This is a genomic window from Burkholderia sp. GW821-FHT14F03 (assembly GCF_058803765.1).
On record NZ_JBXAPG010000032.1, the window covers coordinates 1 to 57,671 of the forward strand.

Consider the following 57,671-nt stretch of genomic DNA (forward strand, 5'->3'; position numbering starts at 1 on the left):
GCGTAGTACGCGAGCGTGGCCGCGCCGGCGGAGCTGATCGCGACCGACTTCGAGTTTTGCGAAGCGTCCGCCGCGCCAACCTTGATCGCCGAGAAATCGCTGTTCAGCAGGCCGATCTCGACGTTGGTCGCGCCGCCCGTGTTCAGGACCAGGTTGCCGGTGGCGGTGTCGACCGTCGGGCCCGGTTCGAAGTAGGTGTGGACATTGCCCGATGCCGGCGTGCAGGCCGTCAGCGCGACAGTGAACGGCGTGGCGCCGGCGACCTTGCCAGCGGCAGGCAGCGCGCTGGTCGACACCTTCGGCAGCGTGACCGTGAAGTTGTTCGAGCCGCTGCCGTTGCCGTTGATCGTGCAGGTTTGCGCGGTGATGCTGCCGTTGAACGTGATCGTGCCGTCACTGGCGGAGGCGATTTGCGAAGCGGTGGCGGCGCCCACGAGCAGCAGGGCGGAAATGATTTTGGTTTGCATGGTCTTTTAATTAAAAACTACATAAGTTAATATACGACGCCAAGACATTAATTCAATAACGCCACGTCCCATCCAGCGGCGACCCCGAATCAAGCACCCCTTGCCAACATATTGCTTTCATGCCGGCCACTTTTGGACAGGCGAATCATATCCAAACGACACATCCCGCATATTGAATTAATGTCATACTTTGCAATGCTTGACAGATACCTCGATGTCACAGATATTTAACAATGTTTTATTTTTTGTTCTGTTACCCATTAACTCGAAGACGGCAATCCGTTGCGACAATCCGCCGCCGACAGCAAGATGCCAGCCATGGCTCAGGAGCAGAAGGCAATTCGTGCACGCGCCAAGCACGAAAATGAAGTGCACGGCGATTTCGAGCCCGGATGTCTGGGCTCCTGTCGCGCGCAAAATACGTCCTTTGTCGGTGACCTGCTCCCTGCGTTTAGTACGGTGACCGTGTGGAGTCCGTTCAGAGGAACTGAGCCGATTTCGGCCACCACGGCCACCGCGCACGGTAGCCAACACGAGATGGTTCTCCAGTGACAACGCGCGGTTCTTTTCCATCGACGGCGGTAACAACATTTCTTTCGTCAGACCCCACTCGTCCAGGTCGCTGGGACAAATTTTTCCTGCACCCCACGTTACTCACTCGTCGTGACTCAACTTCGACACATCGTGTCAGCCCCAGGCGATCTAATCTCTGGGGGGAAAGTCGGAGTTATTCCACACATGTTCACAAAGCTTCGATCGCGAAGCAATACCATGACCTTGCAAACTGGGTTGTCGGTTTACGACTCGAAGGCAACCCACCCGTCTGGCGCGTTTCTCGCACGCATGATCTCATATTTCAATCGCCCATATCAGGTGTAACGGATTTTGTGGTTCTGAGTGATGTTGGTAAATGGCGACAGAATAATTGGCAAGTATTTTTCTAATGAAAATGAAAACCCCGTGCCGACATACCAAAAACGTCTCGTAAAACGGATCACACTCGAAGTAGAACTCCATACTGCCAAAGCGGTGAAACGGGAGTCCGCTTTGACGCAAGTTCGCCAACTCGTCGGTGAATTCGATATCAGCGCGCAGGAGATCTTCCCTGCTCACCAACCCCGTAGACATAGTCGCCACGATGCGAAGTATCGCCACCCCGAGTCCGGCGAGACCTGGAGCGGTCGTGGTCGGCCACCTGGGTGGATTGTAGGCAAAGACCGCACACTTTTCGAGACCTAGAGAAGCGTCGCTAGCGTTGGTTGCCTGGCCAGTGGGCCGACATTGTGCACTGGCATTTCCTCAGCACCGCGAACCTCGCGGACCTGATCCCATGGCACACGGCCGACGGTGGAACGCTCATCAACGAATACCTTCGCGCGCACGTCTGCGATCACCGCCGCAATTTCCGCAGCCTGCAACTCCTGGGCCTCAATTTCCAGCGCTTCAATCTGCGCCTTCACCTCTGACAACGTCCGTTTTCTCGTTACTACGGCTTTTCACTCCGGTCGTTTTTCGATATTCAGGCCAGTCCGCCGAAATCCCGTTTGGATCAAGTGCGGACTCGCTGGACCGCGTCGTTTTAGATGGCGAGCAGATCGGGCTGAACTAGGAACGCGGCAGGCTCGTCACCGAGCCAAGTCGGCTGCCGACCCCGGCCAGACCATGTTCTACCTGTCGTCGGGGCGCGGTACTCCAGGGCGCGTCGACACGCGCTTCGCGTTGCGCTTCTGCACACGCTCTTGCAGATCCACAACGCTGATATCGAACTCCTGCATCAGCGCCTTGATCTGCGCCGATCGCCGCGCCGCGTTCGACGTCTCGAAGGGCTTTGATTTGCGCATCCAGTGTTTCAAGTTGCGCAATTGCCCGTCGTTTTGGAGGTCATGCTTTAAAATTTCCGGGATGTTGTTATTTACTTAATCGGGCAGGTCAAGGAGCTTCTTGAATATCTTGCTGTCCTCGCGTCGAGTCGGGTCGGTTACTTCATCACGCGTGACGGTCTGCCACACCAGCCATGCGCCCGCAGCGTAGTCGCGAAGATGCCTGGCCGATTGCGAGTTTGGCTCCTTCGCCGCGCGAGCCAACTCGTCTGAGACGATTTGCTTGGCGGCTTCGGTGATTTGCTCGTAGGTGTATGTCTTCATCGTCGCGACCTTTGTTTCCGCTATTTTAGACTTCCGAACTGCCGATCCACTGGCCTCCAAAGAAAGCGTCCGCACCGAAGTGGCGGCTCTCGAATGCCTTCGCGTCATCACGGTTCAGCGCCGCATTCAGGCTTTCGTGTGTCCAAGTAGGCGCGGGATCAATTCGGAGGGTTGCTTGCCCTGCCAATGCACGCAGGAATAACGGCTCACGCTCGTTACCAGCGAGTAGATCGACTTCACTGGAGTCGGCCGGCCGTGCAACAAGGTACTATCACGGTTCCCTTTTCCTTTCGGATTTCGCGCAATATCGCAGGGTGTCGCCCGAAATCGCAAAGCGCTATACGGCACTTCTTCCATTACTCGAATATTAATTCTAGAAGCCACTGCCGCGCGAAAGCAACCCCGCCTACAATCCTGATGCTCCTGCTTCAGGACCTGTAGCCGCGCGTGGTACTTGGCCGCTTCCTGGCGCATGCGCTGCTGTTCCGCGTTCACGTAGATCGTGGTGGTCTGAAGAGAGGCGTGGCCCAGGGCCTGCTGCAGGACCTCGAGCGCCATTCCAGACGCCGCGGCCTGCGGGCCGAACGTGTGCCGGAACGCGTGCGGCGAGGTCTGCGCCAGCTGACGCCACGACGACTCGAGGATGTCGGGCAGCTGCTCGATCAGCCGGCCGAGCGCGCGACCTTGCGATCGAGTGCGGGCGACGCCGCCGGCGGATAGCGCTCCGCGTAGAGCGCCGACAGAAATGGGCGCTCGTCAGGCGCAGCAGCGGCCGTCGTGGATCCGCGCGCACCTCAGGCCTGCGTGCGCGCCAAGGCCATCGGATGGCGGTACCTCTTAGTGGACCGCGTGTGGGTCAATCAATGTCCATCGACCTCCTTCGGTTCCAGATACAACCAGGTCATCAATGTTGCTCGGCTCTCCGCGCAAAGTAGCCAGCGGTCGGTGTCGTTCCAGCCTGAAGCCAACGCAGGAATTTTCGATGGATCGCGTGCGCCGGTTGTCAACGTGTGTACGTTGAATAGCTCCGCTGAGCGCTCAAGCAGATCCTGCAGACGTTTTTTGCCATCCGGTCGCAGGAACTCATGAAGTTCCACGATGACGTGCGCGCGCTGTAACTGCGTCAGGCATTCGTTTGTCAGCACGTCGAACTCTGCGCCCTCAATGTCGACCAGCACCGCCGCCCGCGCGAAGTCGACGCCATGCGCGGCCAGATCTTCCGCAAACGAAGGCGTTGCCGCGTGATAGACGTGCACGCGATCGGCAACGTTGTTGTTCACCGCGTTACGCGTGATATTCGCCCTGCTCATTTCCTCCAGCTCGAAGCAATGTGACTCGTGATAGAGGTTCTTCGCGACTAAGCCGACGGCGTAGTAGCCATCAGCGCCTCCGAGGTCAATGAAAACGTCACGCGTCGACGCAATCCTTGCGAGCAAATCGCAAACCTCTTGTTCGTAGAACCCTAGCAACTTCACACCGTTGTCTGCCTCACGCCACGTCGCCAATCCTCCGAGATTGAACCCGGCCAGAGGTCCGTGCTGGATGATGCCACCGGTCAGATGCATCAATCGGCGCATCAAAACGAAACGCCGTAGCTCCGCGCCATTCGAAGTGCTGAACTCAAGCATTTGCTCTAACTCATCGGCGCTGAACGCGCCAGTAATGTGATGGCTCATTGATTTCCTCGTGCGTTGAGAGTCAGTTAGTCTACCGTTCAGACGAGCAGATCGTGGTCGTTGCTGGTCTCCCAGCTCGCGATCAAGGCTCGTTGAACCTTGGCGGGCAGGTGTTGCCAGCCTCCCTCCACGTTGAATGCCACAACGCCTCCGATAGGTTGGTCCGCGATGTCAAATCTACCGCACCCTACTCGCCGCGACGCTCCGCCAGTCGCGCGTGGTGCTTCGCCGCTTCCTGACGCATACGCTGCTGTTCGGCATTGACGTAGATGGTGGTGGTCTGCAAGGAGGCGTGGCCCAACGCCTGCTGCAGGACTTCGAGCGCCATCCCGGCCGCCGCGGCCTGTGTGCCGAACGTGTGTCGGAACGCGTGCGGCGAGGTCTGCGCCAGCTGACGCCGCGACGACTCGACTAGATCCGGCACCTGCTCGATCATCCGGCCGAGTGCGCGAATCACGACGCGCCTTGTGCCGCGCGACGTATAGCCGGCCATCCGGGTGACCGCAGCATCCTCGACGCCGAACTTGTCGTGGCCGGCTGGCGTCGGCGGCACGACCGTCGGCGCGACGAGCGGCAGATCGGCGTCGCCGGCGTCGAGGTCCAGCCGCGATCGCGCCAGTGTTCGCACAGCGCGTCGATTGCATCGTCGGTCACCGGTACGAAGCGCTCCTTGTTGCCCTTCTCGATCACGCGCAACATCCAGGCCGCCGGCATCTCGTCATCGGCGGCCGTGTAATCAATGCGTCTCAACAGCTGCCGGTCATTGCATGTATCGATTTTATAAATCGTCATGTGCAGATTTATTAATTAATCGATAATATTTGCTTGATTTTGACAGAATTAATCAGAATTCATCTGAATTGATTTTATTTTGAGATTAACGTTTACCTAGACTGATACCCATTGGCTGAGCTTTACACCCTGACACCGAACATCGATCCCAACAACGAACACGAATAAAGGAGTCGCGATGAATGGAAGCAATGGGCTAGAACTAGGTGTCGCCGCGAACCTGGTGAAAGGCTACGCGTCCGGCTGGGATCCGTCGGCGGGAACATTGGACATCCTGCACCGGCCAGCCGAGCAGCCGATGGTGCCGCAGCCGCTCAGCCCTTCGGGGGCGCGGGGGAACTGGAGCTATCCAGTGATCACCCTGCACGACACGCCGGACAACCTGGTCACGGAACTGCTCGGCTATTCGATCGACGCACCAGCGATCGATCAGGCTCCGCCGCGACTACCCACAGGTGCGCTGCTTCTGTCGTCACCTGGCGGAAGCCTGGCGCGGAGCCGTCTGGCGGCCGCGCTGGGAGTGTCGCTCGACAATCCCGACCTGCGTTATGCCCTCGTCAAGCTGACTCGCGCCGATCAGGTTTTCTCCCATACGACCAAGGAGCATGGCATCCTGACGACGGTGGATGCACTGAGCCCGGATCGGAGAATCGGCGTTAATAGCGAATTCATGCGTTCCATGGCGCGTCTGCGCCACTTTCGGACATCCGACGCGGAGCAAGCCGCCGCCGAGCTGACCTTGGAGGATGCCAATGCCTATTTGAAAGGGTTCGCCCGGTGGGGCACCCATTTCGTATCGTCGATTACCGGCGGCGACCAGATCGTTCAGGTATTTGCCTACGAGGCGGATCGTTTCGAGCGGGTACGGACGGCGTTTGAAGCAGATGGTAATGATTTCACCGGCATTGACGCATGTGATTTCCAGTATTTCACCACGGATGCCAATAAAGGCGCCTTCGGCTTCGTGCGGCAATATGGAAAGATCCTGTGCTTCAGCAACGCCCGGGTGTTTCAGGAGAGTCTCGCGGCCGGAGAATGGGTCGAGAAAACCTGGGCGAAGCAGAACAGCGTGTTCCAGGTTTTCGCCATCGGCACGGCGGTCTCCCGGCGCCGGCTGAACGCGGAATTCACGAACCAAGTGCCGGTCGCCGTGACCCTCGCTCCCCTGACGACCTTCACCGAATACAAACGCACGACCGTGTGGAGGCACGTATTCAAGGCAGCCATGTCGTGTGTATTCGCTGACGCGATCGATCCCAACTTCGTGTCGCACGACGCGACCGACTTCAATGCCCTGATCCCGGAAGAGCAGCCGGGCGTGATCTCCGCGATCGCCACGCCGACCATCAATATTTACAAGGCGCGCCTGAATCTGGCCGGGATGCAGTTGGTCGCGCGCGCCGACGTCCGGAAGTTCATCTCGTTCGGCTACGTCGTCAGCGGCACATCGCCGTCGGCCATCGATCTACCGGGGACGGCTGTTCACGTGTACGGCTACATTCTGGACATGCGGGCGAACGGCCGGCCCAACGTGGTGTCGTTGAGCGATAAGGGCTTCGATGGTCTTGCCATTGGGTGTGACCGGTTTCTCGGCGTCGCGCGCTTCCAGAACGCCGAAGGCCGCAAGCACTTTCTGGTGGCCGACGGCTTGCGCTATGAGCTGGATGCGGACGGCTGGCCATCCGTGACCGGCGACGTGCGGCATCCGCCACCAGCGTCCGGCCTTCACGCGCTAAAGGACAGTCTCGAGTTCTCGCTGGCCTTCGGCGAGACCGTGCTTGGCATGCAGACGGTGGAAACCCTCAATGACCCGACGCGGCTGCTGGCGCGCGACTACCTGAAATGGGTCGGCAAGCTCATCCCGGCCGATTGCGCCGACACGGATCTCCAGACGATGCGCTTTCGCGCGCTCGATTTGAGCAGCTATGCGCCTAACACCGGGGGGGGCGCGTTCGTGCCGATTCTCCCGGCGGCGGATTACCAGCAGGCGGTCGGGAACATCCTGGACTGCTTGCAGGAGATCCAGAGGCAGGTCAGCGAGAGCACCATTCAGATCAACCAGCGCAAGCAGGCCGAACTGACCATCGACGTGGCCAGGACGCTGAATGAAAACATCGTTCAAAGTGGGGAGTTGCTCTCGGGTCTAATCAAGGCAAACGCACAGTCAGCCAGGGATTTGTCCGGCCAGTACGATGCAGTGATTTCCGCCAGGCAGGCGGAGGCCCGAGCGCAACAAACCAAGATCAATGAATTGTCGAAGGCCGTGTTCGAGCAGCAGGCAGAGGTCGACCGGGCGGTTCAGGGCTATCAGGCGGCGCTCGCTCAGTGGGAAACCCTGGAACTGGTCAAGTTCGGCCTGGAGGTGGCAACCAGCACCTTCAGCCTGAGCAGCGCGGTCCTGGTTCCGTCGACTTCCATCTCGGCGGTCAAGGACCTGGGACAAACGGCGCAGCGCATTCAAAAGACCCTGAATGTGCTGAATGCCACCATGAAGGTCTACACGACGGCCTCCGGCGCCGCAAAAAGCATTCAGGATGCCCAGACGACGCTCGACGGCCTGGATGGCCTGGACTATGGCAATACCTCTGCGTTGAACTGGGACGAGATGTCGATTCAGCTCGACGTCGCATTGTCCACCGGACCAGGCGGCAGCGTAACCGCCGCCAAGGCCAGGCTAGTAGCCGCGTTCAAGCTTCTTGCCTTGCGCGGTAAAGCACTCGTCGGTGCGCAATCCAGCTTGCATCAGATCCAGCGCGAAATCTATACGACGCAGCGACAGAAGCTGTTGAACGACCGGCAGACCGAACGCCTCGACGATCTGACCAGGACTTTGCATCCCGCGCGCATCCGAGATCTGGACAGGGAAGCGATCGACCTGGTCGGGCTGACCGGCAGCCTGGACTACCTGCGCCGCCAGATGCTCACCACCTTCACCAAGTCTTTTCTGTTGCAGGATCAGGCACTGCAATACGCATGGCTGCAAAAGCCGACACCCATCGCGAGCCACAGCCTGCTGACCTTCATGCAGGCGCGCATCGCACAGAGCGAGGCGACACTGGAGGCCAAGTCGCAGTTGCTGAAATACCAGGCGGGAACCACCAGTCCGATCTCCATCGACATCGAGGGAGTGCTGGTCGAGGACATCTGCGATGGCAATGCCTTCGAGATCATCACCGATCCTAATTCGCTGCCGTTTCGCCAATACGTGAATCTGCGCGTCCAGGCGGTGGTAGCGGAAGTGCAAGGCGTGAAATCCACCGATAGCGGCAAGGTGCTGCTCAAGCTGACCTTCGAGGACAAGCCTTTCATCGACCGCAACGTCGAACGCGCCACTTTGCGCTTCCACACTCCGTTCCGCGAACGCGTCTACCAGTTCGACGTTGCAACGGGACAACCCGACTTCAGCGATCAGGGCAGGTCATGGTCGACGAACGTCAGTCCGGTCACGCCCTTCGGTTCCTGGCTCGTAGCGCTCCCCAAGACCCAAACCAACCAGGGGCTGCGTTTTTCCGGCCTGACAGTCACTATTCGCCTGACGTTCGTCCTCGAGGCCCGCATCGTCGATGTGCCGGTGGCGCTCCGCGGCCACGCCCTCCGTTCCCCGGGAGCAGACGGCGCCGTGGCGATGCTGGCGGCGAGCGGCGCCGAGCGATGGTCCGCGGATCAGCTAATTGCCAAGCTGAACGCCGCTGGCGCGACCACCAACGGCTGGGACGTCGTCTTCAACATGGGGCTGTCACAGATCAACAAGTCCTTGCGCGACCAGTACGACGCGCTTGCAAAAGAATCCAAGTACAAGCACCAAATCTCCGTCCGCACGGAGTACGAGGTGATGGAAGGCACGACTGGAATCAAGAAATTCGACTTCACGTACGGGTATCCATTGCTGGAATTCCAGTCCAACAACCCCAACACCGTCCTGCTGAAAATGCAGATCGAGGATGGGACGCTGACCAAATGCAAGAGAGAGGACGACCAGCCGGAAAAATGCGGCCAGCCCGTGAGCATCAAAGGCAAGACGCTCATGGCGGTGGTGACGCTGTCGTTGACGGAGGGTGTCGTCTTCGTGGATGGATCCAACCAGAATATTCTGCATGTCGAACTGAATATGGCCAAGGGCGCATTCTCTGCTGACGACATCGAACTTATCGACGAGGAAGAGGTCAGTTTCAGCCGGGCGATCAAAGCCCATTTTCAGAACAACCCCATCGTTTATCGGATCAACGCCCTGAATATCACCAACGTGCCGGTGCTCGAAGCCCTGAGACCGAACGGCTTCCGGTTCAAGTTGTTGACGACACCCGCTGGTGTTGACCTCTTGCAGCTCTTCATTCAGACCGGTAGCCGGAAGTTGCCCAACGCGACGCAGACCTTCCTGAACCACGTGGACGAACCGTTGCCGTTAGGCAGTGAGGCATCGCTGTTTATCCGCAGCGATCTGTTCTTCTCGGAAATCCTTCCCCAATCTCTTGACAGGCGTGCATCCGGCTGGAGTCTGGTGGGTCGAAAGGGCCCCGAGTCGGTGAAAGCGTCGTGGTGCGAGTTCACCAATGCGCCTGTCTTCGCCACAGATGTCAAGCTGGGGAGCGTGACCGATACCCAGGTGTCTCCCGGGCCGGATCCGACCGGCATCAGCGTCACCGTGACGACCTATGCCCTTCCAAACGACACGATCAACTGGAACTTGGCGGGCATGACCTTGACGCCTCGACCAGACGGCCAGATGCTGCTGTCCGGAACCAAGGCTCAATCGATGGCGATCAATACATACGTCAGCTCCTCAGCTTTCATCGGAACCATCCCTGGGAAGACGTTCACCAACGAAGCCACTTCCAGCGTGTATGCGATGGCGCAGGTGAAGGTCGAGGGTAGTGGACGCGATCAGACCATCAAATGTGTCATGGAGAGTCAGGCGGTGACGGTGACTGGTGGCGCTGAGGGGGGCGGTCCATCGAACACACCTGACCTACAGTACAGAATCAACGAGAAGATCCGGGACCAAGTGCCGAAACAGATCGTGAAGCAGCTGGACGTCAGTTTTACCGCAGTGTCGCTGTTCGCGATCAAGAACCTGTTGTTCCCGACCAACAACTACATCACGTTCACCAAGTCCGCCGCTCCCGGCGACATGCTGGTGCTGGGCAACTTCAGTGGAGGTGCCCCGGTAATCCCGGACAAAGCGTCGCACTAAGGTTGCTGAACAGTATCGGTTTCGGTTGCGGCATGTAGATTGAGTCACCCTACTGGCGTTCCGCCTGGCTCCTCGATGGTCCCGGTGAATGCGCAGTCCATCACGTCGCCCGGGAGCAGTTGCCAGCAACCGCCCTCGACAAGGCTCGAAACATGGACAGCCTGCTGTCCTATGTCAGTCAGCATCGGACAACATTGTTCGAATGGGAATCCCGGCTGCCGTTTGAGCGACTACCGCGCCGGCGCATGCCGCGCTAGCGCATTTCGTGCGCATCGCTAGCGGGTTTCGTGATCTTGGCTAGCGGAATTTGCGAACCTCAACACCTGCTCCCGTGTCGCTGTAGCTGATCGACTAGGCCCAGGCGGCGCCCGATGACGCGATCGCGCGTTGGTTCCGCGCTCGTTGCCCAGCAACTGCGAGATCGAGGTGCGCACCGTTGGACAGCTGCAACCGCCGCCGCGGATCCTGGTGGCGGTCGGTGCCGCGCATCGGCGTCGGCAGGGCCCGCATCGTGGTCGCGTGGCTGCGCCGGCACGCCGAGACGATGGCGACACGGTCACGCTCGACGTCGACAGCATCGATCGATTCGTCGCTGCACCGGAGGCACGCGTCCCGCTGCGCAGCGACCAACCGTGGCGATGCCGAAGGACCTGGACGGCTCGGCCGGAACGAATCGCGCGCCGGCGCTCCCGTACATCTCGGCCATGCACGACCTCGACGCCGTGTTCGCGTACCTGCATCGCTACGACGGCCAGCCGTTGCGCGCGTGGATACCACAACGTCCACGACCTCACGGTGCACACCCACATAGGCAGCTTGCACAACGTCATGCTTCGTCACGGCGCGTTCACCGCATCCTTAAATGCCTTGCCTGCGATGAACTTTACCGTTTTCGCCGCGGCGATCGCGATCTCCGCGCCTGTTGTGGGATTGCGGCCGATACGGGCTGCGCGTTGCCCCTGCGAGAACGCCCCGAAGCCGATGAGTTGTACGGTATCGTCGGCACTCACCGCGTGCGTAATGACCTCCAGCAGGGCTTGGATTACTTCGCTAGTGGCAGTCTTGCTGGCGCCGGTGCTAGCAGCGACTGCGTCAATGAGTTCCTGTTTGTTCATGGACAACCTTGGTCAGTAAGTTAAAGCCGAACCCTACCGCATTGCGCGGCTCGTAAGCGCATCCTGAGGCAAACTTCAGGGCCGGTCAGAACACCCGCAGCGGACTACGCAGCGACCACCCTGTTGCGACCTTGGTGCTTCGCGTGATATAGGCGTTCGTCCGCCTTGCGCAGGATCGCGTCGATCGTCTCCCCATCACGCCCGAACTCGGAAACGCCAATGCTCACGGTGACCTCAATCGGCTGACCGATGTCGGCCTCAAACGGTGTGCCAGCGATCGCTGCGCGAATACGCTCACCAATTGAGCGAGCGGTGTCCAGAGCAGCTTGCGGCAGAAGCACCATGAATTCCTCTCCACCTACCCGCGCGACGCCGTCGAATGGCCGGATCGCATCACGGCATTTCGTAACAAAGCGCTGCAACACGCGGTCGCCCGCCTGATGCCCGTAGCTGTCATTGATAATTTTGAAGTGGTCGAGATCGAGCGCTAGCAACGAGAACGGCGCGCCATTGTGTTTCGCCCGGGCAATTTCGGCCTCCACGCGATCGATGAATTGGCGCCGATTGGCTGCGCCTGTAAGCGGATCCGTTGCCGCCATATGCTCGAGCTTCTCGTTGGTCCGCTGCAGTTCCTGCAGCGCCCTCTCCGTGCGTCCCATCGCTTCTCGCAACCGGGCAAACAGCTCTCCTTGGCTATAGATCTTCGAAAACGAGCGCGTCGTGTGAAAAGCCTGAACAACCCCGAAACTGAGCAGAAAGAAGCCGGCCGCAAAGATTGCGTGCGCAAGCCACCACATATGATTCCACGGTACCCCAAGGATGAATGCGAGAGAGGAAAGTGCGAACGACGTCACCGAAATGCCGTAGATCGTCATCAGCGGAGAGCGAATGCGACGCTGGACGAGCGCAACGACGTTTACGGTGGAAAGCAAGAGCGCGCCTCCCTCCATCGAAACGCGCATCCATGGGGCGCCGGCCACTGGCGAGTAGGCGATTCCGGCAACCGAGAGGTCGATCAGCACAAACAGTGCAATCCACGTCGCCCAGACGCGACGATCAGCACGTTTGGTTGCGCTGTCGGCCGCGTGGCTATAAGTGAGCTGCCCGATGAAAATAAGTATCGACATGACTAGGCGGGAGGCCGGCCCGTACAAAAGAAACAGCCAGATATTGTGATGTGCCATGCCGGTGAAGACGCCATGCAACGCATAGATGAGAGAGAAGCCGAGAAAGCCGAGCGTGAGCCAACGCAGCAGCGGTTCGCCTGACAGACAATAGCAACGCCAGCAGACATAGGTGACGAATCCGCCTTCGAGCGTGGCGGCAGCGATCGCAAGCTCGTGAAAAGCGTGATTCTCGAATTTCAGCGAAGGATCCTGAAAGAAATATAGGTAGGCAATCAAATACAGCGGTATCAGCGCGAAGCCCGTCAGCAGCAGCTTGGCATAGCCCTTGGTGACCAGTTGGATAGCGCCTGAAGGCTCATTGGCGGCAACGCGGATGCTCATGTTCTGCCTCCCGTTTCGTCAGGTGAATCCAGTATAGGAAAGGAGACTCCTACCGTTAGATTTTCATGCAACAAGTTTCTTGGCACCGAGTGGACCGGCCAGTTGAACAGCCCCCGGAAACACCTACAAGGATCTTCGGGTTCACGCCTCGCTGGCATGCCCTGGTCAACATCGCCCGACCGCAGTACTCTTTGCCGTTGTCGGTCCGAATGGCATTCGGCAAGCCGCGAAGCAATGCCACACGATCGAGAATTCGCGTCAACACGTGCCCGATACGGTGCAAGAACCTTGATCGTGTCATCAGGAAGTAGAGTCAACCCGACTGCGGTTGCATACTCTGGCCGCGACGCGACGGCGGCCTACAGCGACTTCAATGGTGGCACGGCGTAACCCAAAGCCGCCTCGAACCAGGTATGAACGGCGGCTTGATTGGTGACCTCCCATGGCAATTGGGGGTGCATCCTGCTTGAATGAGACTGAAACGTTGCGTCGCGCGCGGCAGAAAGATCAGCGCCATCGAAGTACGCAACATCGACGTCACGCAATGCTGACGATGTCTCCAATCCATGCAAAGAGTCCCAGACGAGGTTCCGTACGGCACCAGCACCGATGCACCAGGAAGGTAGATTCAGGGACCGGACTGCAACCAGTGCAGGCCAAAACCATGAAGACTCTCGCGCAAGGGCAACGAGGTGCGCTTCGAAAGCAGTTGATGGCATGGGCGAAGAGTCCGCTGGGTAGCGGCGACGATCTGCCGCTGAGCAAACTCGCCGCTCACGGCAAGTCGATCTTAACCGAGTGTGACGCAGATGGAGGGGAGAGGCGTCCTTTACCGACCGCTTACGCTGAGGCTACGGGATAGACGCGACACGAAGCGAGCCCTACGCGGCGATGATGCGCTTCTGCATGAATACACTCAGTGGATCATTCGTGTAATCGCCAAACGGGCCGCGGCGCTCGTAGCCGGCGGAGGCATACAAAGCTAGCGCCTCGTGTTGGTACGGTCCGGTTTCGAGCTTGAGCAACTTGCAGCCCAGACCTATGGCCTTCGACTCGAGAAGAGCCAAGAGTCTCTTGGCAACGCCTTGCCCGCGACCGCGAGGACTAACATACATGCGTTTGAGTTCGCCAAACTCAGGGTAGAGAACGATCGCTCCACAGCCAATGGCATTACCCGCGCTGTCTCTCGCAACTGCAGACAGGACATTCGATTGCTTCAGCGCCGCGAGGTCAAGGATATGTCTGCTCTCAGGTGGGTACAGGGAGTCTTGATAGGCGTCCAGCTCTGCAATCAGAGCAATCACATCTGGTTGATCTGGCGATTCGATAGCGATAGTCATGACTGAAGAAGCTGAGCGAAAGGGAAATTGTAGGCGCCCTTGTCATACTGTAGCGCCGCTTGTTGACGCAGGAGATGAGCGATTCTATCGGACAGGTTGCGCGCGAGCCGAAGGCGACAACGATGAGGCCACGTTCCACGGCAGCAGTTTGTCGATGCGGTTGCCCCTCTCTTCTACATTGACCGAGCGTGAGATTGAGGTCGCAAGCGCTGCTGGCTCCTTTCGTGCACGCCGCTAGCGGGTTTCGTGACCATCGCTAGTAGAATTTGTGAAGCTCAACAATTGGCGCAGAATGTACAAGACGATTCATTTGCAATTCCCTGAGAATGACAACACCCGTTTGAGAATTGCGGCCGCAATCGGTCTCCTGCCAATAATCCGACTGCATCCCAGCGCATTACTTCTTCGATTGACAGAACGTCAGTTCCGAAATGCCGGCCTGACGAATCAAGTCGACAACCGGCATTCCCAGCTCCGCTTGCTTCAGTACCGTCACAATCTTTCGACCTTCAACGCCACTTCACCGGAGACGCTCCCCAAAGGGCTCATGCAATGCACCGCATCGTAATCCTTGGCAAGGCTAAACCTATACCGAGTCAAGACGATGCTCCAAAAGACTCTTGCCTCAAGATTTGCCAAGGCGGCGCCGACACAAGTATGTACACCGTGTCCGAACGGGAGATATTGGCCACGGTGCCGTTGATGCTCCGCGCGCGCCGATGAGAATCGCTCGGGATCAAAGCGCTGTGGATGATCCCAGAGATCCGGATCCTGGCCAAGGAGACCGGTGAAGTTGAAGACCAACGTCCGCGGAGGAGCGACGTAGGAGCCAACTTGACATTCACCCAATGAAACGCGGGGTGTGATGGCCGATACGGGAAACATGCGAAGTGTTTCCTTCCAGACCTGGGTAGTTCGCTCCATGCCATTGAAGTCGGCCAACGTCGCTTGCTCAGGTAGGCGCATGGCTTCTGCTCGCAGGACCTCCTGCCAATGAGGATACTTGGCAAGCAGATAGGCCATGCTGGTTATTCCCATTGTCGTAGTGTCGAACGCGGCAAAGATAATATTGAGCATCAAATCGACAAGTTGGTCGTCATCCAGTCCCCCCGTATCGTCCCTCGACTTGCACAGTTGACTGAACAAATCCACCCCGCCTTCGTCACGGCGTTTCGGAATCAAGTCGTACATAATGCTGCTAAGTGTCGCAACCCCGTCCACGCCTCGTTTCCATCGTTCGCTGAGGTGTCGATTCTTCAAGACAACAGGAATCGCACCCCAGTAATCACGAGTGGCCCCTTCGAGACGTGCGGCCTCCTTTGGGTCTCCAATACCGAAGAAGAGACGCGCTGCAAGCTGGGAAAAAATTTTCCGGGCTTCCACTCGGAATGACACTGCCCCGTCACGAGGCCAAGCCTCGATATTGTGAACGAATTCATGATGGATGACGGTCAAATAGCTCGCGAGTGCGCGATCGCTGAAAGCCGGCTGAACCAAATTACGCATTCGCCGATGAGCATCAAAATCCAATGACATCAATCGACTCTTCTTCTTCAGATCGATATCAAAACTAAGCCCTCGTGTTACCCTCTCTACCGCCAGTGCGGTGGACCAACATCGATCGCCATTTTTCAGGATTTGCGATATGACTTCATGATCAGTCACCCCGACAATGGAGTATGGGCCGAGTTGGCTGCGGAACACCTTGCCATAAATGCTTGCCTGATTTGCAAAGAACTGCAACCCTTCTCGCTTATATGCAAAAAGAGATTTCATGCCCGCAATAAATCCACTCACCCCAGGGATGTTGTTGGGGGCTTTGGCTATGGGCGGGAATGCTTCAGGTCGATCCGGGTTTTTGATGATTGACAACACTTCGGGATCTACAGCAATTCCTTTAATGCTCTTGCCATCATTCTCGACATTTCCGGCGTCGCTCATTTAAGAACTCCATGTTTTCGCAATTTCAAAAACCAACAACCCATCAAGAAATATTAACCGTTGCAGAATCCCGCGATCCCAACCCGCTGTCGTTTTAAATCTCTCGCGCCCAAACCAGTCGGCTCGAACCGGAATCAGTTGAATTCTCGAGGACGAGCCGCCCCTCTTCGTACCTTACCTCCCTCACAAGTCTTGTCCCAACGAAATCCGGGTAACTTGACAAATCAACGTGGTGTAAAACCGTTTTCCCATCCGTTGAATATCTTCCGGAATAGCCCAGGACTCCGGAATTTGCCCGGATCAACCTAATTAATCCAATTATTCTTTTAATGCCAAATATATTTAGCCAGAATTTTTCAGGAATGAATCCAACATTCGCCCTGCCCTTGGCGATCAAAAGTACGGACATATGCCCGCTTTCCATGTAGATGATGCGTCCCGATGGATTTCTCCCCAGCGGGTAAGTAATGTTGCCGTTCGCCAGCCTGAATTCGCTCTCTTCCAGCGACCAGGACCCCGTCAGATCACTCATGACTCACTCGCATCATAAAATTCATTGAACGGCGGGGCTCTTGAGCATCGCCAGGGCATTGCCAATAAAATGGTCTAAAAAGCCCACCGGCGACAGAATGGAAAAATGAATGGCTGGATTCATTGAAAATGACTTTCCTGTTCAAGTGATTGGATGCGCGCCCGTCAGTGTATTTTTCATGTGCGCGTGGGCGCTTGATCAAATCATCCGCGACGCGGCCAAGGGCTTGCCGAATATCCACGAGTTATGAATGGCCCGCCTCCAGCTGGCGCATGCTCATGGACGTGCGGAAAGAGCCGAGAATCGCACGTGGACCTGTACATGCGCGGCGACCATGTGATGCACGCATGTTGTCGATATAGAGAATGTCTGATCTTTCCCACATTACATGGTATTCCCGATGCTCGTAAGCATGCAGCAAATGATGTATTACATCATCCGGTATCGGATCACCATTTCCGTACAAAGCCGTCTGCCAGATTTCATCTTGCGAGCGAGGAAGCGATGCAGCCGGGTACGCACGCCTGAGCAAATCCCACCAGCCCGCTGGATGACAGACGCAAACCGAGCTAAAAAAACTTTCCTCCGCGGTAACAGGATGGCGTCTGACCGCCGTGGCATACTGACGAATCTGCAGATGGTCATCGTTGATCCAGATTGGCTCGATTTTCCGCTCCGCGCATATCGCGTTCACTTTATCCCTGTCGCTCGTCCCAAACGTATCCCCGATAGATTTGTACGGCATATTTTTAGGAAAATTCCGTACATACTGGATGCCAAACTTCGAGAATGGATCCAAGATCGTCGGGTTCATGTCCCGTAGGAATTGACGAGCGTCACATACCGATGTCGTTCCACCCGTACCCGGGGCCGGAGGCTGCTCGCAGAAGAAGAGAACATGCATTGGCCAGTAAAGGTTATAAGCCATCTCATTATGCTGCGGCAGCGCCATCGAGCCGGGTACGTCTATGGTGAAAACATTTGCGTCGACAGAGGTGTGCGGCCCGCTCCCGGCGGTGTAATCGAACTCGCCCGGTTCGAGTCGTTCCGCGATAGTACCGAATGCCTTTCGGTCGCAATCCAAGCCGCGGATCAGAACGACGCCATATCGCAGAAGCGCTTCACGTAACATCTGACGGTGCCGCGTCACCCATTCGACCGCAGGCAAGCGCGAGGTCGCTTGAATGCGAAGGAAAAATTCCTGCTCGGGAAAAAGAAGCTCTATCTGAAAGTCATCTGCGGATCTGAGTTGATCTAGAAGCGCTGTCATGGAATGATTCCAGTAGGTTGGATTTCGGCTCTGACCTTGAGAGGATGATCAAAAACAGTGCTCAAGAGTGCGACGTGTCACGTGTATGAGAAGCATCGGATCATCAAGCATGCTTCCAAAAGCGTCACCCCGGCATCGTCACCATTCGATACCATCTCATCCCCACAACTTTGACGGACTACTAACAATATCCCTTGAAGAGCGATACGTATGCACTGAATATCCGGTACAACGTGCGGATTTTACGTTTGGGGCGTGCCGTTCTTGCGCAGTGCTCGCCCCGAGCAACAAGGCCGGCGGAGTGCGCGCCGCAGGCGGCTGCGACGCGCGAATTCAGGCAGCCGTCAGCTCGTTGAGATCGAAATAGCCGTGATAGCCTTCCATGTAGACCGCCGCGCGTTGATTGAACAGCACTACCGCTTCCGTTCGCGTGACGAGATCCCGGTACTCGGGGTGCTTCGAGGTCACGCGCGTGCCGACCGGATAGCGACGATTCCACGCCGCCACCTTATCCGCCGCACTTCGCGCATCCGCCGCCACGGCACCCATCGGCGCTACCGTTGAACCCGTCTCTACCTCGGTAGCGATATGGGCGATCACTTCCGGCGATGTTTGCTGGCGAATGGCCTGCACGAGACGCGTCAGCACGTCGCCATTGCCGAGTTCCTCAAACTCGATCTGTTCGCCACGTCGCGCGGCGACGCCAAGCAGATATTGAATACTGTCACACCAGCGTACGGGGCGATCGATCTGACTGGCGAGCGCCGTATCGATACCGGCCGATTCATAGGGACGCGCTGACACGTTCGAGATCACCGGCACGCTCGGCGCCGCGAAACGAAACGATTGCAGAAAACGTGCGAACTCCTCGCGGGCCGATCGCATGAAGGGGGAGTGAAACGCGCCGCTCGTATTGAGGGGGTAGCAGCGCATGTCGCCAGAATTGAACAGGAGTTGAGCCTTCGCCATCTCGTCGGCCGCACCCGAGATCACGATTTGCGACGGCGTGTTGTAGTTCGCGAGACTCAGCTGCGTCAGGCCGTTCTCGATGAGGGTTCTCTCGATCGTAGCCTGATTCGCATTGACGATCGCGGCCATCGCACCATTCTCAGCGCGCCCCATCAGTTGGCCGCGGAACCGCACCAGTTCGAGTCCCGTCAGGAAATCAAAGCACCCGGCGGCGAGTAACGCATTGAATTCCCCAAGGCTGTGCCCCATCACGAAATCTGGCGGTTTTGCCGCTTCCTCAATTCGAGCGTAATACGCGAGCGCATTCACGACATACAGCGCCGGTTGCGTGAAACGCGTATCCTTCAGCTCGTCGCGCGGATCGTCGAGACAAAGTTTTCGAATCGAATAGCCGAGCATGGTGCTCGCGTCGTCGGTCAATTTTCCGAATCGCTTGAACAGTGCACCGCCCATGCCTTTCGCTTGCGAACCCTGTCCCGGAAACATGAATACCTGCATCGTATCGACTCCTATAAAGCGCCGGCGGCAGCCGCATCGTCGCGACTCACGCATACGGCGGTATTGACGCCGCCGAAGCCGATGCTGAGGTTCAGCGCATGCCGGATTTCGTGCGGCACCGACTGCTGGCGCACCCAGTTGAAATCCGACTCGATCGGATGATTGAGATTACGTGTCGGGTGCAAGCGCCCCGCACGCATCTGCAACAACACAGCGACCAGTTCGACCGCGCCGGCTGCCGAAAGACCGTGGCCGGTGATCGACTTGGTCGCGTTGAGATACGCGTGGTCGAGCCCGCATGCGCGCAGCGCCTGCAATTCGATCACGTCACCGAGTGGCGAGCCGGTACCGTGCGGATTCACGTAGTCGATATCGCGCGCGTCGAGGCGGGCGCGCGCGAGCACGTCGCGGATCACGGCGGTCTCGCCCGCGAACGATGGGTCGGGATTGCGATTGGCATCCAATACCGTACTCCAGCCTGCGATATATCCATAGGGTGCAACGCCGTTCCGATGTCGCGCGTCGTCGCGCTCGATCACGAGCGCCGCGCAGGCCTCGCCATAGACGAATCCGTTTCGCTTCGCATCGAACGGCCGGCTGACCAGCGCCGCCTGTATCCCGTCATGTCCGGGCGCCATCGCGCCGAGCGAACTGAATGCTTGGCACTCCCAGTACGAGAGATCCATCAGCCCGCCGATTGCAATACAAACGTCGACGCGGGCCGAGCGCACCGCCTCGATGGCGTGCAGCACCGCCACCTGACCGCTCGCGGACGCGGCTCCCACTGTCTGCGCGAAGCCGCGGATGCCGAATGCTTCGGAGCAGATGCCGCACATGTCTGTGTCCATGAACGACATCGCGTAGGTCGGGCGCATGAACCCGGCACGCTCGCGATAGGCATCCTGCAGAAGAACCTGTTCGCGTTGCTGCATGTTGCTGCCGCCGATCACGAGACCGATGCGCTCCGGATCGACGTCGCCGAGACACGCGTCACGCCATGCTTCATCGAGTACGGCGAGCGCCGCTTGCGCGGACAAAGACGCAGTGCGCGACAAGCCGCGCGACACCGTCGCCGGGATGGTCAGGGCATCGATCTCCGCGCCGAGAAACGCCGTTGCCGGGACGTCGCCATTCGGCCGCCACTGCCTTCCCGGACGACGCATTGTGTCGAACCGGTGCCGCCCTTCGAGCAGCGCATCGATGAATGCCGCGCGGCCCTGCCCGATCGCCGATACGACGCCGACGCCGCTGACGACGATTGCCGCATCGTCACGCATTCGCATCGATGATGCTCGCGAGTTCGCCGATGTTCTGCGCGTTCGCCATCTTGGCAATGGGGATCTCCCGCGCCAGTACCTCGAGCGTCATCACGATGATCTCGGCGCGATCGACCGAGTTCGCGCCAAGGTTGGACAGTGAATCGCCCGGTGCGAACACATGATCTTCGAGCCCAGGGACAATTTCCCGGGTGTGTTTCGCGATCAATTCCAGAATCTGTTGCTGACTCATGATTCCTCTCTCCTTTTGGCTCGTATCGGATTGTGCGCCACGTCATGTCGGCGCGGACCACGGCGGCAGACCGGGTCAGTCGGGTTCCCACGGCAGCTTTCCCGCGTTGACGTAACGCGAGATGCCTTGCAGGTTGTCCGCGTCGCCGAACACTTCGAGGTTGGCTGCGACCGCCGGCGCGCGCGACATGGCCAGGCTGTCGTCGAGCGAGGCCATATAGCGCTTATAGCGTGTGATCGCATCCTTTTTCAGATGTCGAAGCCGCAACAGATCCCGACGCAGCAGATCACGGCTGTCAGCGCCGCAAACGTCGACTAGCCCCCATTCGCGCGCCTGTGCTGCGCCGATGGGCTGCGTCGTCAGCGTCATGTAGTGCGCCCTCGCGAAGCCGACGCGGCGTATCAGGAACGGCAGCACGCACGCTGGCATCAGCCCGAACAACAGCTCGGACAAGCTGAAGCTCGAAGTCTGTGCGGCGACCACGACATCGCACGCGGCCGCGAATCCGACGCCGCCCGCGTTGGCTCGTCCCTGTACATGTGCGATGCTGACATAGGGGCCTGTCGCGAGCCGCGTCCACAAATCGTAAAGCGGTGCGGGATCCGGCGCCTTCAGCGAATCGCCCGTCGTCAACCTTGCGTCGAGTTGCATGAAATCCGCTCCGACGCAAAATTTGTCGGGCAAACCTTCGATCACGACGATGCGTGTGGATGCTTCGTACTCGTCGAGCACGCTGTCCATTTCGTCGACCAGACGCGCATCGATCGCGTTGCCCGTATCGGGGCGATCGATCCGTATCCGGCAGATGCCATCGTCGAACTGGACGGTCAAGTTCCGCCACGCTCCGTTCAGTTCACCCATTCGTATTCCCGATGGAAATCCCGGATCGACTTCAGGAACAGCGTTGGCCGGCGATGCACGCCGCGCGCGCTTGCCAGTAGCGCAGTATCGACGTCCAGGTTTCGCGTGCCGAAGCGGATCTCGCGACTTCGCTCGAGCACGTCATCGTATTCAGCCATCGTCAAATCTCGGCGTCGATCGAGCTGCTCGCCGATCTCCAGCTCGGCCAGCCTGTGCGTGCCTTCGTGTGTCGCGACGCCGCTGAAGAACTCGGAGCAGCAGCCGGAGCCGTAGGAAAACACGCCGACACGCCGCGGCTCGGAAAAGTCGCCGTGGCGGATGGTGCTCGCGAGCGACAGCGCGGCGGTCGCACCCATGATGTTGCCGACGGACTGGCAGTCGGCGAGGCCCGGCGCCACGCGCTGATCGAAGTCCGCCTCGATCTCGGGCGGCTTCGCCATCACGAGCTTGCGCATCATCGTCCGATGCGCCCCCTTGATCATGCCGCCGAATGGCGTATGAAATGCGAGATACGAGAACGTCGTCGCGAAATCCGCGTCGGCGACTCGCTTGCGATAGTCGAGGAACGCATTCTCGCAGCAGTCGAGGTATGCCAGTAACGACAGGTCCGCATTTCCGGCATCGGCATCCGCCGCCGGACGGCAGGTGTCCATCACCTCGTAACCGTAGCAGCCGTTCGCGCCGGCATCGATCTGGAACACATGCGGCTGGTCGCTGACCAGCATCGCGACCGCGCCTGAGCCGCCGCTCGGCTCGGAAAATGACCAGTCCGCCGATAACGCATCGCCCCCCTTCTCCACCATGAAGCGGGACACATCGCTTGCCAGTACTAATACCTTTCCGCCGGGGTACGTCCGCGACAGAACAAAATTGACCGCCATCTGCAGACCGGCCATACCGGAATAGCAGGCGCCCTTGATTTCGAACATGCGGCAGTGACGGCTCAGCCCGAGTAGATCGTGGCAATACGTGCTCATCGACTTGCTGAAATCGAAGCCCGATTCCGTACAGGTGATCACCATCCGGATCTGGTCGCGCTCCGACTGGGTCAATGCGTCGACAATCGGCATCGCGGCATTGACCGCGAACGTCACCGGGTCCTCGTACGGCAGCGCGACCGTCTTCTCCTTCATCATCAGATTGTTGAAGCGCCGCATGTCGAGCCCACGGTGACGGGCCAGCGCCGTCACGTCCAGGCTGGCTACACCGGCATACAGATTCATTGCTTCGATTCCGACCGTGTTCACGTTCTTCTCTCGCCTTCTCTGGAAATTCATACGGAGCGCGTCACATGCCGTGCGGCTGCTCGCTTTCGATATGGCGTTGGAGCCGACTGAGGACATCGCCCGGCTCGACCTCATGGAAGTCGCGATAACCGCGCGCGAGCAGGAATGCAATCGAATCGCGCCATCGCACAGGATTGAACATCTGATTCACCATCATTGGCCGGTAATCGCCGGCCGGATAAGCATGTGCCGTCCAGTTCGAGACGACTTGCATTCTCAGCGGCCGCAACTCGACGCTCAACAGGAAGTCGGCGAAACGTGCGGCCGGCCCCTTCATACGTACGGAATGAAACGCGCCGCCGACATCGAGCGGAATGAAACTCGCACCCGCGTCTTCAAACCACCGCGCGAGCGTTGGTTCAGTGAGTCGCTCGCGCGTACCCGATATCACACACTGAAGGTGATGATTGAGATTGGCGATCTCCACTTCCGGCGATGATGCATTGTCTTGAATTTCGGCGAGGTGATGGTCCAGTATTTCCCGGACACGTTGCTCATCGATGCCGAGCACCGCGACCATCGCGCCGTCCGGCGCGTCGCTCATCAGGGCCGCCCGCTTCTCGACGATCGCGAGGCCGGTCTCGAAGTCGAATGCGCCGGCCGCGAACAGCGCGGCGAATTCGCCGAGACTGTGTCCAACGGCGACGTCGGGCGAGCGCTCGCCGCTGTCGATTCGGTTCAGGTACGAGAGGCAACTGACGACGTACAGCGCCGGCTGCGTGAAACGTGTTTGACCAAGTTCGCGGCGTGGATCGTCGAGGCACAACTCGGCGATGTCATAGCCGAGCAGGGCACTTGCGCATGCCGTGAGCGCCGGATATGCACCGAATAATTCGCGCCCCATCCCGCGGCGCTGAGAACCTTGCCCTGGGAACAGAAAGACTTTTCTCATGATATGACTCACTCGATGCATGCGTCTTGTGGAAAGAGCGCGCCGACGCGCTCGGACGGTCAGACCGTCACTTCGAGATGCTGCCTCAACCGCTCGTTGAACCAGTCCGCATGCGTCATCGGCAAGTAGTGTCCGGCTTCGTCCAGCAACTCGAACGCGGCGCCGTCGAAGCGCTCCCACAGGCGCCTCGACGCCTCCGGCGGAATCACGCGATCGCGCCCCCCCGCGAGTACCAGCACCGGAAACCTCGGCGCGGCGAGATCCTTCTTCACCGTGGTAGCGCTGGCGCAACGCAGGTAGGCATCGAGGATGCTCGCGTCATAACAAGCCTTGATCGCGAAGTGGTCGCCCTCAAAATGGCGATATACCTCGGGCGCGACCTGCGTCGAGACCTCATGCACCAACTCGCGCATCGCGCGGTCGAGGCCGCCGTTGCCGGGCGCGTCGAGCCCATTCACCAGCGTCATCGACGCTACCCGCTCCGGATCGACCGCTGTCATGCATTCCGCAACGAGCCCCCCCATCGACCAGCCGACGAGATGAACGGGCAAGCCGATGCCGAGTCGATCAAGCGCCGTCCAGATCAACCGGGCGACGTCTGCCAGTGTCCCCGCCGCGGACAACAGCGCGGCGGTGCCGCTGCTCGCCGCGTGGCCTGGGTAATGGCACACGATGATCGAGTAGTCGGCTGCGAATTCGCGCACCTGATGCAGCCAGGCGGTACCCAGGCAGCCCATGGGCGCCAGCAGCAGGAGCGGCGGCTTGCCCGGCGAGACATTGTGCAGAACGTCGAGGATGACATCGTCGTCCAGTTCGAGTAGCGCACGCTCGAAGCCATCGATTTCACCAAACGCCATCCGGTAGTAGCGCGCGAACGGATCGCCGGAAGCCGCGGCCGCGACTCCATCCGCAGCCTCCGCGCGCCGTTCACGATCGCGCAAGGCGGTGCGCAGCGCGTCGACATTGGGGTACCGGTAAGCATCGCCGACACTCAACGTGGCGCCGAGCAACTCGCCCACGTGGCGAATGCGTTGCATGAGCGCCTCTGCATCGGCGGGCGAATTCCCGTCAATGGACGCGTGGCGTTCCGGTCCGCCGATGAGCAGGCGACGTATGCGTACGTCGACCGCGAGATCGCCCGCCGCACGAGCCGGCGTCTGAGCCGCGGCAACGGCGCAGTCCGTGCCGGCTTCGTGTAGCGCCACCGCGCTCGGGAACGGATACGGCGGCAGGTCGGTCAGTGCACCCGGGCGCGTACGGTAGGCTGCTCGCCAATCGATTGAGACGCCATCGAGCCAGAGACGCAGCACGTGCATCCGTTTCCCTTTCTCAAGCCATTGCCGTACCAGCGCCTGCATATCCTCGTCGTCGGAGAAATCGGGGCGGAGCGGATCGACGTGCGCCACGCGGAATTCGGCGAGCGCCGCACACCCCTCCGTTGGATCATCGCTGAACAGCCGCAACTGTCGTTGCAACGCGTCGGATGTCGTCGCCACTACGCCAAAGCGCCACGGTAGCGCGTCGCGTCCCGCCTGCAAGGTGTACGCCATGTCGTGCAGCACCTGCCCTCGCGCATCGGCCATGATGTCGTCCGCCGACGCGCACCGCGCGAGATGGGACGCGAGCGCGCGAGCCTGCGCACGCAGCGCGGTTTCGCTGTGCGCGGACAGCAGGAACAGGCGGGCCGAATCCGGCGGCGACATCCCATCGGGGCGATGGGCCGGGACCGCCACATGTTCCAACAACACGGCATGCGCGTTCGCGCCAGTCGCGCCGAAACTGCTGACGCCCGCGCAGCGAGGCTGGGCATTGTGTGTCGCGGGCCATGGCCGCGCCGCCTCGCCGACCGCTTCCAAGCCGCTGCCTTCGAGATCGACGAGGCGCGTGTCCAGCCATGGCGGATGGCCAGCGATTGTTTGATGCCGCAGCATCAGCGCTGTCTTGATCACGCCGGCCATGCCACCCGCCGCGCCGAGTGCGCCAAGCCGTCCGCCGATCGCGCCGAGCATGCAACGCGGCGCCTCCCGTGGCACGGCTTGCCGTCCCCGCAGTTCGGTGAACGCGTCGCGCAGCGCTTCGCACTCGATCGTGTCGGCCACCACCGTGCCGGCGCCATGCAATTCGATATGGCCTATCCCAGCCGCGCCGACGCCCGCCTGACGATACGCCGCGATCAGCAATTCGCGCTGTGCCTCGACGCTCGGCGCGGCCAAGGACAGCGTACGTCCGCCATGGTTCTCGGCGACCGCGGCGACCACGGCATGAATCCGGTCGCCATCGCGCAGCGCGTCGTCGAGACGCTTCAGCAGGACCATGCCGATCCCACCGTCCATGTTGTCCGATGCGCGAGCCTCCCCGCCGCACGTTGGCGCGATCACATTCACGCCGCCGACGACCACGAGCCCGCAGCGCCGCTGCCTCAGGCGTTCGGCACCGCGCGCAAGCGCGGCCAACGCGCTCGAGCAGCCCGTATCGATAGCTTGACTCGGGCCATGAAAATCAAATTCGAACGAGATTCGGTTCGAGAATGCATGCGATGCGGGCAACGCAACGGGCAGATCGCTCTCCGCCGTCGCGCGCGACGAGACGCCCAGGTAGACCTCGGTATCGCTACCGCGCAGCGTAGCCGGCGCCATTCCCGCGTCCTCGAACAGGTGCCAGACGGTTTCGAGCACCGACACGAGCCCCCGGCCGGACGCCCCCTCCTCGACGTCGGCGCCGAACCATGCTGGCGGGACCCGATCGGCCTGTGTCGCCGCATCCGCGCCGTTCTTATCCGTATCGGCCCGATTCGAAGCAGCCGCCTCGAGGCCACTCGCCTCCTCGTGCGGCGTGATCAGGCGCCGCCTGAATGCATCGAGCGTTTTCGCCCGTGGAAGACGAATCGCCATGCCGACGATCGCGATCGCGTCGGTTCCGGCCGGCCCTCGCGGCAATGAAGCGCTTACCGGCGAGATCGCGCCCGGCCCCGGCTCGTCCCGCCGTGTCACGCGACCGTCGTCTCGCAGACCGGCCGCGAGGTTCGGATAGGTGCGCAGCAAGCCATTCGCCAGTGCGCGGACTGTGCCATGCTCGAAAAATACGGTAGGCATCGTGTCGATCGCGAAACGATCGTTCAAACGGCTTGAAAGCGCCGTGAAGCTGAACGAGTCGAGACCGAACGTCGCAAGATCGTCATCGAGTCCGATCTCGTCCGGATCAATTTTCTGCAATTCGCCGACCCATTCGCGCAGACATTGTTGCAGTGCCAGCGTCGCGTCATCGGTCAAAGCGGTCGGGCTCGCGGCCGGACCCGCCGCTGCTTCGCGCGGCGCGACCATCGTGAGCCGGGTGATTTGCATCACGGGTCGATGCTCGAGATCGGCGATGCGGATGTCGTAGACACGCGTGCGCGCACTGGTGCCCGGTGAGGCTGCACGGATCTCGACCCGCACCTGGCGGGGAAAGGCCCGGTACAGCAAGCATTCGTCGATCCCGTAGGGGATGGCGAGTCCTGCCGCCTCACGGTCGCGTCCGCACAAGTCGACTATCGCGAACAGTAGGCCGAACGCGGTCGAGCGCGCGCCGCCGGCCGAGTCGTCGTTTCCATCTTCACAGGCTAGCGTCAGCCAAGTCGTGTCGGCGCTGCTCTCGCAACCGATGATCCGGATTCCACCCGGCAGGCCCAAGACGTCGCCCGATTCGCGGACGAGCGAGCCAGCGAAGCGCTGGGCGACGTCCGCCTTGCTGAGCGGCGCGCCGGCACGGCGTGCGCGATCGGGCAACGGGTCGGCGTCGGGAACGTCGGCGGTCCAGGTGAGATCGCATTGCGCATAGGGGGCCACGCCTCCTTGCATGCCGTTGCCGCTTTCCAGCGTAGCCGTCCAACAGCCATCGCGGTGGGCGACGCGTAGCGCTGCATCGCGCCCCGGCGTACCGACGAATACCGGCTTCTGCCAGGTGGCCCGGCTGATGCGCAGTGCCGCGGCAGCCTCGTCGCGAGGCAGCGTGTCGGCGATGACCCGCGCCAGATCGAGCAGCGCGACCGCCGGTAACAGGGCTTGCCCATCGATCCGATGATGGCGCAGATAAAGGTCATTCGGTTCGAAACGACAGGAGTAGACGCGCACACCGTCCTCGTCGCGCCAAACGGCAGGCTCGGGCAACGGCACCGGTATCGTGCCGGCCGCATCACGACGCGTCGCGGGGACGGCGCAAGCCGCGACTTCCGACTTCACGCGTCGCGCGCTGTACCCCTCCAGGCGCGCGCAGACATGACCGTCGGCGTCCAACAGATCGACATCGAGCTTCACGACCGGGTTGCCGGCCATGCCCGCGCGCCGTCGCAGCCTGACCCAGCGCACGTGTTCCGACAGACCGGACGTGCGATGGCAACGCAGTCGTTCCAGCGCAAACGGCAGCAACGGCGACAGCCGGCCGTCGAGGTGACCATCATGGTTCGCGTCGAGCGCTGCAGGATCAAAGCCGATCGAGGCCTGCAAAGCGCTGTCGAGCAGGCCGGGAGCGAGCAGGTAGCCCGTGCCGTGCGTGTCCGGTTCGTACGGACGCATGCGCGCCAGCACTTCATCGCCGTCGTAGAACAGCGCGTCGATGCACCGGTGGCTCGGACCATATTCGAAGCCCAATTCGGCAAAGCGCCGATACAGCCGTGCCCCGTCGATCCGTGTACCGCGCGAGTACACGGCCAGTTGCTCAACTTCGACGATGGGCGGAACCGGCATCGTGTCGCGCTGCTCCGGCACGACGATGGCTTGGGCATAGGGTTGCGCGTCGTTGCTGCGGACATCGCCGACGGTCAAGCGAAACACATCGCGGCCGTCTATGCCGGCACGACGAGCCGGCGTCATAGCCGGCTCCATCGTCACCGCAATGTCGGCCGTACCGTCGGACGGGACGAGCGGACGGGTCCAAACGAGGTGTTCGAGCCGGAATCCGGCCGAACACCGTTCGGATTCCGGCATCGCGAGTGTCGCCGCCGCGATGAACATTTCGCAATACGCCGCACCCGGGAGCATCGCGGCGCTCCGCACACGATGGTCGCGAAAGAACGGCTCGTCGCCGGAAAAGGTGCTGAGAAAACGCAGCGCGCGATCGGCCGGGATCAGGCGATGCAACAACGGATGCAGGACGGCTGCAGGCCGGGCACGCGCAGCGGATGACACGCCGGCGAGAGCCGGGGCTGCGCCTGGCGCCGTCGAGCCGCCCTGCGGAGCCGCTCCGTCGCCGTCTTTGCGGGACGCCACCCAGTACCGGGTCGCGGCGAATGGATAGACAGGCAGACTGATCCGGGCGGGCCGCGTGTCGCCATAGCAGGCGGTCCAATTGATCGGCGCGCCGCTGATCCAGCGCGCGGCGATGCGCAAGGGATCGTCTGCTGCCTCGTCGCTGGCCGGGCTGGGCTCGACGCGGCTCGCGGGCGTGACGACACCGGTCAGCAGATGCGCGTCGCCGTGTCCGTCCGCGAGCCACGCGTCGAGCCGTGCGAGCGCCGTGCGCAGCCCGTCGACCTTGAAAGTATCGCCGATCCACAAGGCGAGGCGATGATTGAGCGGCTGCCGGCCGGTCTGCAGCGTGAATGCGATCGACTCGACTCCGGGCTCACGCTGACCATGCAGCCGGTATCCGCCGTCGCGCAGGTAGGCGACGAGGCGCGCGACGCTCTGCCGCAATTGCGCGGCCGTGCGCGCTGACACCACCCAAAGCCGCGCGACGGCCGGCCACCTCGCCTCGACAGCCGGCGCTCGCAGATATTCACGTACCAGCAGATGCCCGTTCACGCCGCCGTAGCCGAAATTGTGTACCGCGGCAACGCGCGGCACTCGGCATCCATCGACCCACTTCGGACGCCATTCGGCATGCGCGGTCAGCAGCCGGCCCGCGAACGGCTCGTCGTGCGGCCAGTTGATCTGGCGATGATGGAGAATCGGCAGCAGCCGGTCGTGGCTCATGCAGAGCAGCACCTTGATCAGTGCGGTCACGCCCGACGCCGCGCCGAGGTGAGCGATATGCCCCTTCACGCTGCCGATGGGTAGCGGCTCGCCGCCCGCCCGGTCGCCGTACAGCGCGTGGTAGGTCTCCAGCTCCATGCGGTCGGTGGACGCGTCGCCGCTGCCCTGCGCCTCCAGATAGTCAACGTCGGCGGGCGACGCGCCGGCCTGGTGAAGGACGCCCCGGATCAACGCTTCGTGCGACGGCGCGTGGGGCGCGGTCAGAAATCGGCCATGGCCGCCGTGCGTCACGTCGACCGCGCGAATCACCCCATGCACGGGATCCCCATCGCGCAACGCAAGACGCAGCGGCTTCAGCAGCACCAGCCCGAGCCCCTCGCCGAACAGATGACCGGATGCATCGCGGTCGAACGGTTTGATGCGGTCGCAGGCGGTCAACATTCCCATTTTGCGGTTCAGCACGAACAGCCCCGGGCTCAACAAGATGTTCACGCCGCCCGCGAGCGCCATCTCGGATGCTCCGCTGCGCAGGCTCGCGACCGCCGCGTGGATCGCCGTCATCGAACTCGAGCACGCGGTATTCAAGGTCATACTGGGGCCGGTGAGGCCGAAGAAGTATGAGACGCGGTTGGTCAGCATCGCGTGGGCGTTGCCGGTGTTGATGTAGGGATCGATGTCGACGTCCGCGTCGGCGATCAACGACAGGTAGTCGTGCTTCTCCGCGCCGAAGAATAGTCCGATCCTTCGACCGCGGACCGAGTCGGGCGCGATTGCCGCATTTTCGAACGCCTCCCATGCGCATTCGAGCAACAGTCGTTGCTGCGGGTCCATCAACTCCGCCTCGCGCGGTGAAATGCTGAAGTGCGCGGCGTCGAAACGGTCGATCGCGGTCAGGAACGCCGCGTAATGACAATCGGTCTTGCCCGGCGCGCCGGCCGCATAGTCCTGCCACCGCCAGCGGTCCGCCGGAATCTCCGTCACAGCATGGCGATCCTCGACGAGGTTGCGCCAGAAATCGGGCAGATCGCTCGCGCCCGGAAAGCGCCCCGCCATGCCGATGATCGCGATTTCCTCGGTCGCGTCCGGTACGGGGCCGGGATTCGTCAGCGCCGACACCGCCACGCGGCGCGCCGGCGCCCGCTCGTGCGCCGGCTCGGTGGCGCGTACGCGCGCGGCGAGATGCGCAGCCAACTCCGCGAGCGTCGCGCAGGACAGAAATAGATCCGCCGCGAGCGGTCCGGTCCGGAAATCACGCGCAATCAATACCGCGAACTCGTTGAGGCTGATCGAATCGAAGCCGAATGTCGACCATGACGTCTCGGCGTCGATGTCAGTCGCCGGCAATTTCAGGATCGTCGAGGCCAGCGCGCGTAACCTGTCGAGCAATGGGTCGCCCTGGGACGGCGCCACTTCGTCCGGTCGCGCGGCTCGCGCGATGTCGGGATCCGAGGATGTCTCCGCCAGCCGAACGCGTAGCCAGTCGTTCAATTCGCGCAGCGTGGGATGATCGAGGAACACGCCGACTTCGAGTTCCAGCCCCGGATAGCGACGGCCGATGGTGCTTGCCAGCTCCGTCAACAGGATCGAGTCGAAGCCATACTCGCTGAACGGCGTGTCGGCATCGATCGCCTCCGGCGCCATCTTCAGCGTCCGCGCAACCAGTTCGCGCAATCCCGAGGCCGGATCGTCCGCCTCGGCGCGAGCGACGGGCCTTTCCGGCGGCTGCGTCGCCAGGAACGCGCGGTCGATCCTGGCACGCTCGCCCGGCAGCACGGCGACCTGCGGTGCCGGACGCGCGAGGAGGGCCAGCAGGCTGTCGACACCCTCGACCGTGCCGAGGGACGTGAGGCCGCTGTCGGCCGCGATCCGTTCGAGGCGGCCCGGATCGGCGCGCATGCCGCCCTCGCGCCAGTAGGGCCAGTTGATGCTGAGGTAGCAACAGCCGCCCGATGCATCGCTGGCCGCCTGCCGCAGCCGGCAGTATTCGTCCATGAAACCGTTGCCGCTGGCGTAGTCGGCCTGGCCCGCGCTGCCGGCCAGCGACGCGACCGAGGAAAAGCAAACGAAGTAGCGCACACCGAGGCCGATCGCGTGGCGATCGAGCCACTGCGTGCCGAGCACCTTCGGCGCGAGCACCGCGCGGATCGCGCGCAACGACTTCGCACGCAGCGGCGCGTCGTCACTACCGCCCGCCGCGTGGAAGACCGCGGCGAGCGGCGTGGCCGCTCCGAGCTCCGCCATCAGCGTGCGCACCTGATCCGGGTCGCTCACGTCGGCGCTCACATAACGCACGGTCGGATGCCGCGCGAGCCAGTCGCGCTGTCGGTCATCCAGCGCGTGAGCCGCGCGGCGGCCGCACAGCACGACGCGCAGCGCGAAATCGGTCGTCAGCCGCTCCGCGATCGCGAGACCGAGTCCGCCCGCCCCTCCCGTGATCAAAACCGTCTCGCCGCACGCCAACGGTCCGACTGTCGGGGCGACGGCGCCATGCGCGTGGGCGACCAGCACGCGCTCACAGCGCCGGCCGTCGATCCATGCAATGTCTCGATGGCGCGCGGGCATCAGTTCGGACAGCTCGCGTGCGGCCAACTCGGGTGTCACGCGGGCCGCGTCTGAGTCGGACAGCCAGACACCGCCGCTCGCAAAGCGGGGACTTTCGAGCACGACACTCTTGGCAAGCCCATGCCATGCGGCGGCGATCGGCAGCGCATGACGCAGTGGCGTCAGATGCAGCAGATGGCAGCGCTCGATACGCCGGGCGAGCAGGTTCCTCAGCAACGCGAATGCCCAGAGCAAGCGCGTCAGATAACGATGCGGCTCGTCAGCCTCCCCCACGGTGCCATCCTGCGCGAGATCGTCGATCAGCAGCACCGCCACGCGGGCGTTCTCGGCCACAGCATCGGGCACGGGATCCTCGTGCGCGGCCTCCGGCGGCTGCGCGCCGGTGTCGATCCACAAGATCCGCGCCGGCGAAAAGGCCGCGGTCAGTCCCTCTCGCCAGTCGGCCGCGAGACTGGCCTCGCCGACCACAAGTACCGCGTCAAACGTCGGCGCCACCTGCCGCTCCTCGCGATACGATCGCGCCTGCCAATCCGGCGTCGCGAAGCGCGGCAGACGCGCCCCGTCGAGACGGTCCCCTGGCACGGCCGCGGCACGGGCGCCGCTTCCGCGCAACGCGTCGCGCAGACTCGCGAGCAACGCGATCCCATCCCGCTCGTCCAGCGTGTCGCTGCGCAGTCGATCGAACCAGTTCTCGAAGTTCTCGGTCATATCAGTCGTCCTGTTTCGTCAAGGCGTGCAACACGCCTTCCATGTCCAGTTCCCCGGCCCTCAGTCGAGCCAGCAGCGTCTGGTAGTCGTTCCACGCCGGGCTGCCCGGGTGCGGCGCGCGCTCCGATCGCGCCGCAGGTTCTCTCCGGGCCTGCGCCACATCGTCATCGCGCAGGATGTATTGCCGCCTCCAGTCGAGCGTGATCGCATCGGCCGCGTGCCGGCCGGCGTTGCGGTAATCGTTGTCATCGATCTCGCCGCACGCGAGCAAGTCGCGCAACGTCGCATCGCCGAGCCCGGCGAGCAGACGGTAGCGGACCACGTCGAGCGCCGCGTCTGCTTTGCCACTCGTCAGATTGCGGCGGTTCAGCGCCTGCAGGCGCGCGGGCGCGTCGGGATCCGAATGCTCGCCGCGCAGCCGGTAGATCGGCGGGAACGGAGGCAGATTCAAAAGCTGCCAGAACGCCCGGAATTCGCGCGCCGGATCGGGCAGCAAGCCGAGCCGCAGCCCAAACACCACGTTGGCGATCGGTCCGTTGATCGCGGCGTGGCGCGGGTCGAGGCGGTAGTCGAGTTCGCTGGCGGCCAGTTCCGAACGGCCCGACATCACGCGCGCATACCAACGCGCCACCATTTCTGGAAAGAAGAACGTGCCGGAATACGCGACCGGCAGCGGGCACGATGTCGAGACGAGACTCGGTCGTTCGCGGTGGAAGATCCCCATCGCGAAGTCGGCGCGCATCGATACACCCGGCAGGTAATCGAACCGTTCGTCGATCTGGTAGCCGGTGCAGAACACGACGGCGTCGACCTCGATGCGGCGCCCGCTCCGGAACCGGCAGCCGTGCGTGTCGAACGCCTCGATCTCGTCGATCACCGCCTCGACACGACCGCTCGCGACGAGCGCAACGATGCCGTCGTTGATCTGCACGACCGGCTGCCGACGGAAGTCGTCGGCGTCGGGCAGCAGGCCGCTTTCCTGGTACCGTCGGAAATACTCGGGCATCGAATGGCGCACGCGCTCCATGATCTGAGCCGGATCGACGTTGGCGAGCAGGTTCGCAGGCGACTGGAAATCGTTCGGCACGAAACCCGTCATGCGCGGCATGATGAATTTCGGCCGGCGCATGACCCAGAACACCTGGCTCGCGCTCTGCGTGGCCTCCTCGGCGATGTCCATGCCGCTGATCCCGTTGCCGACGACGAGCACGCGCTTACCCTTAAGGCAAGCCTCGTCGACATATTCGGCCGAATGCAGGATCGTGCCGCGGAATGTATCGAGGCCGGCGAACTCAGGGCGCCACGGCTTCCAGTAGAGCCCCTGGCACAGCGCAACGCCGTCGTAGACATCGGTCCGCGATGCGCCGTCGCACACCGTGGTGACGTGCCATTGATCTCCGTGCGGTTCGATCCGGCTGACCTCGGTGCGATAACGGATACGCGCCGTTACACCGAAGCGCTCGGCGTAATCGCGTAGATAGCGATGAATGTCGGCGACGCCGTGGAAGTGCGCGTCGATCGGCGCTCCATCGAAATCGGAGAACGCGCTCGTGTACTTCGACGTCTGAAAGCGCGTCTTGCGGTAGGCTCCCGCGCGCTTGTTCTCGGCACGCAACAGCCAGACGCCACCGAGATCGGCCTGCCTTTCGAATACGTCCGGCCGATGTCCCTCCTCGAGCAGCGATTTCGCCATCACCAGCCCCGCGGGACCAGCGCCGACCACGGCGATTCGCTTGCCCGAGCCGCGTGCGATCGATGTCGCCTGCGATTCTGATGCGGCCGGGCGCGGCGCGCCGGCCGCAAGCGGTGCGCCGCCGACCCAGTAACGCGACGTCACGAACACGTAGCCCGGCAACGCGATCCGGCGTGGCGACAGTCCATCGAATGCGCGCGTCTCGCCACCCGCCTCGCCACCCACGACCCAGAGCGCCGCCGCCGCGCGCGGATCGCCGTCGGCCAGCGCCTGAGCGACGCGCGCCGAGTGTTCGGCCGAGTGAGATGTCGGCGCCGTGCCGTCGTGGACGCCTGCCTGATCATCGGGGCCGCTCGCGAGCCAGCCATCCAGCCGCTCGATCAGGCCGTCAAGCGACGACGCGACAATCGCGAGACGATGCCGGAATGTGGCGCGCCCGGTCTGAAGCGTGTAGGCAACGTCGATCAGGCGGGGAGCCGAACCGGCGGCGTCTTGCGCCGCAAGCGCGTCGCGCAGTCGCTTCGCGGCGGCCCGTAGCGACTCGGGCCGCCGGGCCGACAAGACGACGAGATGCTCGCGTGCGGATTGGTCGCCGATCGCAGGCGGCGCAACCGCATGCGCTTCTTCGACGACCAGGTGGGCGTTGGTCCCGCTGAAGCCGAACGAGCTGACGCAAGCCATCCGGGGTTCCCCGTCGGCTGCGGACCAGGCCTGCGCGACGCGCGGCACATGGAACGGCGAACGCGCGAAGTCGATATGCTCGTTGACCGTGTCGCAATGGAGCGTCGGCGGGATCGTTCTGTGCCGCAGACTCAGAACCACCTTGAGGAGTCCCGCGATTCCCGCCGCGAGCGCCAGGTGTCCGACGTTGCTCTTGACCGAACCGATCGCGCAGTAGGCGTTGCCGACGTCGAACTCGTGAAACGCGTCGGTCAACGCGCGCACCTCGATCGGGTCGCCGAGCCGAGTGCCCGTGCCGTGCGCCTCGGCCAACGTGATCCGCTTCGGATCGATGCCGAAGCGTCGGTAGATCCCGGTCGCGAGCCGCCGTTGCGCATCCGGATTCGGCGCGGTGATGCCGTTCGTGCGGCCGTCCTGGTTGATGCCCCAGCCTCGAATCACGCCGTGGATCGTATCGCCGGCGGCGAGCGCGTCGTCGAGCCGGCGCAACAGTACGGTCCCGACGCCCTCGCCCGGGACGAAGCCGTCAGCTGCCTCGTCGAAGGTGCGGCAGCGGCCGGTCGGCGATAGCATGCCGGCCTTGCTCGACAGGATGTGCAGGGTCGGACCGGCCATCACGCACACGCCGCCGGCGATCGCGAAGTCGCAGTTGCCGAGCAACAGGCTGTTGCAGGCCTCGTTGACCGCGACGAGCGCCGACGAACACGCGGTGTCGATGGCGAGGCATGGACCGTCGAGATTGAGGAAATACGGCATGCGCGCCGACAGGATCGAACTCGCCCCTCCCATGAACGATTGTGCGTTGGCCTCATCGCGTTGGCCGAGATCGGCGTAGTCGCCGGCCGCGCAACCGACGAACAGACCCGTGCGCCGTGTCGCGAGATTGAACGGGTTGTAGCCCGCGTGTTCAATCGCGTGCCAGCAGTTCTCCATGAACACGCGCTGCTGCGGATCCATATGCTCCGCCTCGCGCGGCGAAATACCGAAGAACTCGGCATCGAACGCGTCGGCATCGTCGAGCAGGCCGATCCAGCGGCTATAGGTCTTGCCCTTTGACTGTGGATTGGGATCGTAATAGCGATCGAGCGACCAGCGGTGCGGCGGCACCTCGACGATGCTGTCGCGTCCCTCTACGAGGTTGCGCCAGAATGCGTCGAGATCAGCCGCGCCCGGGAAGCGGCCGGCCATCCCGATGATCGCGATGTCGACACGTTCGCGCGATGCGTCGCGAAGCGGCGCGGCCGGCATGGGGGGCGGCGCCGCCGCAGGACCGCGCTGGCCGCGCGTGACAGGCGACCCGGCCGGACCCTCGGTCATCGAGGCGGACGTTGCCGCCCGCACGGGCGCGATTCGGGGCGCGCGCGACAGATGAACCACGAGCGCGTCGAGGGTGGGATACCGGTACAGGTCAGTCGGGCGGACCTCGACGCCATGCGCCACCGTCAGTGCTTTCGACCAGGTGATTGCCGTCACCGAATCGAGCCCCATGTCGACGAAGCTCGTCCGAGGATCGATCTCCGTCACGTCGAGCTGAAGTTCGTGTGCGAGGCTATGCGCGACGCTGTCCCGATCGACCGGTGCCGTCGGCCGTTCCTCGTCAACGCGCGGCAGTCGAACCGGTGCGCGACCGTCCGCCATCGCGCGCACCGATACGCTCAAGCCGGTGTGCGTCGGCGCGACGCCCTCGCCCGTCTTTTCCGCGGCGTTTGCGGTATTTTCGCCGCCGAGATACGCGCATAGCGCGGCCAGGTTGGGATACTGGTATAGCTGCGTCGGCGACAGTGCGACGGACAGCTGCTCATGCAGCTTGCGCGCCCAGATCACCGCGGTCACGGAGTCGAGTCCGAGATCGACGAAGCTCGCCTGTGCGTCGATCGCCTGTTCGTCGAGCTGAAGTTCGGCCGCGAGCGTGCACCTGACGACTTCGGCAATCGCGCCGACCGTCGCGGGTTGGGGCTGCACCTGCGCCGTGACCGGCGCGACCTCCGACGCGGAGCCGGCCGTGGCCTCGCGCAAATACGCGAGCAGCTTCGCGATGCTCGGATACTGATATACGTGCGCGGGCGTCAGTTCAACCCGCAATGCGCGGCCGAGCGTGCGGGTCCAGGTCACGGCAGTGACCGAATCGAGGCCGAGATCGACAAAACTCGCTTGATCGTCGAGCTCGTCGGAAGACATCTGAATTTCCGTGGCCAGCGTCGATTTCAACAGGGTTATCAGATCCTGCCCGGGAGCACACCGCGAGCCGGCATCGGTATCCGCATCCGCGGTGGAAGCGAAGCCGTACGCACGGTCGATCAACCGCGCTACGTCGGGATTGTGACGAAACGTCAGTTCGTGCATGTCGAGTTCCTTGCGAATCATCGCGGGCAATGCCTGGGCGAGTGCCGCGAGACGACGCCCCTTGTCGCGTATCAGCGCGTCGCGTGTCCGTCGCATGGCCCACTGCGCGGCCAACCGGCGCGCTTGAGCGAGCACCTCGCCGCGCGGCACGACCGACAGGCCGGGCAACCGTTCACGCAACGCCCGTCCCTTGTAGGGTTGTGCCCCGAACAGGATTTCTCGGCCCAAATCGAGACCGAGCCGCATTGGAAACACGAGCGTGGAGCCCGCGCCGGGCGTGAAGCCATATGACAAGTACGGGCTGTGATAGACGCTCTCCTCGGCAAACAGCACCGCATCGCACACCATCCCCATCGACCAACCGGCGCCAATCGCATGTCCCTGCATCGCCGCGATCACCGGCACAGGGCAGGCCAGCGGCAGCTCGTACAGGCGCGCATCGGTGAATGTCGCGTTGCCCTGCTGAATCGCCTGCATGCCTTGCCGGGTGCCGCCCGTCGCAAAGTAGTGACCGTAGCCGGTCAGAATCAGCACCTTGCATGCGGGTGTCTCGCCGGCCCAGGTCATCACGGCTTCCATCGCGGCGACGAACGCCGGCGTGAAGGCATTCTTGGTGTCCGGGTCACACATGCGCGCGACCGCGACGCCGAGATCGTCGAGCGTCAGCTCGATACAGGTGTGCGGCAGCGGCACCGGCCGCTCGGAACCGGCCGCCGCGCGCGCCGGCTCGCGTTCGGGTTCCGCGAGCACCGGCCATGACGACGGCGCGCCGAGCGTGTTCGCCTCGGCGAAGAACGTGCCGCGCCAGTGCGCCTTCAGCAAACCGGCCGCGCGGCCGCCTTCGGTGACGATCGTCTCCATCGCCGCGCGTGCCCGCTCGCCGACGGCGAGCGCGGGCACCGCATGCAGACCGAGGTTCGTAGCCTGCCACGCCGCGCCGGTGCGCGCTTCGCCCGACAACATCGCGGCGGAGCCAGGCCGCGCACCGAAGCGGGCGCGCAACAGGTCACGGGCCACGACGGACGATGTCGAGGGGCAACCGTAGCGGCTCTCCGCGTTAACGATCATCAGATCGCAGGCGGCGCCGATCACCCAACCAAGATCGATCGCGTCGCCATGGAGCGCGGCCAGCACCACGGACGGCGCTTGCCCGATCGCGTCGACCAGCCGCGCAAGCGCGTCATCCGGGACACCGACGAGAGAGAGACGCAATCCGTCCCGGGGGCTGTGCAGCAACACCGCATCGCACGGCTCGCCCCACGTCGGACGCTCGAACAGCGCGGTCAGCCGCGCCACGAGATCCGCCGCATCGAGCCCGACCGGCAGATCCACGTGGTGCAGCGAGGGATGCACGTCATCGCACCGCGCGACAAGCGCCTCGTCAACGGGTTCGCATCGCGCCCCCGTGTCGAGCGGGACAGGCATCGTCGCCGACCGCGCTCGCACGACTTCGGACGGTGATGCGAGCGTGATCGGCGTGGTCGACGCCGCCTCGCTCGACGCAACGAAGCGGCTCGGCGCGGGCAGCCGGATCGTGCCGGCGCTGGTCCCTTCTGCCGGCGTGGGCGCGTGCGATGCGCGCGGAAGCACGGAAGTGGCATCGCCTGCCTCGCTGGCCACCTCGACCCGGTGGGCCGGCGCTTTGCCCATGATGGCGTCGGTGGGCCCCCCGCCGTTCATGATCGGCACGCCCGCGCCGCCCGGCGTGCCTTCCGAATCAACCTCAAGCGCCAGCGCAGGCGCGAGCGTATCGAGCCAGAATCGCCGTGGCTGGAATGGGTAAGTCGGCAACGCAATCGCGCGTGCCTGCCGCGCTCGGCGCGCGGCCCGTCGCGAGCGCCAGTCGATGTCGACGCCGGACACCCAGGCGCGCGCGCAGGCGTCCAGATCGTCCAATGCGGGCGCCTCGGCGGCAACGCCTGTGCCGTCGATACGGGCGCGATGGAAGCCCTCGACCCGCTCGCCGCGCCGGTGCATGCGCAGGATATCGAGCAGTTCCGCCGTTGACCGGCATACGACGGCGCACCGCTCCGCCATGGCGCTGCGCCCTGTTTGCATCATCCGGCACAGATCCGCGAGCGGACCGCCGCCGTTCGCAAGGAAGGCGATCACCCGATCCAGATAGGCATCGAGCCGCCCGGTGTTGCGGGCAGACAGCACGAACACGGCGGGCTCCTCGACTGTGGCTGTATCCAGTCGTGTAGCGCCGCGATCGGGGCCTTCGTCGCCATCGCGATACTGCTCGACGATCAAATGCGCGTTCACGCCGCCCGCGCCGAACGACGAGATACCCGCCCGCAGCTGTGCATCCGAGCCCGGCTGCGGCATCCAGTTTCGCAATGTATCCGACAAATAAAAGCCGCTGCCGTCGAGCGCGATTTCCGGATTGAGCGAATCTGCGTGCAGCGTCGGCACGAGCTTACGGTGACGCAACTGCAGGACGACCTTCGTCAACGCCGCCATGCCGGCCGCCGCCTCGAGATGCCCGATGTTCGACTTCACGGATCCGAGCGCGCAGTGCACGCCGGCGGCGCGTGCGCCGCCGAATGCCTGCACGAGACCACGAAATTCTATCGGGTCGCCCAGTGTGGTCCCGGTGCCATGCGCTTCCAGATAGCCGATCGATGCGGCATCGCAGCGCGCCCGCGCCAGCGTGTCGCGAATCAGTGCTTGCTGCGACGCGGGGCTCGGCACCATGTAGCCATGCGTCTTGCCCGAATGGTTGATGCCGCTCGCCCGGATGACTGCATGGATCGCATCGCCGTCGCGCCGCGCCTGACCAAGCGGCTTGAGGATCACGGCGCCCACGCCCTCGCCGGGTACGAAGCCGTCCGCGCCCGCGCCGAAACTGCGGCAACGTCCTTCGGCCGACAACATGTGGCCCGAACAAAGCGCCACATAGTTGGCCGGATGCAAGTACAGGTTGACGCCGCCCGCGATCGCGATGTCGCAGTCGCCGCGACGCAGCCGTTCGCAAGCCTCGTGGATTGCGACGAGCGAACTCGAGCACATCGTGTCGATCGCGAGGCTCGGCCCCATCAGATCGAGGCAGTACGAGACGCGGTTCGCGATCGAGCCGAACGAGGTGCGCGGCAGGAACACCTTATCCTGACGCCAGAACTCCGGTCCGTACAGCTCATAGCCTGTTTTGGTCGCGCCAACGAACACGCCCGCGCGCGCGCGATGACGCTCGACGAGCATCTCGCGACTGTAGCCGGCATCCTCGAGCGCCTCCCAGGCGCATTCCAGGAACAGGCGTTCCTGCGGGTCCATCAGATACGCGTCGCGCGGCGCGATCGAAAAGAACTGCGGATCGAAGTTCGCGAAACCGTCGAGGAATCCCCCCCATTTGCTATAGCTGCATCCGGTGCGGGACGCCTCGTCCTTGTCAGCGACGTAGAAACCTTCGAGCGACCAGCGTTCGGGCGGAATCTCGCCGATACAATCGACGCCGCCCGCGAGATTGCGCCAGTATTCGGCAAGGTTCGCAGCCTTCGGATAGCGGCCCGCGATGCCAATGATCGCGATGTGATCCTCGTCGTCCGGGCCCGCTGCGTCGTCGCCGATCGTGCGCGCGTTGACGTTGGGCGCCAATGCCTGCGCTGCGTCGCTGCCGTATCCATCGAGCGCCGTCTCGACCGGCGACGCGGCCGGGTCTTCGGGCTCGCCGGCCCACGCGCGGCTTTGGGACGGATACGCCGCGACCAGATGCGCAGCCAAGCTCGCGATTGTCGTGTGCTCGTAGAGCATCGCGCTGCTGATGCCCGGATAGGGCTCGCCGAGCGCCTGCTGAAAATGGACGATGCGAACCGAATCGATACCGTATTGCTCGAGTCGGACATGGGGATCGATGCGCTGCGGCGACAGCTTGCAGAGCCGGCCAAGCAGTTCGCGCAGCCGGTCGGTCACGCGCTCGTCGAGGCCGACGCGGTCGCGCGCCGTACTCCGCGAACCACGCCCGGCAGACGCGGAGGCCGTCGGACCATCGGCGGCCTCCGCTTGCTCGGCGGCCGCGCGCATGCGTGCGGCGTCGCCATGGACGACGAGCACGTGTTCGCCTCCATGCACGAGTACGCGTTTCAACGCGCGCATGCCATCGTCGGCGCCGAGCGGCAGCATGCCCGTCTCACGCAGCACGCGCGCCGCATGCGCGTCCGGAGCCATGCCCTCGCCTTCCCACCAGGGCCAGCCGATCGATACGGTGCGGCCGTGACACGCGCCCGTCGCGGCAAGTACCGCGCGGTGAGCGGCGTAGCGGTCCAGGAAAGCGTTGGCCGTTGCATAGTCGCACTGCCCCGCGTTGCCCATCGCTCCCGAAAGCGACGAGTACAGCACAAGGAAATCGAGTGGCAGATGGCGCGTCGCGCAGTCGAGATTCACGGTGCCCGCCACCTTTGGCGCAAGCACTTCGCGGAAGGTCTGCGCCGTCTTGCGCAACGCGGCGCCATCTCGGCTCACCCCGGCGGCATGGAACACGCCGTTCAATGCCCCGTGCTCGCGCACGATGTCGGCCACGAGCTGCTCACAGGCCGCGAGATCGGCGATGTCGGCCGCACGATATTCGATCGCAATGCCTTGCGCGCGCAGCGTGTCGAGCAAACTGCCGACCGGCGCGCCTGTCAGCTCGGAGGCTGCGCGACGGCCTGTCAGGATCAGGGTCGCGGACGACAGTTCGCCCGCGAGTTGCCGCGCCAGGAGGGTGCCCAGCGCGCCACCGCCGCCCGTGATCAGGTAGACGCCCCCTTCGCGCCACGGCGACTCGCCGGGCTCGTCGCCGTCCGCCTCGCGCCACACGCGCTGCGAAAGCGCCCCCTCGTGGTAGCGGACCAGCGTCGCGCGCGGGTGGTGCGCGGCCAATCCGGCCGCCTCGCGCAATGCTGCGTCCGAAGACACATCGTCGCATTGCACGAGTTGGCCGGCGAAAGTCGGATGTTCGAGCATCAGGCTGCGCAGCATCGCCTCCAGCGCGCTCGGAAGCCGGCCGCGGTCGCCGGGCGGCACCAGCAGTTGCGCGCGTACGTTGGCGCCGGCCGCGGTCGCGAGCCGCGCCTGCAGGTCCGAGAAGACCGCCAGCGCGAGCTGCGTGAACGCGCCGTCGATGGCATCGGTATCCGCAGCGGATCCGACGATCCGGCAGCGATGCGCCGGCCAGTGGGCCGCGAACCGCTGCGCCTCGGCCGCATCCCAACCGCACAGCAAGACGTCGGTCACGGCGTGGGACGCATCCGCGCCCATCGGCAGGCGCTCCCACACTGCCACACGGTAGCCGACTCGCGGTGTCGTCGTCAGGTTCGTCATGGCCTTGCGGTTCGGCTCGGCACGCGGCGCCTCGACGTCCGGCGTCGGCAGCCAGTAGCGTTCGCGCGCGAACGGATAGGTCGGCAGATTGACACGTCGCGGTCGGCGCCCGCCTGCACCGTCGCTGGCATACAAGCGCTCCCAGTCGAAATCGACGCCCTCGACCCACACGGTCAGAAGTTCCGCATACTTGCGCTTCGCGAACCAGGTATCGATGAGCGCATGGCTGTCCTGATCCATGCCCAACAGCGGCAGCAGCCGGTTACCGTTCGCGCGCGTGCCCGAAAACACGCTGTGCGCATCGGGCCGGCCGTCGAGATAGCCGTTCAGCAGCGCGAGGAGTTCGTCGCGCGATGTTGCAATGAATGCGACGCGCGCCTCCCACGGCTCGCGCCCCGTCTGCAACGTATAGGCGATGTTCGCGAGCCCGGCGGGCGGATGCCGCCAGTGGCGCCCGCCCGCCCCCGGCCGCGCGCAGTCGGACAGATAGGCGGCCAGCGCGCGTGCCTGCTCCGCCAATCGCTCCTGCGTGCGGGCCGAGAGCGGCACGAGGCAAATACCTCCGTCCTCGCCATCGATCGCGTCATCGGCCGGCCGCGCGTAATCGCCCAGCACGAAATGCGCGTTCGAGCCGCCTGCGCCGAACGATGAAACGGCTGCGATCCGGGAGCCCGTCGCACCCTTCCATGGCTGCCGATCGCGTACCACCACGAACGGGCTCGCCGCGAAATCGATATTCGGATTCAACCGTTGCGCGTGCAGTGACGGGAACAGTTCGCCGGCGCGCATCTGGCCGATCACCTTGGTTAGCGCAGCCATGCCGGCAGCCGCCTCGCAATGGCCCACGCTCGACTTGACGGAGCCGATCGCGCAGAACTGCGTATCGGCCGTATCGCGTGAGAACGCGCCGGCGATGCCGGCGATCTCGATCGGATCCCCGAGCGCGGTGCCCGTCCCATGCGCCTCGACGTAGCTGACCGAGCGCGCGTTGACTTGTGCTTGCGTCAGCGCCTGGCGAATCACGTCCTGCTGGCGTCGCGGCTGCGGCACGCTATAGCCTTGGCTCTTGCCGCCATGATTGATCGCGCTGCCGCGGATCACTGCGTAGATCGGATCGCCATCGCGCTCCGCGTCGGCGAGCCGCTTCACACACACCACGCCGACGCCCTCCGACGGCACGTAACCGTCGCCATCCGCGCCGAAGCTGTGACAGCGGCCTCGCGGCGACACGAAGCGACCCTGGCTCAGCAGATGATATTTGTTCGGATGCAGGTTAAGGTTGACACCGCCGACGAGCGCCATGCCGATGCCGCCCGAGGCCAGCTCGCGGCAAGCCAGATGCAGGCAGGTCAGCGAGCTGGAGCACATCGTGTCGATCGCGAGACTCGGGCCGCGCAGATCGAGCGCATAGGACACGCGATTGGCGATACTCGCGTAGCTGCTGCCCACAAGCCGTTCCGGATCGTTGTCGGCACACTGGAGGTATTCGCTGTACATCACGCCGACGTAGACCCCGATCTCGTCCATGCGGGCCTCGTCGCCCGCCGCCTCGCGCTCGCGTCGCGCACGCGCGAGGCGGCCACGCGAATAACCGGCATCTTCCAGCGCGGCCCACGCATGCTGCAAGAACAGGCGTTCTTGCGGGTCCATGATTTCCGCCTCGCTCGGCGAAATGCTGAAGAAAAGCGGATCAAATTCGTCGACGCCGTCGATGAAGCCGCCCCACCGGCTCGCGTGCGTGCCCGGGCGACGGCTGCCGTCTTCGCGATAAAACGAGCGCCAGTCCCAGCGTTCCGGTGGAATCTCGCGAATCGCGTCGACGCCTTCCGCGAGATTGTCCCAGAACTCGACGACATCGGCCGCTTGCGGATAGCGGCCGGACAGCCCGATGATCGCGATATCCGCGCGCGCGGCATCGCCCGACACGCAGGACGCGTCGACGACGCCTGGCGTCGGGCGCGGCATCTCCGCCGGATGGGAGATCGGCTGCGTCATGGGGACCTGCGTCGCGCGCGGGCCCGATGCAGGCGCGACGGGCGTCCCTGTCGCGGCCAGCGCCTCGGCGTGGTGCTCGGCGAAATGCCCGGCCAGCTCGTTAATGGATGGATACTGGAAGAACAGGGTCTTCGGCAACGTTCCGAACGTCTCTTCGAGTTCGCGCGTCGCCTTCATCATGTCGACCGAGTCGATGCCATATTGATCGAGCGGCTGGTCGGCCCGCATCTGCTCGACCTGGAGTTTCAACACGCCACCGACAACCCGCCGCAGCAGACGCACGGCCGCGCCGTGCAACGCCTCCGAATCGACTTGCGACAGATCCGGCGCGGGTGGGGCTGCGGCTTCGTCGGCCCCGGCGGCATCCGTATCGGCGACGCCGGTCAGGTACCGCTTGAGCCGGTCGAGATCGCCCGCCGCCACGAGCAATTCGGTGCATGGCGTGGCGAGCGCGCGGCGAAACGCCTCGATGCCGAGCACGGCGTCCATGGGGCGCATGCCCGTGGCGTGATACAGGCGTTGCGGATCGGCGATCCCGGCAGCCATGCCCCCATCCCAGAGCGGCCAGTGGAGACAGAGCGAGCGACCATGCGCGGCGCCGATCCCGACCTCGGCTTGCCGCCATCGCGCGTAGCCGGCCAGATAGGCATTCGCCGCCGCGTAGTCACTCTGTCCGACGTTGCCGAACACCGCGCTGCCGGACGAAAACAGCACGAAACAGTCGAGCGGCATGTGCCGCGTCGCGCAATCGAGGTTCGCGGCGCCGAGCACTTTCGGTCGCATCACGCGTCGCCACGTATCGTCGCTCTTGTTCACGAGCAAGCCGTCGTCGGCCACGCCCGCCGCGTGCAATACGCCGTGCAACGGCCCATGCTCACGCTCGATTCGCGCGATGGTCTCGGCCACCGCCTCGGCGTCGGCGACGTCGGCGCGGCAGTGCATCACCCGAGCACCGGCGGCGGCGATTTCGCGCAGGCGCGTCTGCTGCCGCGCATCGAGCGCGTCGGGCCCGTGTCGGCCGAGCAGGAAAATACACGCCCCGGTAACCGACGCGGCGATGTCCTGCGCGAATGCAAGGCCAAGATGGCCCGTGCCGCCGCTGATCAAATAGCGGCCGCCATCACGCCACCCATGCATTGGTGCGTTTGCCTCGGCGGCGACTGAAACCCAGCGCTTCACCTCACGGACGCCCGCGTAGCGCACGCAGTCGACATCGTCGTCCGCACGCGCCTCGTCGACGAGCGCGCCCGCGATCTCATTCACGTCGGCGCGTGCGGTACACGACACGAGCCGCGTGGCACGGCGAGGATCCTCGGCTGCGATGCATTTCAGCATCGCATGCATGCTGCGTGCGAGTGGCGAGGCGTCGTCCATTGCCACCAGCCACAGTTCGGATTCTCGACAGGGGATGGCGGACCAGTCCTGCAAGCAGTGCTTCAGGCGCAAGCTGCTTTCGATCGGGTCGTCTTGCGCCGAGACCGGATCAAACGCGATGCGGACGATCTCCGGACCCGCCAGCTCGGCGGGCCAGCGTGTCCGTAGCGACGCGGCGAGCGCATCGACCTCGCCGACCTTGCCAAGATCACCGACCAGCAAAATCCGGCACGGCGCCGGTTGCCGTGCGGCTCGCGCTCCGACCACGAATGGCTCGGCACGCCACTCGGGACGCGCAAGCAGCAACCCGCTGCCGTGCCGGGCTCGAATGCGCCCGACGCGAGAAGTCAGCCCCTTCAAGGCCGCGCAGAGCCGCCCGTCCGCATCGTATAACTCAATGTCGAGGCGCGTGACCGCACCGACCTCTGTCGTGCGGCGCGTCACGCGCGCCCGCATGCTCGGCTCGCCAACCCTCCATACGGCGATCTCGTCGATGGCGAACGGCAGCCCCGGCTCGATATCGGCCGCATCGGCCAGATAGAAGCCGGCGGCGGCCTGTAACGCGCCGTCGAGCAGACTCGGATGCAACATCATGGTCGGCAGACTCGACACAAGCGGAACCGGCAGCGCGAGATCCGCGTACAGGCATTCCGGCGAATGCAGCGTGGCGCGTTGCAGCGCGCGCTGCCGCGGACCGTATTCGAAACCGCGCGCCGCCAGGAAGCGATAGACTTGTTCGGCGTCGAAGACGGTCGTGCTGGACGCAATCTCGTGCGTCACGTCGCCGACGGCGACCGGCTCGGACTCCGGCGCGGACAGGTAGACGCCGCGACAGTGGACGACCAATTTCTCATCGGCGGCCAGCGCCGCGTGCGGGGTTGCGTCGAGGCGCGGCGTGATTTCGGCGAGCGTGCACGCCGTCGATGCCAGCGTGAAATCGATCCGGCCGCGCGCATCCGCCAGCAGTTCCACGACGAGCAGACGGCAATCGTCGGCGTCGCCGTCACGGTCGAGCATGAGCGGCCGTTCGAGACTGACTTGCTTCATCACGAAACGGTCGGAATGGGCCAAGCCCGCCTGTCGGACCGCCGCGCGCACGAACTCGAAATAGGCGGCGGCGGGCAGCACATGCACCCCGTCGACGCAATGATCCGCGAGAAAAAACTCGCGCCCGGTCAACCCGCAATACAGCACCGCGCGTACGCCGCCGTTCTCGCGGCCTGCCGCGTCCGGTGGTTGCGAGTGCAACCAGTGAACCTCTCCCGTTCCGCCGATGCAACCCGAACGCCGGTACTGGCGCAGAAGGTTCAACGCTGCGTCGCGCCGCAGACGGTTGCGTGCGACCTGCCCAAAGATGTCGAGATGATAATTAGCCATGAGATTTCCGTGGCGCTGCGCGGACTGGCGCCGAAGCGCCGTCGCGCAAGCAGGTTCAGCGTCCAGACTGGACCACCCGCAGTGCAGCCTGCGGGTCCAGCTCCTGGTTGATCAGATGGTCGATGACCGATGCATACAATGCTTCGTTGAAGGCATCGGTGCGCTCCTCGTCCGCGCGGCCAGTGCCGTCGCCGGCGTGCGCGACGCGCTCCTTGTCGCGTGCCGTCGGGGCGCGCCAATACGAACCGCCGGCGAACGGATAGGTCGGCAGATGGAGTCGGCGCGGGCGAGCGACCTCACCCTCACACAGACGCGCCCAGTCGACCCGTGCGCCGTCGGTCCAGATACGCGCGAGCGACGCCAGATCGCGATCGTCGAGCATGCGTCGCGCCACCGCATCGGCCTGTCTAGCCGCCGCGCCGAACACGCTCGCATCGGTGCCGGTCGCGTCTTCTCGGGCGAGCCAGTCCCTCAGCTGGTCGAGCGCCCCCTCGACGCTATCGGCGAGCCACGCGACGCGCCAAGGCATCGGCTCTCGGCCGGTTTGCAGCGTGAACGCCAGATCGGCGAGCGCTACGCCGGCCCCGTCCGTCTCGAGATGACGCACGAGGTCAGCCACTTTCCGGCGTAGCCGATCCGCGCTCCGAGCGGAGAGCACAAGGATCACGGGGCCTTGCGCGATGGGCGTCCGCTCGTCGCGGCGCATGGGCGGCTCGGCGACGATCACGTGCGCATTCGCCCCTCCCGCGCCAAACGACGACACGCCCGCGATGCGCGCCGGGGAACCTCCGCGCGTCACCCGGGGCGTCCAGTCGGCCAGGTTCTGCTGGACTCGGAACGGCGTGCGGCTGAAATCGATCTCCGGATTACCCTCGGCCGCATGCAAGGATGCGACCAACTGGCGGTGCCGGAGCTGTAGCAATACCTTCGCGACACCTGCGACGCCGGCCGCGCTTTCCAGATGGCCGATGTTCGACTTCACCGAGCCGATCGGACAGGCGGCGCCCGTGCCGTCCTCGATGTCCGTCGATCCGTCGAACACATCGGTGAGCGCCGCGATCTCGATCGGATCGCCGAGCGCCGTGCCGGTGCCGTGCGCCTCGATGTAGCCGATCTCGGCCGGCGCCACGCGAGCGCGCTCCAGCGCACGGCGCAGGGTTTCCGACTGCCGTGCGGGATTGGGCACGGTGTAGCCGTGAGTCTTGCCGCCGGCATTGATCGCGCTGCCCTTCAGCACGCCGTGGATCGCATCGCCGTCGGCGAGCGCCTTGCGCAGCGGCTTGAGCACGAACACCCCGACGCCCTCGCCGTCGACGAAACCGTCCGCATCGGCGCCGAATGCCTTGCAGCGATTGCCCGGCGACAGCATCGTCATTGCGCACAGCCCTTGATACTGGACCGGATCGACAATCAGACTGACCCCGCCGACAATCGCGGCGTCGCACGAGCCGCAATGCAGACTTTCGAGCGCTGTGTGCAGCGCCGTCAGAGACGAGGAACAGGCGGTATCGATGGCCATGCTCGGCCCGGACAAATCGAAGCAATATGAAACCCGGTTGGCGATCGACCAGAAGTTCGGCTGCGCGTTGTAGGTCCCGTTCATCGCGCCAACGAACACGCCGACGCTGCCGGCTTCGCTGAGCCCGCACGGCGTATAACCGGCATCCTCGATCGCGCGATAGGCTTCCTCAAGGAACAGGCGTTCCTGCGGATCCATTTTTTCCGCGTCCTTCGGCGAGATCTGGAAGAACAGTGGATCAAAACGGTCGATGTCCTCGATGAAGCCGCCCCAGCGGGTGTAGATCCGGTCCGTTTCGCTGAGTTCGGGGTCGTCGTAGTCCTGCCAGCGCCAGCGCGCCGGCGGCACTTCGCTGATGCAGTTCACGCCATCTCGCAGAATCCTCCAGAACGCCGCGAGATCGGGCGCGCCCGGAAACCGTCCGCTCATGCCGATGATCGCGACGTCGGAATCCGCGATGCCATCGTCCGGAACAGCCGGACGTGTGCCATGCACGGCGCCGGTACCGCGATCGCCGACAGCGGCGACGGCCGAGGCTTCATCCGCTCCCGGCACGGCACCATGCGCGTGCTCGAGCAGCCGCTCCCGTTCGGCGCGCCACAGATGTTCGGTCAGCGCGCGTACCGTCGAGACCTTGAACAGCAGCGGACTTGTGATGCCGTCGAAATAGCGGCGCAGCTGGTTCGTCAGCTGGACGACGAGGATCGAGTCGAGGCCGATCGACTGGAAGTGCTCGTCGGGAGGCAATTCATCCAGATCGATCTTCAGCGTATCGGCGACGAGCCGCTGTACAAACGCAAGCGCGCCGTTGAAGCGCATCTCCTCCGACACGGTCGCCGTTGCACCGTGCGAATCGCCCGTGCGGGTGGACCGCGCCCGCACATCGGGCCTGGTGAGCGCGCTTCCCGTCGCCGGCGACGCGTCGGCCGTCAGCGCCCGGCGCACCACGCCGTCGCTTTCGAACACGATGATCTGCTGCCCGAGCGCATGCTGTTCTTGCGCCGGGAAACCCAGTGGACGCAGCCCTTCAGCCGCGCCGAGCGTGGCCCATGCGCTGGGCGACAGCGCGGGGCCACCCGGGATGCGCAGTTCGGGATCGACGCTCCGCCACCAGCCGGGCAGCAGGCCGAACGTGACGTGTCCAAGCACGTTCACCTCGCTGACTTCGTTGACGACCGCAATGCCCGACGGGCGCAGGATCGCCTTCAGATGCCGCATCGTGTCGCGCATCGACGCGGTCGCGTGCAGCACGTTGGTTGCCAGCACCACGTCGTAATGGTTCTCGGCGATCCCCTGCCCGGCCGGCGCCTTCTCGACGTCGAACCGCTTCGTCGACAGGAATGGGTAGCGCTCGCCGTAGCGCGTCTCGCCGTGAATCAGGAAGGCCTTCGACACATCGGTGTAGCAGTACTCGGCGATATGCGCGCGCCACGGCTCGAGTCGGCGCAGCAGGCCGTCGGTCGTGCCGCCCGTGCCGGCGCCGATTTCCAGCAGGCGCAGCTGCGCGTCCGGCTGCATCCGCACCCGCGCCTCGACATACGCGGCGATCGCCTCGCTCTGCATGTGATTGAAGTGGTCCGATACCGCGTTATTCCGGTAAATGCCTTCGACACGCGAGATGCCGCCGCCCGGGAACATCACGTCGGTCGCCGCGACGTCGCCGCGCAGGATCTCGCCGAGTGCGCGCAAACACGACTCGAGCAATTCCAACTGCGCGACATAGCCGGGCTGTTGCGCGTACTCCTCGGCAAGCCCGCGCCAGTCCTGCCACAGCGCATCGAGCGAACAGGCCGGCGCGCGACACGACAAGAACTCGCCGTCGACGGACAGATGACCCGCCGCGACGAGCAGGCGATGACTCTGTGCGAGCCACGCCGCGTAGGCGTCGACATGCGGCGGCGCATCGGCGCGCAGCCGCTCGTCGAACGTGCCGGCGGGGGCGTTTGCGCCGCTCGCTGGCGCGAGCGCGACCTGCTGCAGCGTCGCCAGCATCAGCCGCTCGGCCAACGCCCCCACGCGCTGCCTGAAACCGAGTGTCTCGCGGCTCACCGCGTCGAGATCGGCGGCCGGGCGTGCCGCGAACCGCGCCGCCTCGACCGCCGGGATCGTGCGCGGATAGCGGCATACCAACGTGTTCGAGTCGTAGTGCCGCGCTGCGATGGGCCGGGCCGTCCTGACGTATGCGACCTGCGAACCGGGGCGCGCGAGCAATGCGTCGATCGCGCGCAGACCGTCCTCGGCGCTGATCGAATCGAGCCCCGCGGCAAGTGCCCGTTCGCGGTGACGCGCGCCGGCCACGATGCCGACGTCGCCCCAATAGCCCCAGTTGATTACCTTGACGTCGCATGCCAGCCGGGTGTCCAGCTTGCGCGCGTAAGCGTCGGTGAACGTGCAGCCGGCCACGTAGTTGCCTTGCCCGGCCGAGCGCGAGAACGCGTTCAGCGACGAGAAGAACAGCACGAAGTCGAGCGGCTCCCGGGCGAACAGCGGATACAGGTTCGCGCAGGTCTTCAGCTTGGCGTCGTAGCTCAGACGGAACGCTGTCTCGTCCATCCTCGCCAGCGAGCGATCCGCCAGGACGATCGGCGCATGCACGATGCCGTGGAGCGCGCCGAATTGCTCCATGATCGCCGCGCGGGCGCGTTTCAGCGCGACGGCGTCGGTCGCGTCGGCTTGCAGATAGGTGATGCCGCCGCGCCCGAGCGCGGAGAGCGCGGCGAGATGCGCGCGGATCTCGTCATCCGGTGCGCGTCGCCCGAGCCAGACGATCTGCGCGCCGAATCGCTCGATCATGTGGCGCGACCACGTCCTGCCCAACCCGCCCGCGCCGCCGATCACGAGATAGACGCCGCCTTCGCGATATACCGGATCGGCACGCCCCTCATCGACGACGCGCGCGAGACGCTGGCGGTGCCAGCGGCCGCCGCGATGCACGCGCACGTCGCCGTCGGCGCCGGCCGTCGTGATGAGATGCGTGTCCAGGCGACGGAAGAAGCGGCCGTCGTCGACCGGCGCGTCGACGTCCCAGTGCCGTACCGTCCAGTGCGGATATTCGTGCGCCACCGTGCCAACGAGGCCGACGACGCCGGCATCGGAGATGTCGTTGTCGGTTTCATCGCCGAGCGCGTGCAGCCTGCGCGTAACCACCGTCAGCGCAAGCGGCACGCTATCGAGACCGGCCTCGATCAGCGCACTGATCAATCGGAACAAGGGCAGGATGCCGCGTGACTGGCGCGCAATCAGCGCGTCGGGGTCGAGGTCTGGGTTCTCACCGCCGCCGCTGATCCAGAGCAGATGCGGAGCCTCGGCCCTTGCCGTCTCGGCATACGCCTTCAAGGTTCGGCGGAAGGCGTCGTCCGTGCCATCGAGGCTGTCGAAACAGATGACCGTGCGCGTCCCCTCCAATGCGGCGCGCACGGCCTCGTTCGAGCCGAACACCCAGAGCTCGCGGGGCCCGCTCGGCACCGCCCCGTCCTGCGCGGGCAGTGATTCCCAGACGGGGCTCAGCGTGACCTCGCCGGCGGGCAGCAGGCCGCCATCCCCGGTAACGGCGCCCTCATCCCGAGGCGCTGAAGCGGCCGGCGCGACCTGCTGGCGCGTGTGGAGCCCGCGAAGCTCGATCGCGATGCGGCCATCGGGCAGCGCTATATCCATGTCGACGCTCGCCGCGCCATCGTCGCCCGGGCGGATCCAGGCCCACAGCCGCGACGCTCGCGGCGGCTGCACGATGCGTATCTCGTCGAGCGCGAACGGCAGGCTCGCCTCGTGCTGACCGCGATCGATCGTGAGACCGATGACCGCCTGCCAGGCGGCATCGAGCAATCCGGGATGGAGCCGGAATGCCCCGGCGGCGTCCACGCTGCCGGCTGGCAGCGCGATTTCGGCGAGCACGTCGCCACTGCCGAGATAAAGCCGTTCGAGCCCGCGATGGCTGGGCCCGTATTCGATGCCGACCTCCCGATAGCGACGGTAGCACGCCTCGGCCGACACCCGCGAGCCGTCCCGCTCGGCACGCATCCGTTCGAGGTCGAGCGTGCGCACGGGGGGCATGGCCGTCAGCGCGACCTCGCCCTCGCCGTACGTATCGTCACCGCCGACACCGAGCCGGTAGCGCCACGCGCGCGGCACGGCCCCCGCGGACAGGCTCAGCGCGACATCCGGATGCGCCGCGCCCCAGATGACAGGCCGCGACCAGACAACGTTGCGTAGCGTGGCACCGCTGTCGCCTGTTTCTCCGGCTGCAAGGCAGGCGGCCGCCAGTGCCATCTCGAGGCTCGCGACGCCGGGCAGCAGCCGCTGCCCCTGGACCCGATGATCCGCGAGGAAACACTCCTCGCCGCTGAATATCGAGGCAAAGCGGCGGATGCCCGCCTCGGCGGACACCTCGCGATGGAGCAGCGGATGCAGTACCGATGACGCCGCGCTGACTGACCGAGGCGCTTCGGGTAACCAATACGACTTGCCTCCGAACGGATAGGTCGGCAGGCTGACCCGCCGACCGCGCGCGGCCAGCGGTCCGCGCCAGGTGTCAATCTCGCCGCGCACCCACGCCCCAAGATCGCGCAGCACTTCCGGCGCGCGCTCGGCGAGGTCGTGATACGCCCCGGCGAGCAGGTGCGCGTGACGCGTGGCGCTATCGTCCCCGGCGCGGCTGACGACGACGCCATGCGCGGCCAGCGTCGCCGCATCGTCGCCCGCGTTGACGCGCGCCAACTTTCGTCGCACGTCGTCGATATCGGTGGCGAGGAACGCGAGCCGGTGCGGATGGGTCTCGCGCCCGCGATCAAGCGTGAACGCGAGATCCCGCAGCGATGGCATGGCGGCAGTCGGCGCGGACAGAAAGTCCAGCAACGCGACGGCGATCGCGTCGAGTTCCGCCGGCCGCCGGGCGGACAACCCGATCGCGACTGGACCCGACGCGGGCTCCGGCACGTTGCCTGGAGCGGCGGCCGGATACGCATCGGCGGCGTCCAGCACGATATGCGCGTTGGAGCCGCCGAGTCCGAAGCTGCTGACGCCGGCACGTCGATGCGACGCGGGCCAGTCGCACGTTTCGCGCGCCAAAGTGAACGGGCTGTCATCCAGCTCGAGATAGGGGTTCGGCTGCTTCAAGTGCGGATTACCGGGAATCTTGCCGTGCTTGAGCATCAACACCGTTTTGATGAACGCGGAAATCCCGGCGGCGGCCTCGAGATGGCCGATGTTTGCCTTGACCGAACCAATCGCGCAATGTGGCGCCTCGGCGGGCCGGCCCTCGGCAAGCTCGGCGAATGCGCGCACCAGCGCCTTGATCTCGATCGGGTCGCCGAGCGCGGTGCCGGTACCATGGGCCTCGACGTAGCCGACGCTGGCGGGATCGATGCCTGAACGTCGATAAATATCGACGATGAGTTGGCGCTGCGCATCGGGATTCGGAGCGGATGGCGAGCTGGAACGTCCGCCATGATTCTCGCCGCTCGCGACGACGACGGCGTCCAGATGGTCGCCGTCCGCGAGCGCGTCGGCCATGCGCTTCAGTACGACGACCCCCACGCCTTCGCCTCGGCCGAAGCCATTGGCGCTGCTGTCGAAAGTCTTGCAGCGTCCGTCCGGGCTCAGCATGCCGGCGGCCACCGCCGCCTCGGTGACGGCGGGATTCGCAATCACGTTGACACCGCCGACGATCGCGATCTCGCAATTGCCGCAGGCCAGGCTCTCGCAGGCACGATGAATCGCAACGAGCGAACTCGAGCAGGCAGTGTCAATCACCTCGCTCGGGCCGCGCAGGTCGAATTGGTAGGACGCGCGGTTCGCGATCATGAAGTGCGCGAGGCCGAGGTGAGTCGCCGACTCGGCGCCGATCCGGCTCAGCCATAGATCGCGGTAGTCGCTCGTCGTCACACCGACGAAGACACCGACTCGCCGCTTCGCCAGATCGCCGATCCGGTAGCCGGCGTCCTCGACGGCGCGCCACGCGCATTGCAGGAACAGACGGAACTGCGGATCCATGAACTCCGCTTCCATCGGCGTCAAGCCGAAGAATTGCGGATCGAAGCGCTCGATGTCATCGACGAAACCGCCTTCGGACGGCGTCGTCACGCTGCTGAGCAACGATGCGCGCGGGCCGGTCGCTCGACCGACGAGGTCGAGGTTCTCCGTCAGGTTGCGCCAGAATGCGTCGGGGCTGTCCGAGCCGGGGAAGCGACAGCTCATGCCGATCACGGCGACGCGGTCGCGTGTCGTGACCGGATCCGCTTGCCGCGCGGATTCGCCGGATGCCACGCCGGCAGCCTGCGCGCGACGCGATTCATCGGCCGAATCGCTTACCGACGCAGGCTCGTTCGAACCCACAGCGGCACGTGCGGAAGCCGGCCGGCCCCCGAGATGCGCAGCCAGCCTGTCGCGGTGAGACGCGACAAGATGATCCGCGACATCGACGAGCACCGGATACTCGAAAAACAGCGTTGGCTGCAAGGTCAACCCGACCCGCGCGCCGAGATCACGCGCGAGACCGATCAGGCTGATCGAGTCGTAGCCGAGATCGAGGAACAGTGCGCCGTCGTCAATCTTGGCCGCGGCGATGGTCTGCTGGGCGGCAACCGTCGCCTTCAGCAGGTCGAGCACAGCCGCGCGCAGCCGCGTGGATTCCGGCAAGTCGATATCCGCCGCGTGCCCTGCCGCGACGCCGGCATCAGGTTCCGTCTCGACGAAACGGGCATCCAGGGCTCGCACGATGCGCTCGCGGTCAGGACCCGGCGCGACCAGCAACACACCGTCTTCCGGCGTCGCGATCCGGCACGCGTTCAGCACCGCATCGAGTATCGCGAGACCCTGGTCCGTCGTCAGCGAATCGAGTCCGGTCCGCTCGCGCATCAGTGCGCGGCGTTCCGGCGCCATCGCCATGCCGCCGTCGAGCCAGAGCGGCCAGCCGATCGCGAAGCTGCGTCCGCGACGCCGCCCCCCGAGTGCGGCGCGATTGCGCTGCAGGGCCAACTGATTCAAGTAGGCGTTGGCGACCGCATAGGCAGCCTGCCCCGGGCTACCCAACGCGGACAGCGAGGAGAACAGCACGAAACACTTCAGGTCCAGGTCGCGCGTCGCATCATCGAGATTCGCGCCGCCACGCAGCTTCGAGGCAAACACGGGCTCCGCATCGACCGCGCGGCCGTGACGCAGGTACGCGTCGCCGATCACGCCCGCGGAGTGGATCACGGCGTCGATACGGCCGTGTTTCGCCACGATGCTCGCCACCGCGCGCTTCACGTCGTCCGCATCGGCGATATCGACCGCAAGCGCGTCGAGACGCTCGCCCGCCGTGCTCGCTGTCTCACGAAACGCCCGCCATGCGGCCGGATCCACGCTGCGCCCGCTGATCGTGACGCGCAGCCCGCGCGCCGCGAGATCGCGCGCCACGTGCTGCCCGATCCCGCCCATCCCGCCGACCAGCCAGACGACATCGCCGGGCTCGAGAGGATGCGCCGCGAGCACGCCGTCGCGGCGCTCATCGGCCGCCGCGCGGGCGGGGAGCTCGGCCGCCGCGACGCGACGCGTCTGTCGTTCGCCCGAGAGCGCGAGGCGCACTTCCGGTTCATCGGCTTCGGGACTCAGCAGTTCGCGCCTCAAGCGCTCGCGATAGGCTGCGGCTGACGGATCAGCGACGCCTGCCGGTGCATAGAACACGGTTTTCGCGGCGATGCGCTCGTACTCCAGCGCCGCCGTCGCGATCAGCGCTTGCAGGCTCGGCATCGCTTCGTCGCGGCACGCGTCGTGAACGAGCATCAGCAGATGCACGGCGCGGGTCCCGGCGCCATCCGCGACGGCTCGTATCGCCTCGAAAGCCTGACGGTACGCTGCCTCGACGCGACCGACGCGCGCCATGCCATCGTCGTCTACGATCGCCCCGCACGGCAGCGGACACAGGCGCGCCGCCGGGTCGAGATCGCGCAGCCACGCGTGCAGCGCCGTGTCGTGATCTGGTACGAAAAATAGACGATCGACGGCGTCGTCCGCGCGCGCCGTTGCCGGGGCCGGCGTTGGCGCGTCACGCCAACGGGGCGTGCCCGTCATCACGGAAATCGCGGCACGGCTCGAGCCGGCGTCGGCCGCATCCGGATGGTCACTGGACAGCCAGGGCCGCACGGAGTAGCCGCGCAGTGACGCCGTGATGCGCCCGTCGGCGTCGAGCAGGTCGATATCGTAGCGA

The 57,671-nt window shown here is 64.2% G+C and carries 29 protein-coding genes and 1 pseudogene (1 of these 30 running past the window's edge); 4 read left to right on the forward strand and 26 right to left on the reverse strand.

Annotated elements, in window-relative coordinates:
• Both AC1RQF_RS21470 and AC1RQF_RS21475 read right to left on the reverse strand, forming a co-directional pair.
• The coding region (locus tag AC1RQF_RS21470) for a fimbrial protein (protein WP_492872913.1) at positions 1-467 on the reverse strand (467 nt) is incomplete at its 3' end.
• 183 nt (positions 468-650) lie between these two features.
• Positions 651-1,058 (reverse strand): hypothetical protein, encoded by a 408-nt coding sequence (locus tag AC1RQF_RS21475; protein ID WP_273995482.1) that lies wholly within the window; start codon positions 1,056-1,058, stop codon positions 651-653.
• A gap of 309 nt (positions 1,059-1,367) precedes the next feature.
• On the opposite strand from AC1RQF_RS21475, the gene AC1RQF_RS21480 reads away from it, so the two are divergent.
• The gene (locus tag AC1RQF_RS21480) at positions 1,368-1,706 is read left to right on the forward strand and encodes an H-NS histone family protein (RefSeq protein WP_443111413.1); all 339 of its coding nucleotides are present in this window, start codon (positions 1,368-1,370) and stop codon (positions 1,704-1,706) included.
• Here the strand turns inward: AC1RQF_RS21480 and AC1RQF_RS21485 are convergent.
• From AC1RQF_RS21485 to AC1RQF_RS21515, 7 genes are all read right to left on the reverse strand, one after another.
• A complete protein-coding gene (locus AC1RQF_RS21485) occupies positions 1,703-1,936 on the reverse strand; it encodes a hypothetical protein (RefSeq protein WP_273995483.1) in 234 nt (77 codons plus the stop codon). The genes AC1RQF_RS21480 and AC1RQF_RS21485 overlap by 4 nt on opposite strands.
• Before the next feature lie 110 nt (positions 1,937-2,046).
• Positions 2,047-2,202 (reverse strand): H-NS family nucleoid-associated regulatory protein, encoded by a 156-nt coding sequence (locus AC1RQF_RS21490; protein ID WP_492872930.1) that lies wholly within the window; start codon positions 2,200-2,202, stop codon positions 2,047-2,049.
• A complete protein-coding gene (locus AC1RQF_RS21495) occupies positions 2,135-2,329 on the reverse strand; it encodes a hypothetical protein (protein ID WP_492872933.1) in 195 nt (64 codons plus the stop codon). Before AC1RQF_RS21495 ends, AC1RQF_RS21490 begins: the two co-directional genes overlap by 68 nt.
• 54 nt (positions 2,330-2,383) lie before the next feature.
• On the reverse strand, positions 2,384-2,611 hold the full coding sequence (locus AC1RQF_RS21500) for a hypothetical protein (RefSeq protein ID WP_273995485.1): 228 nt from the start codon (positions 2,609-2,611) through the stop codon (positions 2,384-2,386).
• A 126-nt stretch (positions 2,612-2,737) separates the two neighbouring features.
• Positions 2,738-3,358, reverse strand: a complete 621-nt coding sequence (locus AC1RQF_RS21505; RefSeq protein WP_492872931.1) for a tyrosine-type recombinase/integrase — start codon at positions 3,356-3,358, stop codon at positions 2,738-2,740.
• A gap of 113 nt (positions 3,359-3,471) precedes the next feature.
• On the reverse strand, positions 3,472-4,287 hold the full coding sequence (locus AC1RQF_RS21510; protein WP_492872914.1) for a hypothetical protein: 816 nt from the start codon (positions 4,285-4,287) through the stop codon (positions 3,472-3,474).
• Positions 4,288-4,474: 187 nt separating this feature from the next.
• On the reverse strand, positions 4,475-4,915 hold the full coding sequence (locus tag AC1RQF_RS21515; protein WP_492872915.1) for a site-specific integrase: 441 nt from the start codon (positions 4,913-4,915) through the stop codon (positions 4,475-4,477).
• A gap of 342 nt (positions 4,916-5,257) precedes the next feature.
• On the opposite strand from AC1RQF_RS21515, the gene AC1RQF_RS21520 reads away from it, so the two are divergent.
• Both AC1RQF_RS21520 and AC1RQF_RS21525 read left to right on the forward strand, forming a co-directional pair.
• Positions 5,258-10,270, forward strand: a complete 5,013-nt coding sequence (locus AC1RQF_RS21520; protein ID WP_492872916.1) for a hypothetical protein — start codon at positions 5,258-5,260, stop codon at positions 10,268-10,270.
• A gap of 379 nt (positions 10,271-10,649) precedes the next feature.
• Positions 10,650-11,081: a phage integrase family protein gene (locus AC1RQF_RS21525; RefSeq protein WP_492872932.1), complete on the forward strand. Its 432-nt coding sequence runs from the start codon at positions 10,650-10,652 to the stop codon at positions 11,079-11,081.
• Positions 11,082-11,106: 25 nt separating this feature from the next.
• Here the strand turns inward: AC1RQF_RS21525 and AC1RQF_RS21530 are convergent, their stop codons facing one another.
• From AC1RQF_RS21530 to AC1RQF_RS21560, 7 genes and pseudogenes are all read right to left on the reverse strand, one after another.
• Positions 11,107-11,385, reverse strand: a complete 279-nt coding sequence (locus AC1RQF_RS21530; RefSeq protein ID WP_273995491.1) for an HU family DNA-binding protein — start codon at positions 11,383-11,385, stop codon at positions 11,107-11,109.
• 104 nt (positions 11,386-11,489) lie between these two features.
• On the reverse strand, positions 11,490-12,893 hold the full coding sequence (locus AC1RQF_RS21535; protein ID WP_492872917.1) for a GGDEF domain-containing protein: 1,404 nt from the start codon (positions 12,891-12,893) through the stop codon (positions 11,490-11,492).
• A 142-nt stretch (positions 12,894-13,035) separates the two neighbouring features.
• A pseudogene (locus AC1RQF_RS21540) lies at positions 13,036-13,164 on the reverse strand (IS3 family transposase); the annotation flags it as partial.
• An 88-nt stretch (positions 13,165-13,252) separates the two neighbouring features.
• A complete protein-coding gene (locus AC1RQF_RS21545; protein ID WP_273995494.1) occupies positions 13,253-13,612 on the reverse strand; it encodes a nucleotidyltransferase family protein in 360 nt (119 codons plus the stop codon).
• Positions 13,613-13,774: 162 nt separating this feature from the next.
• On the reverse strand, positions 13,775-14,233 hold the full coding sequence (locus tag AC1RQF_RS21550) for a GNAT family N-acetyltransferase (RefSeq protein WP_273995495.1): 459 nt from the start codon (positions 14,231-14,233) through the stop codon (positions 13,775-13,777).
• 492 nt (positions 14,234-14,725) lie between these two features.
• A complete protein-coding gene (locus AC1RQF_RS21555; RefSeq protein WP_492872918.1) occupies positions 14,726-16,174 on the reverse strand; it encodes a cytochrome P450 in 1,449 nt (482 codons plus the stop codon).
• A gap of 94 nt (positions 16,175-16,268) precedes the next feature.
• Positions 16,269-16,706, reverse strand: coding sequence for a lipocalin-like domain-containing protein (locus AC1RQF_RS21560; protein WP_273995499.1), 438 nt, complete (start codon positions 16,704-16,706; stop codon positions 16,269-16,271).
• 109 nt (positions 16,707-16,815) lie between these two features.
• Here AC1RQF_RS21560 and AC1RQF_RS21565 point away from each other — a divergent pair, with 109 nt between their 5' ends.
• Positions 16,816-16,956: a hypothetical protein gene (locus AC1RQF_RS21565; protein WP_273995500.1), complete on the forward strand. Its 141-nt coding sequence runs from the start codon at positions 16,816-16,818 to the stop codon at positions 16,954-16,956.
• On the opposite strand, the gene AC1RQF_RS21570 is transcribed toward AC1RQF_RS21565, so the two are convergent.
• The 10 genes from AC1RQF_RS21570 to AC1RQF_RS21615 all read right to left on the reverse strand — a co-directional run.
• Positions 16,951-17,976: a TauD/TfdA family dioxygenase gene (locus AC1RQF_RS21570; protein ID WP_273995502.1), complete on the reverse strand. Its 1,026-nt coding sequence runs from the start codon at positions 17,974-17,976 to the stop codon at positions 16,951-16,953. The two genes, AC1RQF_RS21565 and AC1RQF_RS21570, sit on opposite strands and share 6 nt — an antisense overlap.
• Before the next feature lie 333 nt (positions 17,977-18,309).
• Positions 18,310-19,443, reverse strand: a complete 1,134-nt coding sequence (gene fabD, locus AC1RQF_RS21575; RefSeq protein WP_273995504.1) for an ACP S-malonyltransferase — start codon at positions 19,441-19,443, stop codon at positions 18,310-18,312.
• 11 nt (positions 19,444-19,454) lie between these two features.
• Positions 19,455-20,726, reverse strand: a complete 1,272-nt coding sequence (locus tag AC1RQF_RS21580) for a beta-ketoacyl synthase N-terminal-like domain-containing protein (RefSeq protein WP_273995506.1) — start codon at positions 20,724-20,726, stop codon at positions 19,455-19,457.
• Positions 20,713-20,952: an acyl carrier protein gene (locus AC1RQF_RS21585; protein WP_273995508.1), complete on the reverse strand. Its 240-nt coding sequence runs from the start codon at positions 20,950-20,952 to the stop codon at positions 20,713-20,715. The genes AC1RQF_RS21580 and AC1RQF_RS21585 overlap by 14 nt, the downstream gene beginning before the upstream one ends.
• A gap of 75 nt (positions 20,953-21,027) precedes the next feature.
• The gene (locus AC1RQF_RS21590; protein ID WP_273995510.1) at positions 21,028-21,813 is read right to left on the reverse strand and encodes an enoyl-CoA hydratase/isomerase; all 786 of its coding nucleotides are present in this window, start codon (positions 21,811-21,813) and stop codon (positions 21,028-21,030) included.
• Positions 21,801-23,060 (reverse strand): hydroxymethylglutaryl-CoA synthase family protein, encoded by a 1,260-nt coding sequence (locus tag AC1RQF_RS21595; protein ID WP_273995658.1) that lies wholly within the window; start codon positions 23,058-23,060, stop codon positions 21,801-21,803. Before AC1RQF_RS21595 ends, AC1RQF_RS21590 begins: the two co-directional genes overlap by 13 nt.
• 40 nt (positions 23,061-23,100) lie before the next feature.
• Complete coding sequence (gene fabD / locus AC1RQF_RS21600; RefSeq protein WP_273995512.1) at positions 23,101-23,991, reverse strand: ACP S-malonyltransferase; 891 nt, start codon at positions 23,989-23,991, stop codon at positions 23,101-23,103.
• Between the two features lie 59 nt (positions 23,992-24,050).
• Positions 24,051-33,209, reverse strand: a complete 9,159-nt coding sequence (locus AC1RQF_RS21605) for an alpha/beta fold hydrolase (RefSeq protein WP_492872920.1) — start codon at positions 33,207-33,209, stop codon at positions 24,051-24,053.
• Position 33,210: 1 nt separating this feature from the next.
• Complete coding sequence (locus AC1RQF_RS21610) at positions 33,211-47,970, reverse strand: SDR family NAD(P)-dependent oxidoreductase (RefSeq protein WP_492872922.1); 14,760 nt, start codon at positions 47,968-47,970, stop codon at positions 33,211-33,213.
• Between the two features lie 55 nt (positions 47,971-48,025).
• Positions 48,026-57,671, reverse strand: partial view of an amino acid adenylation domain-containing protein gene (locus AC1RQF_RS21615; RefSeq protein WP_492872923.1) — the 3' portion only. Its footprint extends 14,018 nt past the window's final position; only the last 9,646 of its 23,664 coding nucleotides appear in the window; its start codon lies beyond the right edge, outside the window; it ends in the stop codon at positions 48,026-48,028.

What these genes read in the sequence shown, in the direction of transcription:
- AC1RQF_RS21475 (WP_273995482.1), bottom strand. Translation starts at nt 1,058, where the DNA reads ATGTTGTTACCGCCGTCGATGGAAAAGAACCGCGCGTTGTCACTGGAG.
- AC1RQF_RS21480 (WP_443111413.1), top strand. Translation starts at nt 1,368, where the DNA reads ATGTTGGTAAATGGCGACAGAATAATTGGCAAGTATTTTTCTAATGAA.
- AC1RQF_RS21500 (WP_273995485.1), bottom strand. Translation starts at nt 2,611, where the DNA reads ATGAAGACATACACCTACGAGCAAATCACCGAAGCCGCCAAGCAAATC.
- AC1RQF_RS21510 (WP_492872914.1), bottom strand. Translation starts at nt 4,287, where the DNA reads ATGAGCCATCACATTACTGGCGCGTTCAGCGCCGATGAGTTAGAGCAA.
- AC1RQF_RS21520 (WP_492872916.1), top strand. Translation starts at nt 5,258, where the DNA reads ATGAATGGAAGCAATGGGCTAGAACTAGGTGTCGCCGCGAACCTGGTG.
- AC1RQF_RS21530 (WP_273995491.1), bottom strand. Translation starts at nt 11,385, where the DNA reads ATGAACAAACAGGAACTCATTGACGCAGTCGCTGCTAGCACCGGCGCC.
- AC1RQF_RS21535 (WP_492872917.1), bottom strand. Translation starts at nt 12,893, where the DNA reads ATGAGCATCCGCGTTGCCGCCAATGAGCCTTCAGGCGCTATCCAACTG.
- AC1RQF_RS21545 (WP_273995494.1), bottom strand. Translation starts at nt 13,612, where the DNA reads ATGCCATCAACTGCTTTCGAAGCGCACCTCGTTGCCCTTGCGCGAGAG.
- AC1RQF_RS21550 (WP_273995495.1), bottom strand. Translation starts at nt 14,233, where the DNA reads ATGACTATCGCTATCGAATCGCCAGATCAACCAGATGTGATTGCTCTG.
- AC1RQF_RS21555 (WP_492872918.1), bottom strand. Translation starts at nt 16,174, where the DNA reads ATGAGCGACGCCGGAAATGTCGAGAATGATGGCAAGAGCATTAAAGGA.
- AC1RQF_RS21560 (WP_273995499.1), bottom strand. Translation starts at nt 16,706, where the DNA reads ATGAGTGATCTGACGGGGTCCTGGTCGCTGGAAGAGAGCGAATTCAGG.
- AC1RQF_RS21565 (WP_273995500.1), top strand. Translation starts at nt 16,816, where the DNA reads ATGGCTGGATTCATTGAAAATGACTTTCCTGTTCAAGTGATTGGATGC.
- AC1RQF_RS21570 (WP_273995502.1), bottom strand. Translation starts at nt 17,976, where the DNA reads ATGACAGCGCTTCTAGATCAACTCAGATCCGCAGATGACTTTCAGATA.
- fabD (WP_273995504.1), bottom strand. Translation starts at nt 19,443, where the DNA reads ATGCAGGTATTCATGTTTCCGGGACAGGGTTCGCAAGCGAAAGGCATG.
- AC1RQF_RS21580 (WP_273995506.1), bottom strand. Translation starts at nt 20,726, where the DNA reads ATGCGAATGCGTGACGATGCGGCAATCGTCGTCAGCGGCGTCGGCGTC.
- AC1RQF_RS21585 (WP_273995508.1), bottom strand. Translation starts at nt 20,952, where the DNA reads ATGAGTCAGCAACAGATTCTGGAATTGATCGCGAAACACACCCGGGAA.
- AC1RQF_RS21590 (WP_273995510.1), bottom strand. Translation starts at nt 21,813, where the DNA reads ATGGGTGAACTGAACGGAGCGTGGCGGAACTTGACCGTCCAGTTCGAC.
- fabD (WP_273995512.1), bottom strand. Translation starts at nt 23,991, where the DNA reads ATGAGAAAAGTCTTTCTGTTCCCAGGGCAAGGTTCTCAGCGCCGCGGG.
- AC1RQF_RS21605 (WP_492872920.1), bottom strand. Translation starts at nt 33,209, where the DNA reads ATGACCGAGAACTTCGAGAACTGGTTCGATCGACTGCGCAGCGACACG.
- AC1RQF_RS21610 (WP_492872922.1), bottom strand. Translation starts at nt 47,970, where the DNA reads ATGGCTAATTATCATCTCGACATCTTTGGGCAGGTCGCACGCAACCGT.